Origin of the sequence: Frigoribacterium sp. PhB116 (assembly GCF_004364285.1) — a bacterium.
In the GTDB taxonomy this organism is placed as follows: domain Bacteria; phylum Actinomycetota; class Actinomycetes; order Actinomycetales; family Microbacteriaceae; genus Frigoribacterium.
The window spans coordinates 224781-282451 of sequence record NZ_SOBE01000002.1 but is presented as its reverse complement, the minus strand read 5'-3'; the positions used below and the strand labels follow the sequence as shown (position 1 = coordinate 282451).

General features: G+C 71.5%; 47 protein-coding genes (2 of these 47 cut by a window edge). 13 read left to right on the top strand and 34 right to left on the bottom strand.

Annotation, left to right across the window (positions count from 1 at the left end; genetic code table 11):
- From EDF20_RS07750 to EDF20_RS07735, 4 genes are all read right to left on the bottom strand, one after another.
- Positions 1 to 398: the beginning of a carbohydrate ABC transporter permease gene (locus tag EDF20_RS07750; RefSeq protein ID WP_199732419.1), read on the bottom strand. Its footprint begins 433 nt before the window's first position; only the first 398 of its 831 coding nucleotides appear in the window; it begins with the start codon at positions 396 to 398; its stop codon lies beyond the left edge, outside the window.
- Positions 399 to 406: 8 nt separating this feature from the next.
- The gene (locus EDF20_RS07745) at positions 407 to 1387 is read right to left on the bottom strand and encodes a sugar ABC transporter permease (protein WP_133738276.1); all 981 of its coding nucleotides are present in this window, start codon (positions 1385 to 1387) and stop codon (positions 407 to 409) included.
- Positions 1388 to 1389: 2 nt separating this feature from the next.
- The gene (locus EDF20_RS07740) at positions 1390 to 2769 is read right to left on the bottom strand and encodes an extracellular solute-binding protein (protein ID WP_243833418.1); all 1380 of its coding nucleotides are present in this window, start codon (positions 2767 to 2769) and stop codon (positions 1390 to 1392) included.
- 146 nt (positions 2770 to 2915) lie between these two features.
- Positions 2916 to 4184, bottom strand: a complete 1269-nt coding sequence (locus tag EDF20_RS07735; protein ID WP_133738274.1) for an ROK family transcriptional regulator — start codon at positions 4182 to 4184, stop codon at positions 2916 to 2918.
- Between the two features lie 90 nt (positions 4185 to 4274).
- Here EDF20_RS07735 and EDF20_RS07730 point away from each other — a divergent pair, with 90 nt between their 5' ends.
- The gene (locus tag EDF20_RS07730; RefSeq protein WP_133738273.1) at positions 4275 to 4748 is read left to right on the top strand and encodes a GNAT family N-acetyltransferase; all 474 of its coding nucleotides are present in this window, start codon (positions 4275 to 4277) and stop codon (positions 4746 to 4748) included.
- The gene (locus EDF20_RS07725) at positions 4745 to 5137 is read left to right on the top strand and encodes an MGMT family protein (protein WP_133738272.1); all 393 of its coding nucleotides are present in this window, start codon (positions 4745 to 4747) and stop codon (positions 5135 to 5137) included. The genes EDF20_RS07730 and EDF20_RS07725 overlap by 4 nt, the downstream gene beginning before the upstream one ends.
- Before the next feature lie 188 nt (positions 5138 to 5325).
- On the opposite strand, the gene EDF20_RS07720 is transcribed toward EDF20_RS07725, so the two are convergent.
- The 7 genes from EDF20_RS07720 to sucC all read right to left on the bottom strand — a co-directional run bounded on the left by EDF20_RS07720 (position 5326) and on the right by sucC (position 16351).
- Entirely contained in the window at positions 5326 to 7293 is a 1968-nt protein-coding gene (locus EDF20_RS07720) for an ABC transporter ATP-binding protein (RefSeq protein ID WP_243833417.1), read from the bottom strand.
- Positions 7290 to 9122 (bottom strand): ABC transporter ATP-binding protein, encoded by a 1833-nt coding sequence (locus tag EDF20_RS07715; protein WP_133738271.1) that lies wholly within the window; start codon positions 9120 to 9122, stop codon positions 7290 to 7292. The genes EDF20_RS07720 and EDF20_RS07715 overlap by 4 nt, the downstream gene beginning before the upstream one ends.
- A gap of 571 nt (positions 9123 to 9693) precedes the next feature.
- Positions 9694 to 11355 carry a bifunctional phosphoribosylaminoimidazolecarboxamide formyltransferase/IMP cyclohydrolase gene (gene purH, locus EDF20_RS07710; RefSeq protein ID WP_133738270.1) on the bottom strand — a complete coding sequence of 554 codons (1662 nt, stop codon included), beginning with the start codon at positions 11353 to 11355 and terminating at the stop codon, positions 9694 to 9696.
- On the bottom strand, positions 11352 to 11945 hold the full coding sequence (gene purN, locus EDF20_RS07705) for a phosphoribosylglycinamide formyltransferase (protein ID WP_133738269.1): 594 nt from the start codon (positions 11943 to 11945) through the stop codon (positions 11352 to 11354). The genes purH and purN overlap by 4 nt, the downstream gene beginning before the upstream one ends.
- Before the next feature lie 115 nt (positions 11946 to 12060).
- Positions 12061 to 14112, bottom strand: a complete 2052-nt coding sequence (locus EDF20_RS15880) for a DUF6350 family protein (protein ID WP_208292605.1) — start codon at positions 14110 to 14112, stop codon at positions 12061 to 12063.
- Positions 14113 to 14282: 170 nt separating this feature from the next.
- Entirely contained in the window at positions 14283 to 15170 is an 888-nt protein-coding gene (gene sucD / locus EDF20_RS07695) for a succinate--CoA ligase subunit alpha (RefSeq protein ID WP_123547757.1), read from the bottom strand.
- 17 nt (positions 15171 to 15187) lie between these two features.
- Entirely contained in the window at positions 15188 to 16351 is a 1164-nt protein-coding gene (sucC, locus tag EDF20_RS07690; RefSeq protein WP_133738268.1) for an ADP-forming succinate--CoA ligase subunit beta, read from the bottom strand.
- A gap of 316 nt (positions 16352 to 16667) precedes the next feature.
- Here sucC and EDF20_RS07685 point away from each other — a divergent pair, with 316 nt between their 5' ends.
- The 4 genes from EDF20_RS07685 (at position 16668) to EDF20_RS15680 (ending at position 21370) form a co-directional block, all read left to right on the top strand.
- The gene (locus EDF20_RS07685) at positions 16668 to 18383 is read left to right on the top strand and encodes a RecQ family ATP-dependent DNA helicase (protein ID WP_133738267.1); all 1716 of its coding nucleotides are present in this window, start codon (positions 16668 to 16670) and stop codon (positions 18381 to 18383) included.
- A gap of 104 nt (positions 18384 to 18487) precedes the next feature.
- Positions 18488 to 18898: an ester cyclase gene (locus tag EDF20_RS07680; protein ID WP_133738266.1), complete on the top strand. Its 411-nt coding sequence runs from the start codon at positions 18488 to 18490 to the stop codon at positions 18896 to 18898.
- A 48-nt stretch (positions 18899 to 18946) separates the two neighbouring features.
- Entirely contained in the window at positions 18947 to 19180 is a 234-nt protein-coding gene (locus EDF20_RS07675) for a hypothetical protein (RefSeq protein WP_133738265.1), read from the top strand.
- Between the two features lie 261 nt (positions 19181 to 19441).
- Positions 19442 to 21370, top strand: a complete 1929-nt coding sequence (locus EDF20_RS15680) for a thioester domain-containing protein (protein ID WP_166644777.1) — start codon at positions 19442 to 19444, stop codon at positions 21368 to 21370.
- A 29-nt stretch (positions 21371 to 21399) separates the two neighbouring features.
- Here the strand turns inward: EDF20_RS15680 and EDF20_RS07665 are convergent, their stop codons facing one another.
- From EDF20_RS07665 to EDF20_RS07640, 6 genes are all read right to left on the bottom strand, one after another.
- The gene (locus EDF20_RS07665; protein WP_133738264.1) at positions 21400 to 25830 is read right to left on the bottom strand and encodes an FtsK/SpoIIIE domain-containing protein; all 4431 of its coding nucleotides are present in this window, start codon (positions 25828 to 25830) and stop codon (positions 21400 to 21402) included.
- 23 nt (positions 25831 to 25853) lie between these two features.
- Positions 25854 to 26462, bottom strand: a complete 609-nt coding sequence (locus EDF20_RS07660; protein ID WP_133738263.1) for a hypothetical protein — start codon at positions 26460 to 26462, stop codon at positions 25854 to 25856.
- Between the two features lie 67 nt (positions 26463 to 26529).
- A complete protein-coding gene (locus EDF20_RS07655; RefSeq protein ID WP_133738262.1) occupies positions 26530 to 27162 on the bottom strand; it encodes a hypothetical protein in 633 nt (210 codons plus the stop codon).
- Between the two features lie 517 nt (positions 27163 to 27679).
- Positions 27680 to 28987 (bottom strand): hypothetical protein, encoded by a 1308-nt coding sequence (locus tag EDF20_RS07650; protein ID WP_133738261.1) that lies wholly within the window; start codon positions 28985 to 28987, stop codon positions 27680 to 27682.
- Entirely contained in the window at positions 28987 to 29277 is a 291-nt protein-coding gene (locus EDF20_RS07645; RefSeq protein ID WP_133738260.1) for a hypothetical protein, read from the bottom strand. The genes EDF20_RS07650 and EDF20_RS07645 overlap by 1 nt, the downstream gene beginning before the upstream one ends.
- A 73-nt stretch (positions 29278 to 29350) precedes the next feature.
- On the bottom strand, positions 29351 to 29644 hold the full coding sequence (locus EDF20_RS07640) for a WXG100 family type VII secretion target (RefSeq protein ID WP_133738259.1): 294 nt from the start codon (positions 29642 to 29644) through the stop codon (positions 29351 to 29353).
- Positions 29645 to 29742: 98 nt separating this feature from the next.
- Here EDF20_RS07640 and EDF20_RS16050 point away from each other — a divergent pair, with 98 nt between their 5' ends.
- On the top strand, positions 29743 to 30351 hold the full coding sequence (locus EDF20_RS16050; RefSeq protein WP_133738258.1) for an FHA domain-containing protein: 609 nt from the start codon (positions 29743 to 29745) through the stop codon (positions 30349 to 30351).
- Positions 30352 to 30382: 31 nt separating this feature from the next.
- Here EDF20_RS16050 and EDF20_RS07630 read toward each other — a convergent pair whose 3' ends face one another.
- From EDF20_RS07630 to EDF20_RS07620, 3 genes are all read right to left on the bottom strand, one after another.
- Complete coding sequence (locus tag EDF20_RS07630) at positions 30383 to 32806, bottom strand: UvrD-helicase domain-containing protein (protein WP_133738257.1); 2424 nt, start codon at positions 32804 to 32806, stop codon at positions 30383 to 30385.
- 148 nt (positions 32807 to 32954) lie between these two features.
- Complete coding sequence (locus EDF20_RS07625; RefSeq protein WP_133738256.1) at positions 32955 to 33581, bottom strand: hypothetical protein; 627 nt, start codon at positions 33579 to 33581, stop codon at positions 32955 to 32957.
- A 10-nt stretch (positions 33582 to 33591) separates the two neighbouring features.
- Positions 33592 to 34578 carry a glycerophosphodiester phosphodiesterase family protein gene (locus EDF20_RS07620; protein WP_133738255.1) on the bottom strand — a complete coding sequence of 329 codons (987 nt, stop codon included), beginning with the start codon at positions 34576 to 34578 and terminating at the stop codon, positions 33592 to 33594.
- Positions 34579 to 34821: 243 nt separating this feature from the next.
- Between EDF20_RS07620 and EDF20_RS07615 the strand changes: the two genes are divergently transcribed.
- Positions 34822 to 35667: a Bax inhibitor-1/YccA family protein gene (locus EDF20_RS07615; protein WP_133738254.1), complete on the top strand. Its 846-nt coding sequence runs from the start codon at positions 34822 to 34824 to the stop codon at positions 35665 to 35667.
- 170 nt (positions 35668 to 35837) lie between these two features.
- Here EDF20_RS07615 and guaA read toward each other — a convergent pair whose 3' ends face one another.
- The 9 genes from guaA to guaB form a co-directional block, all read right to left on the bottom strand.
- Entirely contained in the window at positions 35838 to 37424 is a 1587-nt protein-coding gene (guaA, locus tag EDF20_RS07610) for a glutamine-hydrolyzing GMP synthase (RefSeq protein ID WP_123547738.1), read from the bottom strand.
- Positions 37421 to 37864 carry a DUF3817 domain-containing protein gene (locus EDF20_RS07605; protein ID WP_133738253.1) on the bottom strand — a complete coding sequence of 148 codons (444 nt, stop codon included), beginning with the start codon at positions 37862 to 37864 and terminating at the stop codon, positions 37421 to 37423. Before EDF20_RS07605 ends, guaA begins: the two co-directional genes overlap by 4 nt.
- Before the next feature lie 99 nt (positions 37865 to 37963).
- Positions 37964 to 38779 carry an SURF1 family cytochrome oxidase biogenesis protein gene (locus tag EDF20_RS07600; protein WP_133738252.1) on the bottom strand — a complete coding sequence of 272 codons (816 nt, stop codon included), beginning with the start codon at positions 38777 to 38779 and terminating at the stop codon, positions 37964 to 37966.
- Positions 38780 to 38880: 101 nt separating this feature from the next.
- On the bottom strand, positions 38881 to 40392 hold the full coding sequence (locus EDF20_RS07595; RefSeq protein ID WP_123547735.1) for a cation:proton antiporter: 1512 nt from the start codon (positions 40390 to 40392) through the stop codon (positions 38881 to 38883).
- A 6-nt stretch (positions 40393 to 40398) separates the two neighbouring features.
- Positions 40399 to 40911: a TrkA C-terminal domain-containing protein gene (locus EDF20_RS07590; protein WP_233569095.1), complete on the bottom strand. Its 513-nt coding sequence runs from the start codon at positions 40909 to 40911 to the stop codon at positions 40399 to 40401.
- Between the two features lie 231 nt (positions 40912 to 41142).
- A complete protein-coding gene (locus EDF20_RS07585; RefSeq protein ID WP_123547733.1) occupies positions 41143 to 43002 on the bottom strand; it encodes a glycerol-3-phosphate dehydrogenase/oxidase in 1860 nt (619 codons plus the stop codon).
- Between the two features lie 117 nt (positions 43003 to 43119).
- Positions 43120 to 44241, bottom strand: a complete 1122-nt coding sequence (locus EDF20_RS07580) for a GuaB3 family IMP dehydrogenase-related protein (protein ID WP_123547732.1) — start codon at positions 44239 to 44241, stop codon at positions 43120 to 43122.
- Positions 44242 to 44374: 133 nt separating this feature from the next.
- Complete coding sequence (locus tag EDF20_RS07575) at positions 44375 to 45319, bottom strand: hypothetical protein (protein WP_133738251.1); 945 nt, start codon at positions 45317 to 45319, stop codon at positions 44375 to 44377.
- Between the two features lie 191 nt (positions 45320 to 45510).
- The gene (gene guaB / locus EDF20_RS07570; RefSeq protein ID WP_123547730.1) at positions 45511 to 47013 is read right to left on the bottom strand and encodes an IMP dehydrogenase; all 1503 of its coding nucleotides are present in this window, start codon (positions 47011 to 47013) and stop codon (positions 45511 to 45513) included.
- A 275-nt stretch (positions 47014 to 47288) separates the two neighbouring features.
- On the opposite strand from guaB, the gene EDF20_RS07565 reads away from it, so the two are divergent.
- From EDF20_RS07565 to EDF20_RS07550, 4 genes are all read left to right on the top strand, one after another.
- The gene (locus tag EDF20_RS07565; protein WP_233569094.1) at positions 47289 to 48656 is read left to right on the top strand and encodes a branched-chain amino acid ABC transporter permease; all 1368 of its coding nucleotides are present in this window, start codon (positions 47289 to 47291) and stop codon (positions 48654 to 48656) included.
- Between the two features lie 11 nt (positions 48657 to 48667).
- Positions 48668 to 49654: a branched-chain amino acid ABC transporter permease gene (locus tag EDF20_RS07560; RefSeq protein ID WP_123547729.1), complete on the top strand. Its 987-nt coding sequence runs from the start codon at positions 48668 to 48670 to the stop codon at positions 49652 to 49654.
- A 103-nt stretch (positions 49655 to 49757) separates the two neighbouring features.
- Positions 49758 to 50825: an ABC transporter ATP-binding protein gene (locus tag EDF20_RS07555; protein WP_133738708.1), complete on the top strand. Its 1068-nt coding sequence runs from the start codon at positions 49758 to 49760 to the stop codon at positions 50823 to 50825.
- Entirely contained in the window at positions 50822 to 51604 is a 783-nt protein-coding gene (locus EDF20_RS07550; RefSeq protein WP_199732417.1) for an ABC transporter ATP-binding protein, read from the top strand. The genes EDF20_RS07555 and EDF20_RS07550 overlap by 4 nt, the downstream gene beginning before the upstream one ends.
- 455 nt (positions 51605 to 52059) lie before the next feature.
- On the opposite strand, the gene EDF20_RS07545 is transcribed toward EDF20_RS07550, so the two are convergent.
- The 3 genes from EDF20_RS07545 to groES all read right to left on the bottom strand — a co-directional run bounded on the left by EDF20_RS07545 (position 52060) and on the right by groES (position 55001).
- Positions 52060 to 53394, bottom strand: coding sequence for an ABC transporter substrate-binding protein (locus tag EDF20_RS07545; RefSeq protein WP_123547728.1), 1335 nt, complete (start codon positions 53392 to 53394; stop codon positions 52060 to 52062).
- A 108-nt stretch (positions 53395 to 53502) separates the two neighbouring features.
- Positions 53503 to 54543, bottom strand: coding sequence for an EamA family transporter RarD (rarD, locus tag EDF20_RS07540; protein WP_133738250.1), 1041 nt, complete (start codon positions 54541 to 54543; stop codon positions 53503 to 53505).
- Between the two features lie 161 nt (positions 54544 to 54704).
- Positions 54705 to 55001 (bottom strand): co-chaperone GroES, encoded by a 297-nt coding sequence (gene groES, locus EDF20_RS07535; protein WP_123355202.1) that lies wholly within the window; start codon positions 54999 to 55001, stop codon positions 54705 to 54707.
- Positions 55002 to 55142: 141 nt separating this feature from the next.
- On the opposite strand from groES, the gene EDF20_RS07530 reads away from it, so the two are divergent.
- On the top strand, positions 55143 to 56330 hold the full coding sequence (locus EDF20_RS07530) for an SAM-dependent methyltransferase (protein WP_123547726.1): 1188 nt from the start codon (positions 55143 to 55145) through the stop codon (positions 56328 to 56330).
- A gap of 87 nt (positions 56331 to 56417) precedes the next feature.
- On the opposite strand, the gene EDF20_RS15670 is transcribed toward EDF20_RS07530, so the two are convergent.
- Together EDF20_RS15670 and EDF20_RS07520 are read right to left on the bottom strand one after the other, a co-directional pair.
- Positions 56418 to 56876: a DUF4190 domain-containing protein gene (locus EDF20_RS15670; RefSeq protein WP_166644776.1), complete on the bottom strand. Its 459-nt coding sequence runs from the start codon at positions 56874 to 56876 to the stop codon at positions 56418 to 56420.
- Between the two features lie 637 nt (positions 56877 to 57513).
- A protein-coding gene (locus EDF20_RS07520; protein ID WP_123547724.1) for a DUF4190 domain-containing protein crosses the window boundary here: on the bottom strand, positions 57514 to 57671 show its final stretch. It continues 220 nt past the right edge of the window; 158 of the gene's 378 nt are visible here — the last part of the coding sequence; its start codon lies beyond the right edge, outside the window — the gene reads right to left on this strand; its stop codon occupies positions 57514 to 57516.

Sequence of the window (57671 nt, the reverse complement as noted above, 5' to 3'; positions counted from 1 at the left end):
ATCAGGTCGAGCGAGACGAACAGGCTGTAGACCGGCACCATCATGGCGGTGATCGGCAGGCACGTCCCGAAGAGGATGCCGTAGAGGAACGGCTTGTTGATCCGCATCCGGTAGCGCGACAACGGGTACGCGGCGAGGATCGCCACGACGACGGTGATCAGCGCACAACCCCCGGACAGCACGAGGCTGTTCGCGAGCGGGATGAACGAGATCTCGGGCGTGAGCACCTGCCTGAAGTTGTCGAGCGTGAACTCGTCGGGCACGGCTGCCGAGAGGGACGCGTCCGTGTCGACCGAGGCGAGCACGAGCCAGACGAGCGGCACCGCGAAGCAGAGCCCCACGACGACCAGGACGAGGTTCGAGACCAGCGCGAGCCGACGGCCGCTGGGCGAGGTCATGGCCACGGTCAGTCCACCTCCGGCTTGAGCGCCCTGATGTAGATGATCGAGAAGACCGCCCCGACGAGCAGCATGATGGTCGCGATCGCGGTGCCGAACCCGAGCTGCGAGAAGCGGAAGGCCTCCTGGTAAGCGAGGATCGGCAGCGTCGAGCTGTCGGTGCCCGGGCCCCCGCCGGTCATGACGAAGATCAGGGTGAAGACCGAGAGCGTCTGCAGGGTCGTGAGCATGAGGTTCGTCGAGATGCTGCGACGGATCGCCGGCAGCGTGATGTAGACCAGGCGCTTGAGACCGCCGGCGCCGTCCATCTCAGCCGCCTCCGTGATCTCGGGCGGCACCTCCTGGATGGCCGCCGAGTAGACGAGCATCGAGAAGGCGGCGCCGCGCCAGATGTTGGCGATGATGACCGAGATCAGCGGGAACGTGTAGAGCCAGTTCGCCCCGGTGACGCCGAGGCCGGCGAGGATCGTGTTGAGCGTGCCGCCGTCGTTGAAGAACGCGTACGCGACGAACGCGGCGACGATCTCCGGCAGCACCCACGCGGCGATGACGAAGGTGCCGACCACCGCGCGGACGCCCTTGTTCGCCGAGCGCATCAGGAGGGCGACGCCGAGCCCGACGACGTTCTGCCCGACCACGGCGGAGAAGAACACGAACGCGAGCGTGAGCAGCACCGACTTGAGGAAGTCGGGGTCGGCGAATAGCTCGCGGTAGTTCGCGAAGCCGACGAACTCCGAGCCGCCGGCGGCGTAGCCGGTCAGGGAGGCGTTGGTGAACGACCCGTAGAACGACGAGATGACGGGGCCGAGCAGGAAGATCGCGAGCAGCACGATCGCGGGCACCAGCGGGACGGTGCGTCCGGCGGTGCGGAGGGCACGGGCCCGGGAGGCGCCCGCCCGGCGACCGGACGGCTCACCTCCCGGGCGCGCACCGGGGCCGCCCGGTCGGTCGCCGTCGCGACCGACCGGGGCAGGAGCGAGGGTCGCCATCGTCAGTCGGCCTCGACCGTGGCGTCCTCGCCGACGATGCCGACCAGGGCCTCGTCGTACGCGGCCGCCGCCTCCTCGGGGCTCTGCTGGCCGGTCATCACCGCCTCCATCGCGATGGTGATCTCGCTCGAGATGCGGTTGTAGTCGGTGGTGGCCGGGCGGAAGTGCGTCACGGGGACGATCGACGAGAAGAACTCGAACGAGGGGTTGGCGGCGACGTACTCCGGGTCCTCGGCGACGTCGCTCCGCACGGCGATCTGGCTCGCGGCGATGTCGTAGGACTGCGAGCCCTCCTTGCTCAGCGACTGCTCGATGAACTCGAACGCCTTGTCGGGGTTCGCGCTGTTCGCGCCGACCGCGAGGGTCCAGCCGCCCGACATGCTGACCGCGCCCGGGGCCTGCCCGTCCTGGGTGGGCATGGGCGCCTGGCCGAGCACCTCGCTCCACTCCGGCCACGGGTTCGTGCCCGTCTCGAGCCAGGTACCGCTCAGCCACGACCCGTCGAGGGCGATGCCGACCTTCGACTGCGGGAGCCACTCGCCGCCGACGATCGTGGCGATGTTGGTGTCGAGCGCCTGCTCGGGGGTCGGGCCGACCCCGCCCTGGTAGACGTCCTCGATGAAGCCGAGGGAGTCGACGAAGCCCTGCGACCGGGTGACCCACTTGCCCTCGTCGTCGTCGAAGAGGGTGCCGCCCTCGGTGCCGTAGAGCAGCATCTCGAAGCCCTGCATCGTGGCGCCCTCGCCCTGCGGCTTGCCGGAGTAGATGTTGAAGGGCACGACGTCCGGGGAGGCCTCCTTCAGCGTCGCGGCCGCGTCGAGGACGTCGTCCCAGGTGGCGGGCTCCCACGGCACGGGCAGGCCTGCAGCGGCGAAGAGCTCCTTGTTGTACCAGAGCGCCCGCGTGTCGGTGCCCATCGGGACTCCGTAGAGCTTGCCGTCCTCGCCGACCCCCGCCTCCTTGGCGTTGACGTAGAACATGTCCCAGTCGTCCCAGGCCTCGGTGTACTCGTCCAGGGGCAGCAGGAACCCGGCCGCGGCGTCGCTCTTCAGCTTGGCCGTGTCCTCGTACTGCACGTCGGGGGCGGTAGAGGGGGAGCGGTTCATCAGGGCGAGCTTGGTGAAGTAGTCGTCGTTCTGGCCGGCGATGGGGACGAGCTCGACGGTCATGTCCGGGTTAGCCGCCTCGAACTCTGCGGCGACGGCCTTCATGTGGTCGTCCATCTGGGTGAAGGTGCCGAACTTCTGGTACGCCACCTTGAGCGTGTCCTCGTCGCCTCCGCCGCTGCCCCCGGCGCAGCCGGCTGCCAGCAGGACGGTGGTCGTCGCTGCGGCGGCGACCGCCAGCACGCGACGTCGTCGGGTGTTCGTCGTGCGAGTCATGGTGCTCCCTTGCTCCATCGCTCGACCGGCGTCGTCGCCGGTCCGTGGAGTTACTACACCGTATGGAGTTATTGCTTGTCAAGACTTCGTGACCGAGCTGTGACACTCGACCGAGGGCCCCGGTCCGCCGCGCCCGGCGCCCGCCCCTAGGCGGAGATGAGCAGCGCCGACGGCCTGGGCGAGAAGGCGTGGTCGAGCACGAGGCAGGCGGCGCCCACCGCCGCGACGTCCGTGCCGATGGCCGACTGCTCGAGGGCGATCGGGTGCTTGGCGATGAGCGCTGCCGACGACCGCACGGCCTCCGGCAGCACCTGGAGCACCCAGGGGGCGACGACGTGCCAGAACGGTCCGCCGAAGACGACCTCGGCGAGGTCGAGCAGGTTGAGCACGACCACGACTGCCCGGGCGAGGTGCCGCGCAGCCTCGTGCAGGATCTCGAGGGCCCCCTCGTCGCCGTCCGCGGCCTTGCCCGCCAACGCGACCAGAGCCTCCTCGATCCGGTGCAGGTCGTCGGGGTCGCCCTCCGAGCGGGCCGCGTCGAGCACGTCGACCAGCAGGTCGTCCGCCGTGAGCACGCCGGCCTCGACCGCCTGGCGGACGAGCGCGTGGGGGGTGATCAGCTCGCCCACGCAGCCGATCCGGCCGCAGGTGCAGCGGCGACCCGAGGAGGCGACGGTCACGTGTCCGGAGTCGCCCGCGTTCGAGCTCGACCCCCGCACGACGTCGCGGCCGATGACGAGCCCGGTGCCGAAGCCCGTGCCGTAGTAGACGAAGGCGAAGTCCCGCCGGGAGGCGCCGTCGCTGAACCAGAGCTCGGCGACGGCAGCCGCGGCGACGTCCTTCTCGAGCAGCACGGGCAGCCCCGTCGCCTCGGCGATCGCCCGGCGCAGGGGCACGTGCCGCCAGCGCGGCAGCATCGGCGGGTCGAGGACGACTCCTTCCTCGACGTCGATCGGCCCCGGCGCCGCGATGCCGATCCCGAGGAGGCGCGCGCGGTCCACGCCGGAGCCCGCCACGAGCCCGTCCACCGTCCGGGCGATCAGCCCCACGACCTCGTCGGGCCGCGACGCGGACGGGGTGGGGGTCTGCGTGTGCGCCACCACGGTGCCGTGCAGGTCGAGCAGCACGTAGGTCACGACCGCGGGGTCGACGTGGACCCCGAGCGCGAAGCTGCCTCCCGGCTCGAGCTGCAGCATGGTGCGCGGCTTGCCCGGACCGCTGATGACGGTGCCGCTCTCGCGGATCAGGCCGGCGTCCAGCAGCCGTCGCGACACGTTCGTCACCGCCTGCGGGCTGAGGCCGGTGCGCTCGGCGATCTCCGTCCGGCTGAGCCCGGCCGCCTCACGCCGCACCGCGTCGAGCACGACCGAGCGGTTGTAGCCGCCGACGGCCGGGAGGTTGGTGCCGCGCCTCACGGCTTCGCCGGGCCTCGGTCGGTCTGCATGCCCCGATCCTCCCACCCGCGACGGTGGTGCCGGGCGGGGGTGCCCCGTTACCCTGAGGCCATGACGGACCTGCGCCTCGAGACCCTGTCCGCCGCCACCGTCGTGGCGGCCAACAACCTGACGCTGAAGCCGGGCCAGGAACAGTACGTGGCCCCGGTCTCGCACTCGATCGCCGAGGCGTACGTGAACCCGACGACGGCCTGGCCGCGCGTGGTGCTCGACGGCGACGAGGTCGTCGGCTTCATCATGGGCAACTTCGACGCGGACGCCGACGACGAGTCCCTGCGCAGCTGCATCTGGCGGGTCAACGTCTCGGCCGAGCACCAGGGCCGGGGCGTCGGGCGCTTCGCGATCCACGCCCTCGCAGGCGAGGCGCGCAGCCGCGGCTTCGACACGCTCACCGTCATCTACGAGCCGGGCGACGACGGCCCGGAGCGCTTCTTCGCCCACATCGGCTTCGAGGTCGTCGGCGAGACGCCGTACGGCGAGCACCTCGCGGCGCTCACCATCAGCCCGACGCCGCAGGGCGAGTGACCGCGGGGGCGGCTGCGCCCGACGACGCCCCGACTGACGACGCCCCGTCAGGCGACGACTTCGTCTCGCGCGTCGTCTCGGTCGTCGAGTCCGTGCCGGAGGGGCGGGCCATGTCGTACGGCTCGGTGGCGGCGGCCGTCGGCTCCCGCTCGTCGCGCGGCGTCGGCAAAGTGATGGCGCACGCGGGCTCGGACCTGCCGTGGTGGCGGATCGTGAAGGCGTCCGGGCACGCACCCGAGGGCCACGGCCAGCGTGCGCTCGAGCACTGGCGCACCGAGGGGACGCCGCTGCGGTGGTCGCGGACCGGCACGGTCCGGGTCGACCTCGAGCGCGCCTCCTGGTGGCCCGACGTCAGCCTGTCGGACGAGCCGGTCGACCCGTTCGACTGACGCGCTCGAGACTGCCAGGCGCTTCGATCGGAGCATGCGTAGCGCACGACCTGGCACGGCTGACGCCCGCCGCGCACGACTCAGGAGAACGGGCGGGCCGCCTCCTGAACCGTGCACCGTTCAGGAGAACGACTCCCCCCGCTGCGCAACGCAGGACAGATCTTCCTGAACGAGGAGGAGGGCGACGCCTACACGAGCGAGTCGCGCCAGGCCGCGTGCAGCTGTGCGAACCGCCCGGTGCCGGCGATGAGGTCGGCGGGCGTGCCGTCCTCCACGACGCGACCGTGCTCCATGACGAGCACCCGGTCGGCGATCGCCACCGTCGACAGCCGGTGCGCGATGATCACGGCGGTGCGGTCGGCGAGCAGGGTCTGCAGGGCCTCCTGCACCATGCGCTCGGACGGGATGTCGAGCGACGCGGTCGCCTCGTCCAGGATGAGCACCGCCGGGTCGGCGATGAACGCCCGCGCGAACGACAGCAGCTGGCGCTGCCCGGCCGAGACCCTCCCGCCGCGCTTGTTCACGTCGGTGTCGTACCCGTCGGGCAGCGCCACGATGAACTCGTGGGCGCCGACTGCGCGGGCGGCGCGCTCGATCTCGTCTCGCGTCGCGTCCGGCTTGCCGAGCGAGATGTTGTCCGCCACCGAGCCCGAGAACAGGTACGCCTCCTGCGTGACCATGACGATGGCCCGCCGCAGGTCCTTCGGGTGCAGGTCGCGCAGGTCGACGCCGTCGAGCGTGACGCGGCCGCGGGTCGGGTCGTAGAACCGCGACATGAGCTTGGCCAGCGTCGACTTGCCCGCGCCGGTCGAGCCGACGAGCGCGATGGTCTGCCCTGCGGGCACGTCGAGGTCGAACTCGGGCAGCACGACCGTGTCGGCCGAGTACGCGAACTCGACGTCGTCGAAGACGACGGCGCCCTTCGCGTGCCGCAGGTCGACGGGCGACTCGGGGTCGGGCACGCTCGGCTCCTCCTCGAGGACGCCCGAGATCTTCTCGAGCGCCGCCGAGGCCGACTGGTAGCCGTTGTAGAACATGGCCATCTCTTCTGCGGGGTCGAAGAAGCGCTTCGCGTACAGCGCCGCCGCGAGCAGGGCGCCGATCTCGAGCGAGCCGTCGATCACGCGGAACCCGCCGAAGAGCACGACCGCCGCGAGGGTGGCGTTGCCGATCAGCACCAGGCCCGGGTCGAACGTGCCGAAGAGCGTGAACACCTTCGAGTTGGCCTGGCGGTACTCCTCGACGTAGCCCGCGTACTCCTTCTCGTTGCGCGCCTCCTTGCGGAACGCCTGCACCGCCCGCATGCCCGTCATCGTCTCGACGAAGTGCACGATCACCCGGGCGCTGGCGACGCGCGTGGCGCGGAACAGCTTCTGCGAGCGCACCTGGAACCACCGCGTCAGCGCGATCAGCGGGATGAGCGCGACGGCGAGCACGAGCCCGCTCGGCGCGTCGAGGCTGACGAGCGCGATCGCGGTGAACCCCATGTAGAGCAGGCCCGAGACGAGCTGGTTGATGCCCGAGTCGAGCAGCTCGCGGATCGAGTCGAGGTCGCTCGTCTGGCGCGAGATGATGCGCCCCGACGTGTACGTCTCGTGGAACTCGAGGCTGAGCCGCTGCGTGTGCAGGAACAGGCGCTTGCGCAGGTCGAACAGGATCGCCTGGCTGATCCGCGCCGACAGCACCGTGTACTGCGCCATCAGCACCGCGCCGAGCACGCCCGTCACGAGGTACACGACGACCACGAGGATCGCCGGCGCCCAGTCCTGTCGGTCCATCAGCGCCGGCAGGGCGGTGTCGATCCCGAACGCGATCAGGGCGGGGCCGGCCACCTGGGAGGCGGTGCTGACGATGACGACGACCGCCATCAGCGCCAGCCGCCAGCGCAGCGGACGGATCAGCGAGCCGAGGAGGCGCAGCGACCGTCGACGGAGCCGCTTGCTCTCGGCCTTGGTGAAGTCGTCGCGCTCCTCGCCGCGGACGCCCTGGGTCGTCGAGCCCTGCTCGGCCCGCTTCTCGGCCGGGGTGCGGCCGTCGAGGGCCTCGTGGGCGGGGCCGCCCCCGGTGCCGTCGACCATGCGATCGTCACGGACCGCGCCGTCGGGCGCGTCATCGGTGCGGCGCGTGGCCTGGTCGTTCGTCGTCTGCTCGGTCATGCCAGCACCTCCTCTCGGGCGGGCGTGGTGTCGTCGTCGAGGGACGAGATCACCCAGCGGTAGTGCTCGTTCGTGGCGAGCAGGTCGGAGTGGGTGCCGACCGCGGTGACCCTGCCGTTCTCGAGCAGGGCGACGCGGTCGGCGAGGGTCACCGTCGACGGACGGTGCGCGACGATCAACGAGGTCGTCGACGCGAGCACCCGGCGGAGGCCGGCCTCGACCCGGGCCTCGGTGTCGACGTCGAGCGCCGACAGCGGGTCGTCGAGCACGAGGATCGCGGGGCGCGCCGCGACGGCGCGCGCCAGGGCGAGCCGCTGGCGCTGCCCGCCCGACAGGCTCAGCCCCTCTTCGCCGACACGGGTGTCGACGCCGTCGGGCAGGCGGTCGACGAAGTCGGCCTGGGCGATCTCGAGGGCCTCGCGCATGACGCGGTCGGCCTCGGCGGGGTCGTCGGCGAGGTCGGGACGGCCCAGCAGCACGTTGTCGCGGACGGAGGCGCTGAACAGCGTCGCGTCCTCGAACGCCATGCCGACCAGGCGGCGCAGCTCTTGCCGGGACAGGTCACGCACGTCGACGCCGTCGATCCGGACGCTGCCGCCCGTGACGTCGTAGAGCCGCGAGACGAGCGCGAGCAGCGTCGTCTTGCCCGAGCCGGTGAGCCCCACGAGGGCCATGGTCTCGCCCGGCTCGACGACGAGGTCGACACCGTTGACGAGGTCCGGGTACTGGGCCGGGCTGTCCTGGTAGCGGAAGTGCGCGTCGGCGAACTCGAGCCGCCCCTCCGGCGCCTCGATGGTGGCCGGCTCGGCAGGATCGGTGATCGCGTTCTCGCTGTCGAGCACCTCGAAGAACCGGTCGGCGGCCGTGCGGGTGTCGAACGTCATCGAGAGCAAGAACCCGATCGACTCGACGGGCCAGCGCAGCACGGTGGCCGTCGCGAAGAACGCGAACAGCTGCCCGACGGTCAGCTGACCGTCGGCGGCCAGCCAGATGCCGCCGAGCAGGCAGAGGGCGAAGGCGACGTCGGGCACGAGCAGCAGCCACAGCCACAGGCGGCTGATCGCCTGGGCCTTCTCGATCTCGGTGCCGCGCAGGTCGTCGGCCTGCTTGGCGAACTCGTCGAGCGAGTGCTTGCCGCGGCCGAAGGCCTTGAGCACCCGGATGCCGTGCACGCTCTGCTCGACGCTGGTCGCGAGGTCGCCGACCTGGTCCTGGCTGCGCCGCGCGACGATCGAGTAGCGCTTCTCGAACGCGAAGCTGACGAAGAACACGGGCATCGACGCGACCATGAAGAGGATCGCGAGCGCCCAGCTGTAGAAGAAGAGCACCGCGAAGCCGACGACGATCGTCAGCACGTTGACGACGAGCAGCACGACGCCGAAGGCGAGCCAGCGCCGGATCAGCGAGAGGTCGCTGACCGACCGGCTGAGCAGCTGGCCGCTCTGCCACCGGTCGTGGAACGCCACCGGCAGGTCTTGCAGCTTCGCGTAGAGCGAGTTGCGCATCGACGCCTCGACATGGGTGCTGGGCGTGAGGACGAGCCGTCGACGGAGGCCGATCATGACGGCCTCGACGATGCCGAGCCCGAGGACGACGGCGAAGGCGGGCCACACCTGGGCACGGTCGCCGCTCGACAGCGGACCGTCGACCAGCAGCTGGAGCACGGCGGGGATGAGCAGGGCGACGACGGCGGCGGCGAGCGCGGCGACGGCGCCGAGCACGATGCGCGGGATGGCCGGCTTCGCGTAGGGGTGGAGCCGCATCAGCGCACGGAACGTCGACGGGCGACGCGGCGGCGCGGACGGGGGCGGAGGGGACTTCGGGGACATGGCTGATCCAAGTGTCGTGATCTGGAGGGTCGGTGCCGTCACGGCGACGACCGGCTGGGGAGGGAGTCGCGGCCCGGTGCCCTGGGGAGGGCACGGCGGCGACCCTGATGTGGAGCGCACGAGGCGCTCGGGTGGAGGAGATGCGGTGCTGGCGGCGAGCCCGGCGTGCGTCCCGGTCGGCCTAGCCGACGAGGGTCCGGGCGGCCCGGCGGGCGGCGACGGAGGTGCGGGAGGCAGGCACGAGGTCACCGGCGGGGGCCGAGGCCACCGTGGTCAGCGTCGAGTTCATCGTGTCCTCCTGTGCAGGTCGTCGTTCGTCCGTCATGTCAGTCGCGAGCGACCGGCTGTGAGCAGCTTTTCAGGATATGTGTGCTGACACCTCCCCCGCAAGGGCGAGCGAGGAGAAGATGCGCGACAGGTGTCCTGGCGGCCGTGGCCTGGCGGCCGTGGCCGCGCGCGGGCGGAGCGGGCGGAGGGAGCGGCACGTGCGTGCCACCACGGCCGGCTGACGGCGGACGACGGACGCCCCGGCCGCATGGGCCGGGGCGTCCGTCGACGACGACTCGACGGCTCAGTGGAAGAAGTGCCGCTCGCCGGTGAAGTACATCGTGACGCCCGCGGCGGCGGCCGCCGCGACGACCTCGTCGTCGCGGATCGACCCGCCGGGCTGGACGACCGCGCGCACGCCCGCGTCGAGCAGCACCTGCAGGCCGTCGGCGAACGGGAAGAACGCGTCGGAGGCGGCGACCGAGCCGCGGGCTCGCTCCCCCGCCCTCGTCACGGCCAGCTGGCACGAGTCGACCCGGTTGACCTGGCCCATGCCCACGCCCACGGAGGCGCCGGCGTCGGCCAGCAGGATCGCGTTCGACTTCACCGAGCGGCAGGCCCGCCAGGCGAACTCGAGGTCGGCGCGCGTGGCGGCATCGACCTCGTCGCCCGCGGCCAGCGTCCAGCCCTGCGAGGAGAAGGCGTCGAACGAGTCGACCTGCTGCACGAGCAGGCCGCCCGAGATCTGCCGCGCCTCGACGGTCGGGCGGGCGAAGTCGGCCGGCAGCACGAGCAGCCGGATGTTCTTCTTCGTCTGCAGCAGCGCCAGCGCCTCGGGCTCGAAGGCGGGGGCGATGACGACCTCGGTGAAGATGTCCTTCACCGTCTCGGCCATGGCGAGGGTCACCGGGCGGTTCGCGGCGATGACGCCGCCGTAGGCCGACACGGGGTCGCAGGCGTGGGCGCGACGGTGCGCGTCGGCGATCGCGTCGACGGCGTCCGCCGAGGCGACGGCGATGCCGCAGGGGTTGGCGTGCTTGATGATCGCCACGGCCGGCTCGGCAAAGTCGTAGGCGGCGCGCAGGGCGGCGTCGGCGTCGACGTAGTTGTTGTACGACATCTCCTTGCCGTGCAGCTGCTCTGCCTGGGCGATGCCGGCGCCCTCGGGCGACGCGTACAGCGCCGCCTGCTGGTGCGAGTTCTCGCCGTAGCGGAGCGTGGCCTGCCGCGTGCCCTCGAGGACGACGTGCTGGGGGGCGTCGAACGCTGCCGACCCGGCCCGCGCCTCCTCGGCTGTGGTCGCCGCGTCGGCACCGGCCTCGTGCTCGGCCCGCGCCCCGACGTTCTCGGCGAACCAGGCGGCGACGGCCGTGTCGTAGGCGGCGGTGTGCGCGAAGGCCTCACCGGCCAGGCGCTGCCGCTGGGCCAGGGTGGTGCCGCCGAGCGTGAGCGACTTGACGATCTGCCCGTAGCTGGCGGGCGACACGGCGATGGCCACGTTCGCGTGGTTCTTGGCGGCGGCGCGCACGAGGGCAGGCCCGCCGATGTCGATGTTCTCGATCACGGCCGGCGCCTCGGCACCCGACGCGACCGTCTCGACGAACGGGTAGAGGTTGACGACGACGAGCTGGAACGGCGCGATGTCGAGCTCGGCGAGCTGCTGCTCGTGCGACTCGAGGCGCAGGTCGGCGAGCACTCCCGCGTGGATGCCGGGGTGCAGCGTCTTGACCCGTCCGTCGAGCGACTCGGGGAACCCGGTGACGGCGCTCACGTCGGTGACGTCGTGTCCTGCGTCGCGGATGGTCGACGCGGTCGAGCCCGTCGACACGATCTCGACACCCGCCGTGGCGAGCGCCTCGGCCAGGTCGAGGAGTCCGGTCTTGTCGCTCACGCTGATGAGCGCACGACGCACGGGGACGGCGTCCCGGTCGCGGTAGAGGCTGGGGTCGATCTGGTGGCCGCTCATGCGGGTCTCGTCTCCTCGAGGTCGGTCGTTCCGTCGGCGATCTCGCGCACGGTCTGCACCAGCAGCTCGCGCTCGACGATCTTGATGCGGTCGTGGAGCGACGACTCGTCGTCGCCCGGCAGCACGGGGATGCGGCGCTGCGCCAGGATCGGGCCGCTGTCGACGCCGGCGTCGACGACGATGACGCTCGCGCCGGTCTGGTCGACGCCGGCCGCGATCGCGTCCCGCACGCCGTGCGCGCCCGGGAACTCGGGCAGGTACGCCGGGTGGGTGTTGATCAGGTGCGGGCTGAGCGCGTCGACGACCCCGACGGGCAGCAGCCGCATGAAGCCGCTCAGCACGACGAGGTCGGGCTGCCACTGGCGGATCTGCGCGAGCAGCTCGTCGCCCCACGACGCCCGGTCGTCGAAGCTCGAGAACGGCACGGTGAACGTCGGCACCCCGAAGTGCTCGGCGTGCTCGAGGCCGTCGGCCTCGCGGTCGGCACCGACGGCGACGACGCGGGCGGGGTAGCTGTCGTGGTGCGCGGCCTCGAGCAGGGCACGCAGGTTCGAGCCGCCACCGGAGATGAGCACCACGAGCTTCAGCACCCGGCAAGCCTAGTGGCCGAGGCGGGGGCCCCCGGGGCTTCGGCGGCTTCCGGGTCCTCTGGGTCCTCTGGGCCCTCCGGATCCTCTGGACCCTCTAGGCCCGAGGAGGAGCGGGTCAGCGGTCGAGACCGCGGACCGGCTCGGTCTCGTCGTCGTCGGGCCCCGGGGCCGGCCGGTCGGCGGTCGCTCCGAGCCTGCGCCACCACGGGGCGGGGCCGTCGCGCTCGTCGTCGTGCTCCTCGCGGTCGCGGGCGTGGTCGCGATCCCGGTCGCGTGCGGCACGCGCGGCGCGCGCCGCGTCGACGTGCACCTCGCGGGGGTCGTGGACGCGGTCGCCGGGCGCGCGCAGCCCCGTCTCGACGACGGCGGTCTCGCCCGTGTCGGCCTCGGTGGCCGGAGGCGTCCGGGCGTCCGACCGAGCAGCGGCTCCGTCGTGCGTGTGAGCCGATCCGTCCCCGCCGGCCGCGTGGTCACCGCTGTCCTTGCTGTCCGCGCGGTCCCCGCTGTCCGTGCGGTCCCCGCTGTCCGTGCCGTCGGTGCGGCGATGCGGACGGAACCGACGCAGCCGCTCCCCCAGTCGGCGTCGCCGGCCGGCCGCGCGGTCGGTCTCGTCGCCCGCGTCGCCGTCGGCCTCGGCGCCGTCGGCCCCGGCGCCGGACGAGGGCACGAGAGGCTCCGCGCCGAGATCGGTCGTCTCGTCGTGGTCGGATCCGAGGCGGGCGGCGGCGCCTCCGCCTCCGCCAGCGCCGGTCCGGTCGTCGGCCGTGCGCTCAGGCGAGTGGCCGGACGCGCGCTCCGGCGCGAGGCCGGAGATCGTGGCCGTAGCACCCGTCGACGACCGCGACCACGGGGACGTGCCCGACAGCACCGGCTGCGGGCCGGTCTCGACGTCGTCGGCCGGACGCGCGCCTCCTGCGGGAGCAGCCGCCGAGTCGTCGTCGTGCCCGAGGAAGCTCCGAAGCGACACGACCATCGCCAGCACGGAGGGCACGGCGACCTCGAGGGCCCCGAACGCGCCGACGAGCAGGGGATCGGGCCCGACGTGGGCGAGCCGGCCGGGCCCCGCGGCTCCGGAGGCCGACCAGGCGAGCAGGCCGAGCAGCACCCCGGCGACGACTCCGCCGGCGACCCCGACGAGCACGCGACGCAGCACGTCGGCCGATCCGGACTCGGCGAGCAGCCGCTCGATCCGCGGGCGCAGCAGGGTCGTCACGACGAACGCGGCGACGACCGGCACGAGCAGCCCGACGAAGGCGAACGACGAGGAGGCGGTCGGCAGCGCCCCGAGGAAGGGCACGGCGGGCATCGGCCCCACCGAGGTGCCGAGCGGCGAGACGCCCGAGCCGGTGCCGAGCGCGAAGCCGGGGCCGACGAACCAGGAGGCGGCCCAGACGACCAGGTCGGGCAGCAGGGCGAGCTGGCCGAGGGTCAGGGCGATGCCGCCCAGCAGCCCGGCGTGCGCGCCTTCGTAGAGGGTGATCAGCTCGCCGTAGTTCGTGAGCATCAGCACGCCGACGACGACGCCGGAGACGGCGAGCACGCCGGCCGCGCTCGCCGTGCCGATGCGGAGCCCTGCGGCGGCGACGACGCGAGCGGTGCGTGGCGCACGGGCGACGACCGAGAACAGCGCGCCCGTGACGGGGTCGGCCGGCTCGCCGCGACGTCGGCGCGTGACCTCGGCCATCACCACGACGGGCACGGCGTAGACGAGCGTCGGCAGGACGATCCCCTGCCACAGGACGGGCGAGGCCAGGGGATGCTGGGCCGTGGCGGTGACCAGCAGGCTCAGCAGGGCGAAGACCCCGACCGTGCTGACGACCCCGACGACACGGTGCGCCGTCTCGGCGACGGCACGACCGGCGCGCACCCCGAGCAGCACGGTCAGGACCGAGAAGCCGAGCGCGGCGATCGTCACGGCGAAGGGGGCCTCGGCCCCCGGGACGCCGGAGGCCGCGGCCGTCGCCGCTCCCAGCTGCAGGTCGAGGTCGACGCCGTGCCCGACGAGCCAGATGTCGACGGCGGCGCGCCAGAAGACGATCCAGTCGATCTGGAGGCCGTACTGGAACGCCCAGAGGAGGCTGAGGACGACGACGGGCAGCCCGACGCCGATGCCGACGACGAGCAGGGCCTCGAGCGCGGCGAAGACGGCGGTGACAGGGCGGTTCATCGGGCACGACTGTACCGCCGGGCCGCTGGGCGGCCGACGTGCCGTGCCGAGCAGCCGGGGACGCACGAAGGCGGGCGTGTGCGTCGACCGCGGTCCGTCGTGACGGACCGGGCCGGACGAACACGCCCGCCCAGGAGGCGCGGTGCCGGTCACGGCACCGCGCGACGACCTCAGAGGGCCGCGTACACCTCGCGCAGCAGGGCCGCGGTCTCGCTCGGCGTCTTGCCGACCTTGACCCCGGCGGCCTCGAGCGCCTCCTTCTTGGCCTGGGCCGTGCCCGCCGAGCCGGAGACGATGGCGCCGGCGTGGCCCATCGTCTTGCCCTCGGGAGCGGTGAAGCCGGCGACGTAGCCGACGACCGGCTTCGTCACGTGCGCCTTGATGTAGTCGGCGGCTCGTTCTTCGGCGTCGCCGCCGATCTCGCCGATCATCACGATCGCCTTGGTGTCGGGGTCGGCCTCGAACGCCTCGAGGGCGTCGATGTGCGTCGTGCCGATGACCGGGTCGCCGCCGATGCCGATGGCGGTCGAGAAGCCGAGGTCGCGCAGCTCGAACATCATCTGGTAGGTCAGGGTGCCCGACTTCGAGACGAGGCCGATCGGGCCGGCGCCGGTGATGTTCGCCGGCGTGATGCCGACGAGCGACTCGCCCGGCGTGATGATGCCGGGGCAGTTCGGGCCGATGATGCGGGTGGCGCCGCCCTTCGACTTCGCGAGCGCCCAGAACTCCGCCGCGTCCTGCGCGGGGATGCCCTCGGTGATGACGACGACGAGCGGGATGCCCGCCTCGACGGCCTCGACGACGGCGTCCTTCGCGAACGCCGGCGGCACGAAGACGATCGAGACGTCGGCGCCGGTCTCGGTGATCGCCTCGGCGACCGTGCCGAAGACGGGAAGGGTGACGTCGCCGTGGGTGACGGTGGTGCCGGCCTTGCGGGCGTTCACGCCGCCGACGACCTGGGTGCCCGCCTTCAGCATCAGCGCCGTGTGCTTGGTGCCCTCGCCGCCGGTGATGCCCTGAACGATGACCTTGCTGTCCTTGTTGAGGAAGATCGACATGGTTGTGCTCTGTCCCTTTACTTCGAAGCCAGTTCGGCGGCCTTGTCGGCAGCCTCGTCCATGGTCGCGACGACGGTGACCAGCGGGTGCGCCGCCTCCGCCAGGATCCGTCGGCCCTCGTCGACGGCGTTGCCGTCGAGGCGCACGACGAGCGGCTTGGTGGCCGCGTCGCCGAGGATGCCCAGGGCCGAGACGATGCCGTTCGCCACGGCGTCGCATGCCGTGATGCCGCCGAAGACGTTCACGAAGACGCTCTTGACCTGCTCGTCGCCGAGGATGACGTCGAGGCCGGCGGCCATGACCTCGGCGCTCGCTCCGCCGCCGATGTCGAGGAAGTTCGCGGGCTTGACCCCGCCGTGTGCCTCGCCGGCGTAGGCGACCACGTCGAGGGTCGACATGACGAGCCCCGCGCCGTTGCCGATGATGCCGACCTCGCCGTCGAGCTTCACGTAGTTGAGGCCCGACGCCTTCGCCTTGGCCTCGAGCGGGTCCGCCGCGTCGGCGTCCTCGAGGTCGGCGTGGCCGGGGTGGCGGAAGTCGGCGTTCTCGTCGATCGTGACCTTGCCGTCGAGGGCGACGATGTCGCCCTGCTCGGTCAGCACGAGCGGGTTGACCTCGACGAGCGTCGCGTCCTCGCCGGCGTACACCTCGTACAGCTTGACGAGCACGGGGGCGACCTTCGAGACGAGCTCGTCGGGGAACCCGCCGGCCCGAGCGATCTCCTCGGCCTTCGCGAGGTCGATGCCCGCGAGGGGATCGACCTCGACGCGGGCGAGGGCCTCGGGCTTCTCGACGGCGAGCTGCTCGATCTCCATGCCGCCCTCGACGCTGCAGAGCGAGAGGTACGAGCGGTTCGCCCGGTCGAGCAGCACCGAGAAGTAGAACTCCTGGGCGATCTGCGCTCCACCCGCGACCATGACGCGCTTGACGACGTGGCCCTTGATGTCGAGCCCGAGGATCGCCTCGGCCGCAGCCTCCGCGTCGTCCGGGGTCTTCGCCACCTTGACGCCACCGGCCTTGCCTCGGCCACCGACCTTGACCTGGGCCTTGACGACGGTCACGCCGCCCATCTGCTCGGCTGCGGCCCGCGCCTCCTGCGGGGTGTCGGCGACGACTCCCGGCAGGACGGGCACGCCGTAGGACTCGAACAAGTCCCTGGCCTGGTACTCGAAAAGATCCACGCTGTTCTTCCAATCCGCATCGCTGCGCCAGTGCTCTGGAGGGGCTGCCGACCGAGTCGGCACCGGCCTCGTCGCCCACCTCGCGTCTGTCTCGACGTCGGGACGAACAGGCCTGGGCCAGCCTAGCGCCTGGCCTCCGGGCCCCTCTCGGGCACGGACCTGAGGAGGCGCGGAGGCGTACCCTCCCGGCCCTGGGGTACGGATGGGGAGGCGTCTCTGCCGATCCCCTGTGGACGGCGCGCGTGTCGGTGGCCCCCGGCATCGTATGGACCGTCTCGGCGCGCTCCGGTGCCGGGACGCACCACGAGGACGCCGCATGACCACCACCCGCACCGCCCGCAGCACCCGCACCAGCACCCGCACTGCCCACAGCACCGACCGCGACCGCATCGCCGACGTCGCCGCCCGCCTCTTCGAGTGGGACGACCTCAAGCCCGCCCAGGTCGAGGCGGTCGAGTCCCTGCTCGCGGGGCGCGACACGTTCGGCATCATGCCCACGGGCTTCGGCAAGAGCGCGATCTACCAGGTCGCGGGCGCGCTGCTCGACGGCCCGACCGTCGTCGTCTCGCCGCTGATCGCCCTGCAGGCCGACCAGGTCGCCGGGCTCGTCGGGCACCCCGACGCCCCGCCCGCCGTCGACGTCAACTCGGGCCACACCGACGACGAGAACGACGAGAGCTGGCGGCGCGTCGACGCCGGCGAGGTCACCTACGTGTTCCTGGCCCCCGAGCAGCTGGCCCGCGACGAGACGGTCGAGCGGCTGGCGCGCGCGGGCGTGTCCCTGCTGGTCGTCGACGAGGCGCACTGCGTGTCGTCGTGGGGCCACGACTTCCGGCCCGACTACCTGCACCTGGGCGAGATCGTCGAGCGGCTGGGCCGACCGCCGGTGCTCGCGCTGACGGCGACCGGCTCCGGCCCGGTGCGCGACGAGGTGATCGCGCGGCTGCGGCTGCGCGACCCGCTCGTGATCAGCCGTGGCTTCGACCGCCCGAACCTGTCGCTCGCCGTGCACCGCCACGAAGACGAGGCTGAGAAGCGCCGGGCGATCGTGGAGCAGGTCGCCGAGCTCACGACGCCGGGCATCGTCTACGTCGCCACCCGCAAGGAGAGCGAGCGCTACGCCGACGAGATCGGAGAGCGCTGCCCCGACCGCACCGTCGAGGCGTACCACGCGGGCCTCCGCTCGGCCGAGCGGGGCGCCCTGCACGAGCGCTTCCACGCCGGCGAGATCGACGTGATCGTCGCGACGAGTGCCTTCGGCATGGGCATCGACAAGCCCGACGTCCGGTTCGTCGTGCACGCCGACGTGCCCGAGTCGCTCGACGCCTACTACCAGGAGATCGGTCGGGCCGGGCGTGACGGCGAGCCGGCCGACGCGACCCTGCACTACCGGGCGGAAGACCTGTCGATGCGGTCGTTCTTCGCCGCGGGGCTGCCGTCACGAGCCGAGCTGCGGCGGGTGCATGAGGCGATCCGCGCCTCTTCGGGGCCGGTGAAGCGCAAGGCGATCACCGAGGCGACCGGGCTCAAGCCGCGGCAGGTCTCGCGGCTCGTCGACCTGCTGCTCGAGGCGGGCGTGATCGCCGAGACGACGAAGGGCTACGAGGCCACCAACGACCTCACCTCGAAGGAGGCGGCCGAGGAGGCGCGCCAGGTCGCCGAGGGACGCGAGCGGGTCGAGAAGTCGCGCATCGAGATGATGCGCACGTACGCCGAGTCGCACGGCTGCCGTCGGCGGTTCCTGCTCGGCTACTTCGGCGAGGAGGCGCCCGAGCGCTGCGGCAACTGCGACGACTGCCGTGCCGCTGCGGCCGAGCCCGACCGCCCGACCGAAGCCGAGGAGGCGCGGGGCGACGCCCCGGAGCACGCTCCCCTCTTCGCCCCCGACACCCGCGTCTCGCACCCGGCCTGGGGCGAGGGCACGGTGATGAGCACCGAGGGCGACCGCATGACGGTGTTCTTCGAGGGCGAGGGCTACAAGGTGCTCGCGCTGGAGGCGGTCGAGGAGCACCACCTGCTCACGGCCGTCTGAGCACGATCCCGGCGCTCGTTCCCTGTGAAGCTCCGCAGGGGGCGGGGCACGGGGCGGGAGTAGACGGGAACCACCTGACACACACGAGAGACACGGAGAACGAGATGTCGAAAGAGAAGAACGTCGCCACCCAGCAGCTGATCGGCGAGATCCTGACCGCCCGCGAGATCGACCGGCTCGGCGAGGGTTTCCACGCCGCCGTCGTCGACCACGACCCGGCTCCGGGTGCGCCCGCGGGCGTCGAGGGCATCAAGGCGTTCTGGAGCGACTTCTTCACCGCGTTCCCCGACGCCGACCTGGGCGTCGAGACGCTCGTCGCCGACGACGAGAACGTGACCGCCGTCTTCACCATCACCGGTACCCACACCGGGCCGTTCCAGGGCCACCAGGCCACGGGCAAGAGCTTCACGGTGCGCGGCATCCAGGTCGGTCGCTTCGACGACGACGGCCTGCTCGTCGAGCGCTGGGGCGCCACCGACGAGGCCGGCCTGATGCAGCAGCTCGGCCTGGCCTGAGCCGCTTCCTCACCAACAGCACCGCACCACCGACCGGAAGGACGCACCATGAGCGACACCCAGACCCCCGCATCCTCGGGCGACGAGCCCTACGACGAGGAGACCCAGTTCGAGGAGAGCCAGCAGATCGTCACGAACGACGCGGTCGCCGGCGAGACCGTGCTGCCGGGCCTCGGCGACGGCAACGACGGCCCCACGGGTGGTTCGCCGCGTGAAGCCGAGCCAAGCCTCGCCGAGAACGACCTCGACGACCAGGACGTCGACCTCGACGAGACCGAGTAGCGCCTCACACCGCCGCGACGCCCGCCCACCGCATCGCGGTCGGCGGGCGTCGTTATGTCCGGGCTCAGCGACGGGAACGGGCGGCGGCGGCCCGGCCAGCCACGGACACACGCCGACACCTCCACAGCTCGCATCGACCAACGGCTCACGCCGCGTCGATGCCTCCCCTGCTCCCTCCACCGAGCAGCGTCCCTGCGCTGACGTCCACAGAACGAGGAGGCGGGCGTCATGCCCGCAGGCCCGTCCCGTCATCGTCGTCGCATGACACCTCAGACCGCCCCGCCACGGGCTCCGCGACTCCTGCTCCTGTCCCTCCTGCTGCTCCTCCTGGCGGTGCTCGTCGCACCGCTCGCGCTCGCCTCGCCCGCGAGGGCCGTCACGTCGACAGGCCTCGGCACCGGGTACCTCTGGCGTGGGGACGGCGTCTCCTACCTCGGCACGTACCTGCTCGCCGACGGCCGCACGGCCTTCTGCCTGGAGGCCGGCAAGTCGTCACCGGTCGGCAACGAGTACGACACCGCGACCGGCCCGGACGTCTTCGACATCTCCAGCGACGACCACGCTCGGCTCGCCTACATCGCCCGCACCTGGGCCGGCACCGACGACCAGGACACCGCCGCCGCAGGCCAGCTCGCGGTGTGGAGCATCACCGGCCTCGCCGGCCGGAGCGCTCGCTACTACGCAGGCCGCGCGAACGAGCGGTGGCCGATCGTCCTCGAGAAGATGCAGCAGATGCTGGACGAGGCCGCTCGCGAGGCATCGACGTCGGTCTCGGCGTCGATGGCGGTCGACCTGCAGCCGGACGGCACCGGCACCCTCCGTGCCGACGTCGCGGTCGACCGTGTGGCGGGCGGCCCAGGACAGCTCCCGCCCGGGCCCGCTGGCTCGGTCATGCTGTCAGGCGCCGTCTTCGCGGACGGGAGCAGCGCCTCCTCCGTGCAGAACGGCGAGACGGTCTCGTTCCGGGCCGTCGGCGACCTCCCTCAGATCGTCGTGGGCGCCGAGGCGCGCTTCGACGACCTGCCCTACGGCCGGGTGATGACCGTGGGCAGCAGCCCGGCAGGGTCTCAGATGATCCTCTTCACCGGCGGCACGAGCGTCACCGCGACGGGCTCGGCGAGCGCCACGGCGCTGTCCCCGCTGCCGTTCCGACCGCGTGTCTCGACAGTGGCGAGCGACGCCGTCGCCGATGCGGGCACGGAGGTCACCGATGAGCTGACCCTCACGGTCGAGCCGGGTGACGGCCTGTTGTCGGAGTGGGGGCGGATCGAGGTCGACGGAGGCTGGGCGCCCATCCCGGTGACCGTCCGGAGCCGTCTGCTCGGCCCGTTCTCCGCACGGCCCGTCGAGTCTGCCGACTGGCCCGTGGACGCACCTGCGGTCTGCGACGTCGAGGTCCGCGTGGTCGAGGGCCCCGGCACGTACACGACCCCAGCGTGCGCGCTGCCGGCTGGCGGTTGGTACACGTGGGTCGAGTCGATCGACCCTGCCGACACGGCCGAGGAGGAGGGGCGCGACCGGCTGCACGGTTGGCGGTCCGCGTTCGGCACAGCCTCGGAGACCACCGTCGTGCCCTGGGCACCGGACATCGAGACAGCCGTCGTCGGTGCATCGGTCGTCGCGCCGGACACCTGCGTGAGCGACTCGCTCGAGGTGAGCAGGTGGAACCCCGAGGTCGAGGAGGTGGTGGTCGACACGCTGCTCATCGGCCCGTTCGCCGAGCTGCCCGCCGTCGACACCGACCTTGGTGATGTCCGCGACCTCGAGACGGCAGGACTGGTGGCCGGACGTGTCTCGACGACGCTGACCGGCGCCGGCCACGTGGAGACACCGTGCCTCGTGGCCCGCGACGTCGGCGGGTACGCGTTCGTCTACACGTCGCCGGGAACGGCCCCGGGGCCCGACTCGCACCAGGTCGTCCCGGCCTTCACCGACATGCGGGTGCACGCGTCCGAGTCGTTCCGCGTCGAGGCACCGCCGATCGCACCCGTGGTGCCGGCCGCACTCGCCTTCACGGGGTCCGGAGCTGGCGGTCTCGCCCTCGGCATCTCGCTCGCCGGAGGGCTCCTCGTCGCGGGCGCGGCAGGTGCGCACGTCGGCCGGCGTCGTCGCCGACTCCGATCCCACGAGGGCCTCGCGCTCGCGGCTGGCTCCGGTCAGCCGACCACGACCGGGACCGCCCTTCGATGACCAGGCGGGGCTGCTGGACGACGGCCGGCTCACGGCACGGGCACCTGGGCCGGCTGGACGACACCGTCGCCGACGTTGACCTGAGCCACTCCGATCCGAGGGCGGACGGACAGCGAGCTCCGGGGCACGACTGCCCCGATCAGGTCGCCCTCCGCCGGCACCTGTGGGCTCAGCAGCGCTCCGCAGCGGGCCCGTCTCAGGTCGACGTGCCACCCCGTGAATCCGTGGGCCAGCTCGGCCGACGATCCTCCGGCGACCAAGGCCTGCCCCCGTTCCGCGCACGACGCGACGAAGCCGGCCAGCCACGCCGCGGCAGGGCAGTCCTTGACGGTCTCCGCATCGTCCACCACGAGCACACGGCGCCGCTGCCCACCGTCGAACCACGGCGCGAGGTCGGTGGCCGACACGGCCGCCGTCGCGAGCACCGAGAGGACGCCGGGCACGGACTCGAGCTCACGGAGCGGCGAGGCACGCGGGGCGACGACGACGAGCTCGACGCCCTGTGCCAGGAGGGAGCGTGCCATCGTCAGGAGCACGGTGCTCCGTCCGCTGCGACCGGGCCCTGCAACGAGGAAAGTCCCTGCTCCGGCGGCGAGGTCGGGGCCGACCACGCCCATGTCGTCGCCCCCGAGACCGACCATGGCGACCATGGCATCGGCCCGGAGCCCCGGCGAGCGCCGAGCCCAGGCCTCGCCGAACGCCACCGGCCCATCGAGGCGCTCGAGACGGAAGGGGCGACGGGCCGCCGGCACAGTCCTGTCCCGCTCCGTCGCGAACGCGCCGCGGACCCGCAGGGACTCGGCCTGGGCGCTGGCAGCAGGATCGTCGCAGAGGAGTGCGACCTGCGTCTCGACGGCCGTCTCCGACGTGAAGCACCGCCCGTCTCCGATCCTCTCCGGCAGCGTCCTCGGCGACAGGCCGGCGAGCCCGTAGTCAGCGCGGTCCGCCAGTCGCAGGACGAGCTTGTCCTCGACCATCGTCGCGAGCCGACCGGTGATGAGCTGTCGATCACCCGTGACCACGAGGTGCACCCCGACACCGGCACCCTCGCGCAGCAAGAACGTCACCTGCTCCACGGGCTCCCCGTGGTCGAGCTCGCCGAGCGATGCCGTGAAACCCTCCCACCGGTCGATCATGAGCACGACGTGCGGCATGCGGTCGGCGAGGACCGACGCGCGTCGTTGCTCGGCGACGCCGCCGTGCCCCTGCCGGGCGAGCTCGTCCTGCCGCCGCAGAGTCTCCGAGACGAGGCGCGCGAGCAGACGCCGGACACGGTCCACCTCGCTGCGCTGCACGACCGCGCCGGTGTGCGGCAAGGCCGCGAGCGGCAGGAGCGCTCCGCTGCCGCAGTCGATCCCGTAGAGGTGCACATCGGCGCACGACGTCCGTTCGGCCACCGAGGCAGCGAGTGTCCGGAGCACCTGCGAGCGGCCCGATCGGGGCGCTCCGACGAGGAAGAGGTGACCGGAGGCGTCGAGGTCGAGGACTGCCGGTTCCTGCGCCTGTCGGGCAGGGTGGTCCTGCAGGCCGAAGGGCAACGACGCGAGCTCCGCGGCCTGCTCCCCTGGGCGCTCGGTCCGGCCGGCCAGCCTCTCGACGGGGGTCTGAGGCAGGTCGTCGAGCAGCACCACGTCGGGCAAGGCGTCGAGCCCGGGTCGGTGCGGGGCCGAGCCTCCCCTGAGCCGGTGGGCAGCGGCCGCCGCGGCGACCACGCGTGCGAGATCGGTGACCTCGTCGTCGTCCGCCCGCACGTCCTGGGGAGGGAGCTCCGGGAGCGCGCCGATCGTCGACCACGCCAGACGGCAGCTCCAGACGGGGCCGGGCTGCGTCACGACGGCGCCGGGCGCTCGTCCGCCCACCCGTCCGGCCTGGAAGGGCAGGAGCGCGCCCGCGCCGAGCCTGACGAAGGCCCGCCCGGGGGTGGACGGAGAGATCGCGGAGGCGTCGGGGGCATCGATGACGTCCGTGCTCTCGGACGGGTCCGTCACCCTCAGGGCGATGCGCAGGGCCGTGTTCGCACGGATGTCAGCCGAGACGACGCCCGTGGGCCGTTGCGTCGCCAGGACGAGGTGGATGCCGAGGGAGCGTCCACGCTGGGCGATGTCCACGAGACCGGTGACGAAGTCCGGCAGCTCGCGCACGAGGGAGGCGAACTCGTCGATGACGATGACGAGCCGCGGCAGGGCGGTCGTCAGCTGCCCACGGGCGACCTGGTCTGCGTGGTCCTCGACGTCCTTGGCGCCAGCCGCCGCCAGGACGAGCTCACGACGGTGGAGCTCGGCGCGCAGCGAGGTGAGCGCCCTCTCGACGAGGTGGCCGTCGAGGTCGGTCACCGTCCCCACCGTGTGCGGGAGCAGCGCGAAGTCACGGAACGCAGCGCCGCCCTTGTAGTCGACGAGGACGAACGTCATCGCGTCGGTGTCGTTCGTCGCGGCCAGCGACGCCACGAGGCTCTGGAGCAGCTCGGACTTGCCGGACCCGGTCGTTCCCGCGACCAGGGCGTGCGGGCCGTCCGCGGAGAGGTCCACGGCGAACGGGCCGTCGATGCTCTCTCCGAGCACGACGCGGGTGCTCGGGCCGAGTCGTCGCCAGCGGTCCAGGACGGCACGAGCGTCCGGCTCGTCCAGACCGAGCAGGTCGAGGAGGCGAGAGGTCGAGGGCAGGCCGCCTGCCTCGCCCTCGTGGTCGACCTCGACGACCGGCGCCACGGCCCTCGCGACCGTCTCGTGCCAGCCCTCCGGGAGCTCGTCGGCGAGCACCTCCTGCACGCTCGTCGCGAGCTGTGCGGCGACGCCGTGCCTGTGCGCCCCGGCAGAGACGACGGCGACGCACTCCTCGGGCAGGGAGCGCTCGTCGACGTCGAGGCAGATCGCCCAGACCCTCACCGACGGCCCCTCCTTGAGCACGGTGACGAGCCCGGGCAGGGTGCGCAGCCGCCGGGCCCCGTCCACGACGACCACCACGTCGGGGGCGTCGTGGTCGACCGCTCCGCGCGCCTCGCGGGCCGCTCGCCGCCGGGCCTCGATGAGGGCCGAGAGCTCGGCGAGCCTGCGAGCGACTCCCTCCGCGTCGTGGCCCACCCGGATGGAGCACGAGCCGCCGGCGCCGGGACGGGTGTGCGGCAGCCATCGGAGCCATGACCAGTGCTCTTCACCGGAGGGCGAGGTGAGCAGCACCACCTCGACGTCGCGCGGGCTCTGCAGCACGCCGATCTGCGCCACCAGCCACGCGGCGAGAGGTCGGGCGTGCTTGTCGCGGCCAGCGATCCCCACGACTCCGCAGCGGGGCAGGTCGAGGGTGACGGGGACGGCGTGCGCCTCGCGGGCGACGGTTCTCAGGTGCTCGAGCTCCCGAGGGTCGTCGATGGTGACGCCCGAGGGGTGGTCCGCCGTGCCGACACGGAGGACGAGGTGATCCGGATCTGCGCGGCGACGCTCCCACAGCCGGGCACGACGACGCATCGCGATGTCGAGCACGGCGGCGGGGTCGGGGCAGCTCGCTCGCCGCTCCTTCTCGAGCTGGTGCACGGCGTCGTCAGCCGCGGAGAGCACCGACGACGTCGCCGCCTCGTGCTCGTCGAGTCTCCGTCGGTGGGTCAGCCGCCCGTTCCGTCGGTCGGACACGTAGTTGGCGACCAGCACGATCGGCGACATCAGGCCGAAGGCGAGGTACATGAGGTGACCGAAGAGGCCGACCATCACTGCGGCCATCGCGAGCGGGGCCAAGGCGGCGACGACCGGGAGCGGTCGCCGTGCCGGCGCCTGCGGCTCGGGCGGCAAGCGGAAGGAGGTCGGCGGCGGTTCGGGGAGCAGCCGTGGCGGTCGGGCGAACTCGAGGTGCGTCCCGCTCCTCGCCAGGTGGAGCGCTGCGCCGGGCCGGCTCCCGACGGCGACCCCGAGCAGGACGCTCCCGACGCGCACGAGGGACGACTCGTCGAGCTGGACGGACTCGACGAGCGGTCGCCGGTCGACGGTCACGACGGGGCCGTCAGCGAGCCCGTCGCCGGCCGTCCCGTCACCGTCCGTCCCGAGCGCGGGCTCGATCGTGAAACGCCCCGCACCGTCGAGACGGAGGACGGCCGCGAAGGCGGGCACGTCACCGTCGAGACGGACCGTGGCCCGCGGAGACGACCCGACGACGCACACACCGGGATCGACGACGAAGACGGTCCCGGCCCCCGGCCCTCCGACGACGCGGATGCTGGGCCCGTCGTCGGGCAGGGGCGCGGGCCCGGGAGGCGCACCGATCGTCAGGACGCTCCCCTCGAGCACGCATCCCTGCGCCACGCACACGTCGAGCGCCACCGCACGGCCGTCTACGGTCACCGCCCCGTGCCCCGATGCGTCCCGATCGGCGGTCGTCCCCACTCCGAGGTGCGGCAGCGCGGACGCGATGAGTTGCCCCACGGTCGTGTCGGGGTGCACCTCCCAGACCACGTCGGCCCGCTGGCCGCTCGTCACGTCGAGGACGGTCGCCGAGAGCCTCACTCCGCTCGGACGACGCTGATGCCGTCGATGAAGTCGTCGACGACGGGCAGGAGCAGCGGCACGGTCTCCGGCGGACCGAGCTCGCAGGCGATGCGCAGGTCGAAGGGCTCAGACCGGAACGCGGTCGCGACCATCGTGGTCAGCTGACCGGCGACGTCGGCGTGCACCAGGCCCCGGAGTCCTCGCCCGAGACCATGGGCGGTGACCTCCTGCAGTGCAGGAGGCTCCAGAACGTCGAGATCCGTGGTGAGGACGAGGCGTCGCAGCAGGTCGTCACGGTCGCCCTCGCAGAAGGCGTACTGGATGCGGAGCAGCAGGAACTCGCTCGTGACGGACGGCAAGTGCAGGTACTTGAGTTCGTCCTCGTCCTGCCAGTCGGCGAGGTGCTCGAGGGTCCTGGTCAACCAGCGCTTGTTCGCTCGCGTGGTGCCGAGTGACCTCGTGCAGACGTCACGGACGGTGGCGGCGACCCACGAGCGCGGCTCCTCGTGCCCTTGGTGGGGCCACGAGGGCGGGAGGCAGATCCACGTGGCTGCGTCGTAGCTGACGAGGATCTCCATCGACGGGTCGTCCCGCGGGGCCACCGCGTGAGGCGAGTCGGTCATGGGGCGTTCTCCTGGTCGGTGTCGGGCTGTGGGCAGGTCGAGGGAGGCGGGGCGACGAGGGTGAGCGTCACTCGACCGGCCGATCGGTGATGAGGCGGCCGCCGTCGTCGCGCCATCGGACGGTCGTCAGCACGGCGTCGAAGAGCTCGACGAACGCGTCGGCCACCTCTTCGCGGCCCCGAGTCTCGGGAGCCTCATCCGCGACGACGGTGAGGACGATCGAGACCAGCAGGTGGTCGTGCCCCACGACGCGGGCGAGGACGGCTCGGCGCCGGAGGACCCGCTCGCGTTCGTGAGGCGCCGCAGCCTCGAGCTCCCACGACACCGCGGGATCGCCTCCCACCACCGTGGGCGTCGCACCGGCCGCGACCCGCGCGAGGAGCAGACGGTCGAGGTCGCTGTGCGCGCTGCGCGTGACGGGCACGGCGGCGAACACGATGCTGCACGCCACGCCGGCGTCCGGCACGGGTCCGGCCGTGACGTACGAGTCGAGCACCGCGTGGTGCACGTCGGCGTCGCCGACCCGCCGCAGGGCGTCGACGAAGCGCGTCTCGAACTCGGGACCGGGGCTGGTCTCGTACAGCTGATCGAGCACCGTCGCGAGCGCCGTCTCCGGCCCTGCGCCTCCCGGGATGCGGATGAACCCCGGCGGCACCACGACCGAGTAGGAGGCGCCCCGCGCCCCGGAGTCGCGGGTCACGTACCCTGCCCCCTTCATCGGACACCCCGCTGAGACCGACGAACATCTGGTCGTGCCCAATCGACGACGCGGCCTACAGAGACAACGCTGGCGGTGAGGCTGGCCAGAGCCGTCGTGCCTGCTGCCCAAGTCGCTGGTGACGTCCAGGTAAAACCGTCGAGGAATCCGATGCTGTAGATCCAATGCGACGCCACGTCTGCGGCAAAGACGTATGCCATGAGTCCCGATCTTTGGCGGAGCAGGGACTCGGGCCCCCCGCTGACCATCTCAGCGACAGCGAGCAAGCCGACCAGGGCGCAGACGATCCACAGGACGGGTGGCAGGACGAACGGCGGCCAACCCGGTGACGGGACGAAGACCGAGTCAACTTCCAGGGGGCGCCGACCTTCGAAGCCCCAGATGATCGAAACGACGCCGTACGTTGCCAACGTCAAGAACACGACCGCTGCAGGGATGGGTGCTGAGACGTAGAGGACGACTGGCAACCTCTGCCGTGTTCTGCGCAGGCACTCGGCGATCACGCGCTCACCGCCCCGGTCGGAACGGAGCTGAGCTTATTCACGGCTTTCCGTGCGGCCTCGGTCGAAGACCATACGAAATCACTGCCGTTGATGAGCTGCACGACCATCACTTGTCGCCGGATGCCCGACAACACGGTTGCATCGTCTGCGAACGCCCCAGGACGTGACGAACGAAGGAAATGGAGCATCTGAGCAACGTTCTCCTCTCCGAAGGACTTGAAAAGGTATCTGTCACCGAACGACGGGCGGGCTCTGTCGAAGCTCCTTGATACCCAGGAGGTAGCCAGCTGCGGGGAAACGCCAGAATCGACAAGGCCGACGATGCGGCCAGCAGTGATGCTCCGTGTCGCTTGCGTGGCTGAACGCATGACGGCGGCGCCGGCTCCCAGCCCCGCCACTGAGACGACCGACATGGCCGCACTGCCCCAGCTCACGGTCCCCGAGACCGCGCGAAGGACAGCGACGAGTGCAAGGATCCCCGCGAGCGCGGCTAGGGCGACACCCAAGCCCGGGACGAAAAGGGACAAGATGGCGACCACCGCACCGACGTTCTCGAGCACGTCCACGACCTGCCCGATCCACGCGTCGTTCTCGCGCATCCAGTCCTGGAACGACTCGAACCCCGGAGCGAGCGCATCGCGCAGCGCCGATCCCTCCCAGGCCACGGCGATCGCATCACCGGCGTCGCCCACCAGCGTCCCGACCGCGTGCGCCACGCCGCCGAGGTCGTCCCAGAGCGAGTCGTGCAGGCCGTCGTCCGTGGCGTCGTCGAACCGCCGGATCGCGACCACAGCGGCGGCGTCGGCGGCGGCGTGGGCGGCAGCGAGGCGCCGAGCCGACGTCGCGATCCGGTCACGCGCCTCCTCGCGTCTCAGTTCCTGCGCCGCAGCCCAGTCCTCGTACTGCTGCTTCGCCGGCCCCTCGGGCTCGAGCATCGCGCGTCCCTCGTAGGTCGTCACGAGGCGGTCGGCGGCGTCGAAGTCCTCCCTCGCGCGGTCGTTGTCGCGCACCGCGGGACGCGACTCGTCGAGGGCGCTCGCCAGCGACCCCGCATACGATCCGAGCGCGGCCCCGGCCTCGACGTAGCGCCCTCGTGCCGCACTGAGCCTCGCCTCCAGGTCCGCTGCCGCGTGCAAGAACGCCGCCACGGCCTCGCTCTCGGCCGACGACGTGTCGAGCGTTCGCAACGAGGACGCGGCCGATCCGATGGACTCAGCGGTCAGCGAGAACCGCTGCGCCATCCGGTCGACGACGGCGGGGTCGCCGGGGACGACGGCCAGGGGAGACGACCACGAGTACGCCATCAGTCCTCACCTGCCAGCGACGCCGCGAGTTCCGCGTCCGCGGCGTCGAAGCCGTCGGCGATGCCGAGTGCGGACGCGCCGAGGTCGCCGATCGCCTCGGCGAGCTGTCGCCGAGAGTCGTCCCACCCTGCGGCGAACGACCGGACGCGCTGCGCGAGACCGGCATGGCCGCACGCGTCCGCGTCGTCGATGCCGTCACCGCCTGCCTCGAACGCCGTCTTCACCTCGCCGAGCGTCGTGAACAGCGACCGGAGGTCACCTGTGTCGACCGTGAGGCTCGATCGAGCCATGTCATCTCCCTCTCTCGGGTGGTCACCCGTCCCGCCGGATCGGCGAGACGGGCGTCCGTCATCGGGTCGGGCGTCAGCGGAGGCTGCTGGCGAGCTGCTCGTCGGTGCTCTGCAGGGCGTCGGCTGCGCCCTCGAGGAAACCGGCCATCCCCTCGATCGCCTGGATCGTCTTGCTCGCCCCGCTGGTGAACTCGCCGTACGCCGAGTCGAAGGCCTTCGAGGACCGATCGGTCACGAACCCCGAGCCGACGAGGGTGTCGATCTGCGACCTGAGCTGGCTCAGCTGGTCCTCGATGACTCTCTGTCCGTTGCGGAGCTGGGTCGCCTGGGTGCGGATGTCGTCGAAGGTGACGGAGACGTTTGCCATGGGTGGTCCTCTCTCGCGGCGCCCCTCTCTGAGCCGCCCTGCATTAACATGTCACATGGACAGACCGTTCCGGGCGCATTCCACAGGGAGGAGACGAGATGGCACGAGGATCACGATCGAGGAGGGATCGCCGACAGGCACCCGAGCACGGCCGACCCCTCGCCGAGGAGGACGTCGAGGCGCTCCGACGCGACGGGCTCCTCAGCAAGGTGATCCGGCTGCCTGTCGTGGCGGGGGCACCGTCCGTCCCGATCCCCCCGCCCCCGCGGTACGCCCTGCCCGCGCTCACCGTGCCGGCAGCAGCCTCGGCAGCCGCATCGGCCCCGATCCGGGACCACGGGCACGGGCACGGGCCCCGCCACGACCTGTGCCTCGCAGACGGGACGAGGACTCGAGTCACGTCGGCGGGGCTGGTGGTGGGCCGCCGCCGGTCGTCGGCGACGGCCTCGGACCCGTCATCGACCCCGAGGCTCGAGCTCGGGGACGAGTCGAGGTCACTGTCCCGCGAACACGCCCACCTCGTCGTCGACGACGACGGCATCGTGAGGGTCACGGACCTCGGCTCCGGCAACGGAACGACGGTGCGACGATCCGGAGGCACGGCCGTCGAGCTCGTGCCGGGAGCCCCGTTCGTCCTGGGAATCGGCGACGTCCTCCACCTGGGCGGCACGACGGCCTTCCTGCAGGAGGCGCGATCAAGCCCCTAGGTCGCCGCGAGCCCCCGCTCGCTCGACCCGCCTAGATCTTCTCGATCGGCGCGACCTTGATCAGCAGCTTCTTGCGGCCGGCGGTGTCGAAGAGCACCTCGGCGATGCGGCGGGCGCCCTCGCCGGTGACGGCCATGACGCGGCCCTCGCCGAAGTCGACGTGCGAGATGCGGTCGCCCGTCTCGAGCACGAGGTCGCCGTTGTCGCGCACGGTGCCGGTGACGCGGTTGGCCCACTCGGTCTTCGGCTTCGTCTTCGCCGCCGCCGTGGCGCGGTCGTAGCTGCCGCTGCCGTAGCCGCCCGAGGCGCGCGGCGTCGCCCCGCGGTTCGTGTCAGGGCCGCCCTCGCGACGCGCGTTGAGCGCCCGCGGCTGGGTGCCTCCTCGGCTGTTCGCCATGCCCGGCGACTGCTTCCAGTCGATCAGGTCGACGGGGATCTCTTGCAGGTAGCGCGACGGCATCGCCACGTTCACCTCGCCGAACTGGGCGCGGGTCATCGCCAGCGACAGGAACAGCTGCTTGCGCGCACGGGTGATGCCGACGTAAAACAACCGGCGTTCTTCTGCAGGGCCGCCGGGCTCGCTCGCCGACATGCGGTGCGGCAGCAGGTCTTCTTCGACGCCGGTGAGGAACACCGCCTCGTACTCGAGGCCCTTCGCCGTGTGCAGCGTCATCAGCGACACCGTGCCGCTCGAGTCGTCGAGGTCGTCGGCCGCGGCGACCAGCGTCACCTCGGTGAGGAAGTCGAGCAGGGTGCCGTCGGGGTTGTTCCGCTGGAACTCTTTCGTGACCGCGACGAGCTCGTCGATGTTCTCGGCCCGCGCCTCGTCTTGCGGGTCTCTCGACGCCCGCAGCGCCTCCACCAGGCCGCTGCCCTCGATCAGCCGGGTGAGGATCTCGTGCACCGGCGCCGTGGCGGCCGTCGCCTGGACCTCGTCGAGCAGGGTCGCGAGACCGGTGATCGCGCCGGTCACCTTGGGGCCGAGGCCGAGCTCGCGCGCGTTGCGCATCGCGTCGCGCAGGGGCGCCTCACGCTCGTCGGCCCAGCGCTGCATGGCCGTCTCGGTCGCCGGGCCGATGCCGCGCTTCGGCACGTTCATGATGCGGCGCAGCGCCATCGGGTCGGAGGGGTTCGCGACCGTGATCAGGTACGCCATCGCGTCCTTGATCTCGGCACGCTCGTAGAACTTCGTGCCGCCGAGCACCCGGTACGGGATCGCCGAACGGATGAAGATCTCTTCGAGCGCACGGGTCTGCGAGTTGGTGCGGTAGAAGACGGCGACGTCTTTGTAGGCCGTGCCCTGCTCGTGCAGCTTCGCGATCTCGTCGGCGACGAACTGCGCCTCGTCGTGCCCGGTGTAGCCCGTGAACCCGACGATCTTGGCGCCCTCGCCGACCGTCGTGAAGAGGTTCTTGGCCTGCCGGTCGAAGTTGTTGGCGATGACGGCGTTGGCCGCGTCGAGGATGTTCTGGGTCGAGCGGTAGTTCTGCTCGAGCAGCACGACCTTCGAGTTGGGGAAGTCGCGCTCGAACTCGACGATGTTGCGGATGTCGGCGCCGCGGAACGCGTAGATCGACTGGTCGCTGTCGCCGACCACCGTGAGCGACGCCCCGGGGATGCGACCGCTGCCGTCGCGCATCGACTGCACGAACTGCCCGCCGCGCTCGAGGGCGTCGACGTGCTCGGGGTCGACGGGACGCGTCAGCTCGCGGATCAGCGCGTACTGCGCGTGGTTGGTGTCCTGGTACTCGTCGACGAGCAGGTGGCGGAACCGCCGCTGGTACGTCGCCGCCACGTGCGGGAACGCCCGGAACAGGAACACCGTCTGCGAGATCAGGTCGTCGAAGTCGAACGCGTTCGCCTGCTGCAGCGACCGCGTGTACTGCCGGAAGATCTCGAGGAACATCACGTCTTGCGGGTCGCCGGCGTTGATCTGCCGGGCGTACGTCTCGACGTCACTGAGCTCGTTCTTGAGCTTCGAGATCTTGCCGGCCGCCTGGCTGACGGTGAAGCCGAGCGAGTCGGCGTCGAGCTGCTTGAGGATGCGCTTGAGCAGCGCCTTCGAGTCGGCCGAGTCGTAGATCGTGAAGCTCTTCGTGAAGCCGAACTGCTCGGCCTCACGACGCAGGATGCGCACGCACGCCGAGTGGAACGTCGAGATCCACATGCCCTCGGCCGCCTGGCCGACGAGCTGCTGCACGCGCTCGCGCATCTCGGCCGCGGCCTTGTTCGTGAAGGTGATGGCGAGGATCTGGCTCGGCCAGGCCTCGCGGGTCGCGATCAGCCCGGCGATGCGGCGGGTGAGCACGCTCGTCTTGCCCGAGCCGGCACCGGCGACGATCAGCAGCGACTGCCCGCGGTACTCGACCGCTTCTTTCTGCTGCGGGTTCAGCCCCGCGGTCAGGGGATCACCGGCAGAACCGGAAGCGTCAGAGGGCTCGAGCACGATCGTCATGGCGCGGCCAGTCTAAGCCGGGCCCCCGACATCCGAGCCGGGACGCAGGAGGCGCCCCAGCCGAGCGAGCACCAGGTCGAGCACCAGCTCGAGCACCGGCTCGGGCACGAGGTCGAGCACCACCTCGGGCACCGGCTCGACGACCAGGTCAGAGAGGCACGCCCGCTGCCCAGCACACGAGGGCGTAGAGCCCCGTCTGTGCGCCGGCGGCGACGAAGACGACGTACCACGTCCCCCGCGGCGCACTGGTGCGCACGCGGTCGAAGAGCCGGCTCGGCCACGGCGCCCGGAACGGTCGTGGCGGCACGAGCCAGCGCTCTGGCCGGGGCGGCAAGGACCGCGCCGCATCGGTGTGCAGCCACCGCTCGTCGCCCGTGTGCACGGGAGTGAAGAAGAAGCCCACGAAGCGCACGCCGGTGAGCAGCCAGCCGACCTCGAGGTCGGAGTCGGGGAGGTGCGGCGAGAGTCCCGTGCGCTGGGCCACCGCCTCCTCGTGTCGTCGTGTGCGGACCCGCGCGATCCAGACGGCCGGCACGACGCTCGTGCTCAGGACGGAGCTCACGGTGAGGCCGCACATCATCGCCGCGAAGGGTCCGGCGACGAACAGGCCCGCACCGGTGCCCTGCGCAGCCGAGACGGGCCCCGCCACCACCAGCACGGCCCAGAAGACGGCGACCGGCACCTGCACGAGGGTGAGCACGAAGGCACCGAGGCACGCGACGACCGCCCGCGCGAGCAGCACCTCCGAGCGCTGCCACCACCGGTCAGCAGTCACGACCTCGCCCTCACAGCGCCGCGCGCACCGCGACCGCGCGCTCGGGGTGATCGGCGAAGACCCCGTCGAGGCCCAGCGCCATCAGGTCGGCGAACTCCGACTCCCAGTCGCCCTCCGCCTCCTTGCCGCCGGCCTGGCGGTTGCCCTTCGCGAGGAACGCGTTCTCGATCCGCAGGGTCCAGGCGAACACGTCGAGACCGACCGCGTGCGCGCGGTCGACGAGCTCGGGCCGGGTCTCGCCGGAGGGGTGCAGCAGCATCGCCTTGTCGAACGAGACCCCGTGCAGGCCCGCCTCGACCAGGGCCGTCAGCGACGTCTCATCGAGCTGCTCGGCGTAGGTCGGCGCCGCCGAGCCGAGCCGGGCCACCTGGTCGGCCGCCGAGCCCGCCTTCTCGACGAGCCAGACGAGGCTGCCGCCGACTCCCCTCTCGCGCAGCTGCCACAGCACGGTCTGCTCGAAGCTCTCGACCGTGAGGCGCGAGTCGTCCGCCCAGCCGTGCTCGGCCAGCTCGGCGGCGACGAGCTCGTCGAGGGGCAGCCCGAGCGCCTCGAAGTGCTGGGCGTGCTTCACCTCGGCCACGAGGCCGACCTCGCGCGGAGCGTCGTCGAGCAGCCGCAGCAGGTCGCTCAGCCGCTGGATGCCGCCCTCCCCGTCGTGGGCCGCGCTCAGCGGACGCAGGTGCGGCAGGCGCTCGCGCACGGTCAGGGTCGCGAGCTCGGCCCAGGTGAAGTCCTCGGTGAACCAGCCCGCCACCTCCTTGCCCTCGATCTGCTTCGTGGTGCGCCGGTCGGCGAACTCCGGGTGGTCGGAGACGTTGGTCGTGCCCGAGATCTCGTTCTCGTGCCGCAGCACGAGCACGCCGTCGCGGGTGGGCACGATGTCGGGCTCGATCGCGTCGGCCCCCAGCTCGATGGCCAGACGGTAGGCCGCCTCCCCGTGCTCGGGCCGGTGCCCGCTGGCTCCGCGGTGGGCGATGACGAGGGGGCGAGGCGACATGGCAGCCACGGTACCGGCGGCAGGCGACGGACGAGGAGGCGCGGCGTCGGCAGGCAGCTGCACCCCGATCCCGAGACGGTGCAACCGTGCAGACGGTGCACGTTCGCCTGCCGCGAATACGGGCCTCATCAGGCAAATCCTCAGCCCTCCCCTGGCCGACACCCGTTAGCCTCTTCTGTACGGCGACGCAGCACACAGCACCTCGCGTCGCGACCACGTCTCACGACCAGAAGAGGAACTCCCTTGGCATTCTCGAATCCCGGCTTCAGTCAGTCGCCGGCCTTCTCGGAGAAGGGCGCCGCCGTCATCCGGCAGGAACGCGCCGCTGCGGGACAGCGCCCCGTCGAGTACAACGGCATGACCGCCGAGCAGCTGCAGGATCTCTACACGCAGCCCGCCGCCGGCCCCGTCGAGACCGATCGCATGACCTACGAGGACACGATCGTCAAGACGGTCATCGCGTTCTCCCTCGTCGCCGTCGGTGCCGCGATCGGCTGGTTCATCCCCGCCCTGGCGTTCGTCGGCGCCATCGCCGGCTTCGTGCTGGCCCTCGTCAACATCTTCAAGAAGCGGCCCTCGGCCGGCCTCGTACTCGCCTACTCGGCAGCACAGGGCCTGTTCGTCGGTGGCATCTCGGCGATCTTCGAGCAGATCTACCCCGGCATCGCCGTCCAGGCCCTGCTCGGAACGGGCTCCGTCTTCGTCGTCACCCTGCTGCTGTTCCGCAGCGGCAAGGTCCGGGAGTCGGCGAAGGCCACCAAGATCTTCATGGTGGCGATGGTCGGCTACGCGCTGTTCTCGCTGGTCAACCTCGGCCTCGTGGCCTTCGGCGTGAGCAGCGAGCCCTTCGGCCTCCGCAGCGCCGACATCCCCGGCACCAACATCCCGATCGGCGTCGCGCTGGGCGTCTTGGTCATCCTCATGGCCGCCTACTCGCTGGTGCTCGACTTCACGAACATCAAGACGGGCGTCGAGCGGGGCGCCCCGCGCATCTACGGCTGGTCGGCCGCCTTCGGCCTGGTCATGACCGTCGTGTGGCTCTACGTCGAGATCCTGCGTCTCCTCGCCATCCTGCGAGGCAACGACTAGCAGGCCTGCGACTCCAGGAGGCGGGGCTCGTTCCGAGAGGGACGGGCCCCGCCTCTCTGTGTCCCAGGTGCGCTGCGCCCCCGGGCGACGCTACATACGCGAAAAGGGACGCAATTCCGGTGGGCCCACCGGTATCACGTCCCTTTCGCGTCACCTGACGCGCAGCAGGCTCATTCCCACTCGATGGTGCCCGGCGGCTTCGACGTGACGTCGAGCACGACGCGGTTGACGCCGTCGACCTCGTTCGTGATGCGGTTCGAGATCTTGGCGAGCACGTCGTAGGGCAGGCGCGTCCAGTCCGCCGTCATGGCGTCCTCCGACGAGACCGGGCGCAGCACGATCGGGTGGCCGTAGGTGCGACCGTCGCCCTGCACGCCCACCGAGCGGACGTCGGCGAGCAGCACGACGGGGCACTGCCAGATGTCGCCGTCGAGGCCGGCAGCGGTCAGCTCGGCCCGCGCGATGGCGTCGGCGTGACGCAGCAGCTCGAGCCGCTCGTGCGTCACCTCGCCGATGATGCGGATGCCGAGACCGGGCCCGGGGAACGGCTGACGGCCGACGATGACCTCGGGCAGGCCGAGCTCGCGGCCGATGGCGCGGACCTCGTCCTTGAAGAGGGTGCGGAGCGGCTCGACGAGCTCGAACTGCAGGTCTTCGGGGAGGCCGCCCACGTTGTGGTGGCTCTTGATGTTCGCGGTGCCCGTGCCGCCGCCGCTCTCGACGACGTCGGGGTAGAGCGTGCCCTGCACGAGGAACTTGACGTCGGACTCGCCCTCGGCCGCCGCCTCGAGCACGAGCGCCTCGGCGGCGCCCTCGAAGCTGCGGATGAACTCGCGCCCGATGATCTTGCGCTTCTGCTCGGGGTCGGTCACGCCGGCGAGCGCGTCGAGGAACTGCTGCTCGGCGTCGACCGTGACGAGGCGGACGCCCGTCGAGGCGACGTAGTCCTCCTCGACCTGGCGACGCTCGTCGGCACGCAGCAGGCCGTGGTCGACGAAGACGCAGACGAGCTGGTCGCCGACCGCCTCGTGGACGATGGCGGCCGCGACGGCCGAGTCGACGCCTCCGGAGAGACCGCAGATCACGCGCGACGAGCCGACCTGCTCGCGGATGCGGGCGACCTGCTCGGCGATGACGTTGCCGCTGTTCCAGTCGGCGGGGATGCCAGCGGCGCGGTGCAGGAAGTTCTCGAGCACGGCCTGGCCGAACGACGAGTGCTTCACCTCGGGGTGCCACTGCACTCCGTAGAGCTTGCGGGCGTCGCTCGAGAACGCGGCGACGGGGGTCGCGGCGCTCGACGCGAGCACGTCGAAGCCCTCGGGCGCCTTCGACACGGAGTCGCCGTGGCTCATCCACGTCGTCTGCGAGGTCGGCTGACCCGAGAGCAGCGTGCTGTCGCCCTCGGCGAGGGTGACGTCGGTCGCGCCGTACTCGCGCTGACCCGTGCGCGAGACCTCGCCGCCGAGGGCCTTGGCCATCGCCTGGAAGCCGTAGCAGATGCCCAGCACGGGCACGTCGAGCTCGAGGATCGCGGGGTCGAGACCCGGCGCGCCCTCTTCGTAGACGCTCGACGGGCCGCCGCTGAGCACGATGCCGACGGGGTTCTTGGCCGCGATCTCGGCAGCGGTGATCGTGTGCGGCACGATCTCGGAGTAGACGTTGGCCTCCCGAACGCGACGTGCGATCAGCTGCGCGTACTGCGCCCCGAAATCGACGACGAGGACGGGGCTCTGGGCCGTCTCGGTGGCTTCTGTCACGCGGGGGCTCCCTGGGTGCTGGGGGTGGGCTCGGCGACCAGCGCTGCGTGCTCACGCATCGCCAGCTTGGTCATGTGGCTCTCGACGAAGAACGAGAGGAACGGCACGACGCCGCCGAGCGCGATGACGATGAACCGCGAGAACGGCCAGCGCATCAGGCTCCAGAGGCGGAAGTCGGCGAAGAGGTAGACGACGTAGAGCCAGCCGTGCGCGATCAGGATGGCGGTCGACAGGTTGAAGCCGGTGGTGATCGAGTCGACGGGCACGAGGAACCCGCCCTCGCCGCCGAGCTGCATCTCGAGCTGCAGGGGCGTGTACTTGAAGGCCATCTCGAAGACGAGCAGCAGCAGCATCACGCCCGTGACGTAGGCGGAGATCTTGTAGAACTTGACGGCACCCGGGATCTTCGGGATGTCGCGTTGCCGGGGCTTGAGGGGCATGGCCTCGATCCTACCCGCGGAGCCGGCGGCGCCAGGGCGGGGTCGGTCGTCGTCGAGCCAGCGCAGGAGGCGCGGCTCGGCGAGCGCAGGAGGAGCGGGTCAGGAGGCGGTCTCGGCCTCGAGCCGCGCCTCCTCGGCCTCGTCGACCTCGCGCTCGAACCGGTCACGGACCAGCCGGAACCACAGGAAGATGGCGAAGCCGGCGAACACGACCCACTCGATCGCGTAGAAGACGTTCAGCCAGTTGAGCGAGCGGTCGCTCTCGGGCGCGACCGAGTCGATGGCGGCGAGGCCGTCGACCGGGTCGGCCGAGACGACGTAGCCGGAGTAGACGTCGCCGTCGAGGTCGGTCCACTCGTTGACGAGCATGGGCACCGACACGACGTTCTCGCGGCCGCCCTTGAAGTCGCCGTCGGAGGGCTGGTCGCTCGGCATGTACCGACCGGTCACGGTGACCGTCCCCGTGGGCACGGCGCGCTCGGCGGCCTCGGCGCCGCCCTCGTCGCTGCTCCAGCCGAGGGCCACGACGACCGACGACCCGTCGACGTCGTCGACGAGACGGCCGATCAGCCACGAGCCGGGGTCGCCGCCGTTGTAGCGGTCGACGACGACGCGGTAGTCGTCGGGTGCGAACTGGCCCGTGAGCGTGACCATCTGCCCGCCGACGCGGTCGTAGAACGGCGACTGCGGGTCGACGACGTCGCTGAGCACCTTGACCGTCTCGGTCCCGGGGTTGACCTCTTGCCCGCTCTCGACGCTGCGCTCGATCTGCCAGTGGCCGAGCCAGGCGAAGATGCCCGAGATGACGAGGCAGAGGGCGAGCATCGCGATCCAGCGGGGGCGCCGGGCGACCTCCCACATGGAGGCGGGCACGTCGACGTCGCGCGAGACGGGAGGGTTCTCGGTGCGGGTCACGAGCCCGATGGTACCTGCGCCCCCGCGGGAGCCTGCTGGGTGCCGACCGTGCGCCCGACCTGCATCGGGGACCGTGTCAGCGCCCGGGCCGGCAGTCGGGATCAGTACTCGGGGTCGCGCTGACGCGTGGCCCGCTGGTCGGACTGCTGACCGGCCTGGTCGGCGAGGATGGCGGCCCTGGCCCTGTCCTGCTCGTCGAGGTCGTCGTAGTCCGCGGCGTCGGCGTCGGCGTCCGCTGCTGCCTCGGCGGCGGCAGCGCGCTCGCGCGTGCCGAGCAGTGCTTCCTCGTCGTCGGCGTCCGCCCCGGCACCGCTGCCGCTGCCGTCGCCCCTGCGCGACGTGCCCGGCTCGTCCCCGGCGAGCGCCGCCTCCATCAGGGCGATCTCCTCCGAGTGGCGCGCGTCGCGCTCGAGGCGCCGGGCCTCGCTCGCCTCGCGTTCAGCCCGTCGACGGGTGCGCAGCACCACCCCGCCGATGCGCTCGGAGTTCGAGGCGAGCACCGGGCCGAGCACCGCCATGATGAGGACGTACAGCCCCGCGAACGGCTGCAGCCGCTCGTCGAGCCCTGCCCCGGCCGAGAGCGTCGCGAGGATCAGCGCGAACTCGCCCCTGTTCTGCAGGATCACGGCGGTGTTGATGCCCGCCTGCGGCCCGAGCTTGTTGAGCCAGGCGACGAACTGGCCCGCGATCACGTTCAGCGTGATCGTGATGCCCACCGCGATCGCGACGGGCCCGAGCACGCTCGGGAACAGCGACGGGTTGAGGCCGAGGCCGAAGTTGAGGAAGAAGAAGGCGCCGAAGACGTCGCGCATCGGCAAGGCGAACTGCTCGACCCTGTTGCGGTACCGCGTCGCGCCGATGATGAGGCCGATGAGGAACGCGCCGATCGCGTCCGTCACTCCGAGGATCTCGCCGAGGCCGGCGAAGAGCACGGCGAGGCCGAAGAACAGCACCGTGAAGAGCTCGTCGTCGCGCGTCCGCATCAGCTTCGACACGACGGCGCCGCCCCATCTCGCGACTGCGAACATCGCCACCAGGAACGCGAAGGCGACCACCAGCTTCAGCACGACCGGCAGCGGGTCGGTCTCGCCGCTGAGCACCACCGACACGATCGCCAGGTAGATGGCGATGAAGATGTCCTCGACGACGGTGACGCCCAGGATCATCGGCGTCTCGCGGTTCGCGAGGCGGTTCAGCTCGATCAGCAGCTTCGTGACGATGGCGCTCGACGACGTCGCCGTCATGCCGGCGATGATCAACGCCTCACGCGTGCCCCAGCCGAGCATGAAGCCGAAGACCAGTCCGACGCCCATGTTGACGGCGATGTAGCTGCCGCCCGACACGATCAGGCGACCCGCGTTCGAGAAGAACTCGTCCTGGTCGAACTCGAGGCCGAGGTTGAACAGCAACAGGATGAGCCCGAAGATCGCGATGAGCTCGATGTCGTGCGAGTCGAAGCTGATCGGGAACCAGCCGGTGTTCGTGCTCGCCAGCAGGCCGACGATCATGTAGATCGGGATGGACGGCAGGCCGATCAGCTTGCCTGCCCTGCCCAGCCCGTAGGCGATCAGCAGCAGGACGCCGAGGACGACCAGCTCCTCACCAAGGTGCACCGGCGATCAGCTCCCGGGCGGGGCGTCGACCGGGCTGCGGTGGCGCAGCTCGCCCGTGCGGTACCAGGCGAAGGCCTTGGCGACCTTCTCGGGGCTGCCGGCCACGACCAGCGTGTCGCCGGGGAACACCTTGAAGTCGCCCGACGGCGCCGGGTTCGCCGCGTCGCCCCGCACGACGGCGACGACCGTGAGGCCGACGACGCCCTTGGCGCCGAGGTCGCCGAGCGGCTGGCCGGCGATGTGGTCGTCGTAGTCGACCGTGAACCAGTCGATGCTGAGGCCGGGGATCTGGTCGAGCGCCGACAGGGACTCGGTGATGCGCGTGCCGCCGAGCAGCTCGGCGAGCGTGTGCGCCTCGTCCTCGCTGAGGCGGAGGGACACCTTCTTGACGTCCGCGCCGTCGGCGTCGTCGCTGAACGTGATCAGGTCGCTGTGGCCCGATCGGTGCGTGATGACGCCGCACTTGCCGCCGTCGTCGGTGACGAAGGTGTGCAGCACGCCCACACCGGGGAGCTTCACTCGACGCACATCAGCCATGGTCCGACTCCAGGTCACTCAGGGGCAGTCGTCTCAGCTTAGCGACGGGCACGGACGCGGACACCGGGCTGCTCATGCGGTGGACAACCCGCACCTCTCCCCCGGTGTTCCCGGAGCGACGCGGTGTTCTCGGCGGGCGGACGCAGGAGGCGCGGTGCCCGACCAGCGGGCACCGCGCCTCCTGCGACCTGGTCGCGTCGCGACCCCGTGGCGCTAGCTCGCGTGACCGCCCGGGGCGTCCGCCGACGTGTCGTCGCCGGGTGTCCCCGCGGACTCCACGACGTCCTCGCCGGGCTTCGGCGCGCCGCCCTGGTCGGCGCCGGGGACCACCATGTCGTCCTCGTCGAAGCCGAACGTGATGTCGGGCGCCTCGAGGCGGACCCGGTCGGCGGACTCGTCGTCGGGCTCGAGCTGGCTGGCGCGCTCGGCCGCGACGCGCTTGAGGTAGTTGCCGACCTCCTCCTCGGTCTCGGCGTCGGACCAGCCGAGCACCTCGGCCATCAGCTTCGCGGCGACGGGCGCGGCGGACTCGCCCCTGTCCCACGCCTCGATCGAGATGCGGGTGCGCCTCGCCAGCACGTCCTCGAGGTGGAGCGCGCTCTCGTGGCTGGCCGCGTAGACGACCTCGGCCCCGATGTAGTCGTCGGCACCCGGCAGGGGCTCGGCGAGCTCGGGACGCTCGCGCACCAGCGCGAGGACCTCGTCGGTCAGCGTGCCGTAGCGGTTCAGCAGGTGCTCGACGCGCACCCGGTGCACGCCCAGCTGCTTCGCGATCTTGCCGCGCTTGTTCCAGGCGGCGTGGTAGCCCTCGGCGCCGAGCAGCGGGATCTCCATCGTCGTGCTCTCGGGGATGCGGCCGTCGAGCGCGGCGACCGCCTCGTCGATCGCGTCCTCGGCCATCACGCGGTAGGTGGTCCACTTGCCGCCGGCGACGACCACCAGGCCGGGCACCGTGTGCGCGACGATGTGCTCACGCGACAGCTTCGACGTCTGGTCGGACTCGCCGGCCAGGAGGGGCCGGAGGCCCGCGTAGACGCCCTCGACGTCGTCGCGGGTGAGAGGCACGGCCATCACCTTGTTGACGTGCTCGAGGATGTAGTCGATGTCGGCGGCCGTCGCCGCGGGGTGGGCCTTGTCGAGGTCCCAGTCGGTGTCGGTCGTGCCGACCAGCCAGTGGCGGCCCCACGGGATGACGAACAACACGCTCTTCTCGGTGCGGAAGATCATGCCCATGTCGGAGTGGATGCGGTCGCGGGGCACCACGAGGTGCACGCCCTTCGACGCGCGGACCTTGAACTGGCCCCGCTCGCCGACCATGGCCTGGGTGTCGTCCGTCCAGACGCCGGTCGCGTTGACGACCTGCTTCGCGCGGATCTCGAAGTGCTCGCCCGTCTGGTAGTCGTGCGCCTTCACGCCGACCACGCGCTCGCCGACCTTGACGAAGCCCTCGACCCGCACGCGGCTGGCGGCGTGGGCGCCGTAGCTCGACGCCGTGCGCACGAGCGACGAGACGTAGCGGGCGTCGTCGACCTGGGCGTCGTAGTAGGTGAGGCCGCCGACGACCGCGTCCTTCGAGAGGCTCGGGATGGCGCGCAGCACCTGCGTCTTGCTGAGGTGGCGGTGGTGGGGCACCCCGGGCGGACGCCCGCCCGTCCAGCTGAAGATGTCGTACAGGGCCATGCCGGCGCCGATGTAGAAGCGCTCGTAGACCGGCTTGCTGAGGGGGTAGAGGAACCGCACGGGCTTGACGAGGTGCGGCGCGAGGCGCTGCAGCAGCAGACCGCGCTCGATCAGGGCCTCGCGCACGAGGCGGAAGTTGAGCTGCTCGAGGTAGCGGATGCCCCCGTGCACCAGCTTCGACGAACGGCTCGACGTGCCGGAGCCCCAGTCGCGGGCCTCGACGATGCCGACGTTCAGGCCCCGCGTCACCGCGTCGAGGGCGGAGCCCGCCCCGACGATGCCGCCCCCGATCACGAGGATGTCGAGCTCTTCCGTCTTCAGCGCCTCGACGGCGCGCTCGCGCTCGTCTGGCCCGAGCTTCGCGGAGCGGGATTCGGTCGCGGTCGTGGCCATGCGGTGCCTCCATCGTCGGATCGGTCGCGGGCCCGAGGACCCGTGCATGCGACCATCCAACGCCCGATCGGCTGGCAGCGCCAGGTGAGACCGGGGTGTCTGGAGAGGCGACGCCGCCTAGTGCGGCTGGTAGGGAGCGACGACGACCTCGCTGCGCTGGAACTCCTTGAGGTCGCTGTAGCCGGTCGTCGCCATCGAGCGACGGAGCGCACCGATGATGTTCGCCTGGCCGTCGACAGAGTCGGCCGGCCCGTAGAGGATCTTCTCGAGCGTGCCGACCTGGCCGACGTGGACGCGACGGCCCCGCGGCAGCTCGGGGTGGTGCGCCTCGGCGCCCCAGTGGAACCCGCCGCCGGGCACGTCGGTGGCACGCGCCAGCGCGGCCCCCAGCATGACGGCGTCGGCGCCGCAGGCCACGGCCTTCACGATGTCGCCGGAGGTGCCGAGCCCGCCGTCGGCGATGACGTGGACGTAACGTCCGCCCGACTCGTCGAGGTAGTCGCGGCGCGCACCCGCGACGTCGGCGACCGCGGTCGCCATCGGCGCGTGGATGCCCAAGGAGGCGCGGGTCGTGCTGGCGGCACCGCCGCCGAACCCGACGAGCACGCCCGCCGCGCCCGTGCGCATGAGGTGCAGCGCCGACGTGTACGTGGAGGCGCCTCCGACGATGACCGGCACGTCGAGCTCGTAGATGAACTTCTTGAGGTTGAGCGGCTCGGTCGTCTTCGACACGTGCTCGGCCGACACCGTGGTGCCGCGGATGACGAAGAGGTCGACGCCGGCGTCGACGACCGTCTGGTACAGGTCTTGCGTGCGCTGCGGGCTGAGCGAGCCGGCGACCGGCACCCCGGCCGCGCGGATCTCGGCGATGCGCGCCGTCACCAGCTCGGGCTTGATCGGCTCGGCGTAGATCTGCTGCATGCGGGCGACCGTCTCGTCCTCGGGCAGCCCGCGGATCTCGGCGAGCACCGCCTCCGGGTCGTCGTAGCGCGTCCAGACGCCCTCGAGGTCGAGGACGCCGAGGCCGCCGAGCTCGCCGATGCGGATGGCCGTCGCCGGGCTCACGACCGAGTCCATCGGCGCCGCGATGATCGGCGACTCGAAGTGGAACGCGTCGATCGACCAGCTGACGGACACGTCTCGGGGGTCGCGGGTGCGCCGGCTCGGGACGATCGCGATGTCGTCGAACGCATAGGCGCGGCGCGCGCGCTTGGAAACGCCGATCTCTACCTCAGTCACGCCGCAACCCTACCGGAGGCGCGGGCCGGCGCCCGGGGCCCGCCTGCGCCCTGTCCCGCCCCGGCGAGATAGAGCGGGCGGGTTCATCGCCGACGGGCCACTGCGACCGCCCGGTCCAGACGAACCCGCCCGTCTAGGGCCTTCGCTGCGGACGCAGCCCGGCCGCCGCCAGCCGCGCCCCGAGCCGCTCGACGTCCAGGGCGGTCGCCCAGTCCCATCGGACGAAGGAGGTCACCTCGTCCAGTCGCCGCACGGCGTCCTCCCTCTTCTTCTCGTCGATCACGACCTGGGCGGGCGTTCGTCCGGCGAGGAAGACCGGGCCCGAGTACTTGAGGTCGCCGTCGGCCTCGCCGACCGCTCCGACGTCCGGCCACCAGAAGTCGACGGTCGCCAGGTGCCTGTCCGACTGCCGGAACTCGTGCTGCAGCTCTGGATCGGGCAAGCCGAGGAGGCGCATGCCCACCCTGCTGACCGACTCCAGCGGCCGGTCGGCCAGCGGCGACGCGAAGGCCACCACGGCTTCGACCTTCCGGGCACCCCTGCGCGTGCCTCGCGATGCGAACTCGTCGACCATCTCGGCGAGCGTGACCGCGTCGGCCCGGAGCGCGTGGTCGGTCATGACGACGGAACGGGTGAACGACTCGGTCAGGCAGACGTCCACGAGGGCGACGGCGAGGGGCGTCAGGAGGAGGCCGCCCGCTTCCACCTGAGCGTCCCACGAGTGGATCCGCGCGTGCTTGACGAAGCCGTGCTCGTGCCTGCTGCCGCCAGCCGGCGGGACGAGCACGTGCACGTGGGCGGGAGGAGCCCCGACCAGGGGCATCCCGTGCAGCACCGCGGCCGACACGTGGCTGACGACCACGGGAGTCCGAGACGCTGCCGCAGCCGCTCGGATACGGAGGCGGTGGCGCTCGTCGACGCCCGCCGCAGCCCACGTCGACGTCAGCACGTACGCGCCGGGTCGCAGCCGCACGAGCTCTCCCCGTGCGCACGAGCGCCGCAGCACGGCCGGGTCCAGGCCGACCGACGACACGTGGCGGCTGAGGAGCAGTTCGTGGTGGATGATCGGACTCTGCATGACCGGCAGCCTCTGCCACCCGGGTGCGTGGCGCCTCCCCACGCGGCCCCGGCTGCGCAGTGCGCGGCGCCGTCGCTGTCTGTGGAGGGACGTTCAGCGGAGCCCCGGGGAGAACAAGGGGCGAGTTCGTCGCACACGGTCTGTCGCGACAGCCCGGCTACGACGAACTCGCCCGTTGAGGCGGGCCGGCGCTAGCGGCGGTAGTTGGGCGCCTCGACGACCATCTGCAGGTCGTGCGGGTGGCTCTCCTTGAGGCCGGCCGCCGTGATGCGGACGAACTTGCCCTTCATCTTCAGCTCGTCGACCGTGCGGCCACCCACGTAGAACATCGACTGGCGCAGCCCGCCGGTGAGCTGGTAGACGACGTTGCCGAGCGCGCCGCGGTAGGGCACCTGGCCCTCGACGCCCTCGGGGATCAGCTTGTCGTCGGTGGGCACGTCGGCCTGGAAGTACCGGTCCTTCGAGTACGACGTGTTCTTGCCGCGGGTCTGCATGGCCCCGAGCGAGCCCATGCCGCGGTAGTTCTTGAACTGCTTGCCGTTCACGAAGACGAGGTCGCCGGGGCTCTCGTCGCAGCCGGCGAGCAGCGAGCCGAGCATGACGGTGTCCGCTCCGGCGACGAGCGCCTTGGCGATGTCGCCCGAGTACTGCAGGCCGCCGTCGGCGATGACCGGCACGCCGGCCTCCCGCGCGGCGAGCGACGCCTCGTAGACGGCGGTGACCTGGGGCACGCCCACGCCCGACACGACGCGGGTGGTGCAGATCGAGCCGGGGCCCACGCCGACCTTGATGGCGTCGGCGCCGGCCTCGATGAGCGCCTCGGCGCCCGAGCGGGTCGCGACGTTGCCGCCGATGACGTCGATCGCCGCGAACGACGGGTCGGCCTTGATGCGCTTGATCATGTCGAGCTCGCCGGCGCTCTCGCCGTTGGCGGTGTCGACAACGAGCACGTCGACGCCCGCGTCGCGGAGCGCGCACGCGCGCTTCCAGGCGTCGCCGAAGAAGCCGATCGCGGCGCCGACGCGGAGACGGCCCTCGTCGTCCTTCGTGGCGTCGGGGTACTTCTCGCTCTTGTCGAAGTCCTTCACGGTGATGAGGCCGCGGAGCTTGCCCGACTCGTCGACGAGGGGCAGCTTCTCGATCTTGTGCTGGGCGAAGATCGCGACGGCGGAGTCGGGGTCGACCCCCTCGGAGGCTGTGATGAGCGGTGCCTTCGTCATGACGTCGCGCACGAACGTCGTCTGCATCTCGAACGGCGACACGAAGCGCATGTCGCGGTTGGTGATGATGCCGACGAGCGTGCCGTCGCGCTCGACGACCGGCAGGCCGGAGACGCGGAACTGGCCGCACAGGGCGTCGACCTCGGCCACGGTCGCGTCCGGCGACGTCGTGACGGGGTTGGTGATCATGCCCGACTCGCTGCGCTTGACCTTGTCGACGTGCGCAGCCTGGTCCTCGATCGAGAGGTTGCGGTGGATGATGCCGATGCCGCCCTGCCGGGCCATGGCGATCGCCATGCGCGACTCGGTGACCGTGTCCATCGCGGCGGAGAGCAGCGGGACGGCGACGCGGATGCGCTTGGTGAGGCGCGACGAGGTGTCCGCCTCGCTCGGGATCACGTCCGTGCGCCCGGGGAGGAGCATGACGTCGTCGTACGTGAGTCCGATGAATCCGAACGGATCCGGCTGGTCCATGAGTCCCCTTCGAAGGAGCGAGTGAGGTGGGAGGAGGGAGCACCGGATCGCCGTCGACTCCGGTGATCGATCTTAACCCGGCCCGCGCCTCCTGCATTCCTGCCCCTGACACGCCGGGATCCGGCCATCAGGACACGATTCGGTGACGAATTTTCGACTCTCGCCTGTGTCCTGCACGAAACACGGCCGACACACAGCGAAAGTATCTTCACCAACGACGGTGAGCCAGCGGCACCCGGGGCATCGCCCCGACTGGCACCTGTCCAGGAGGTTCCGTGAAACCCGACACGACCATCGCACCGCGCGCGCTGCGGCCTGCCCTGATCGTCACCGTCCTCGCGCTGTTGCTCGGCCTCGCCGGCTCCTTCGTCTCGGTGATGCTGGCGCCCGCCGCAGCCCACGCATCCGGCGGTGCGACCGCCTCGTGCACCGTCGACCCCGCCACCGGCTGCATCCAGGGCAGCATCCGCACCTCGGAGGGCGAGCCCGCGAGCGGGGTCGTCCTGCAGGTGGCCGGCCCCGGCGGCTTCGAGCAGACCGCGGAGGTGGACGGCACCGGCCGCTGGGCGCTGCCCGTCACCGAGGCCGGCCAGTACACGGTCACCCTCGACACCGACTCGCTGCCCGACGGCCAGTTCCTCACCAACGCGGAGCAGGACGAGCGCATGGTGAACGCCACGCTCGGCGCCAACGCGGGCGTGATCTTCCAGCTCAGCGAGACCGAGGGCGCCACCACCGGCGGCGCGCAGGCCTCGTCGTTCAGCTGGGACCGCGTCGCACAGCAGTTCGCCTCGGGCATCCGCCTCGGCCTGCTGCTCGCCCTCGCAGCCATCGGCCTCTCGCTGATCTACGGCACCACCGGCCTCAGCAGCTTCTCTCACGGCGAGCAGGTCACCCTCGGCGGGCTCCTCGCCTACGTCTTCGCGAACCAGCTCGGCATGAACATCTTCCTGGCGGCGACGCTGACGGTGGTCATCTGTGCCGCGACCGGGTTCCTGCAGGACGCCGCGATCTGGAAACCCCTGCGGAAGAAGGGGCTGAGCCTCACGCAGCTGATGATCGTCACCATCGGCCTCTCGATCGCGCTGCAGTACGCGTTCCAGTACTTCTTCGGCGCCGCGACGGTGCGCATCCAGACGGCCAACCCGACGACGATCACGCTCGCCGGGGTCACCCTGACGGTGCAGTCGTACGTGGCCATGGGCATCTCGATCGTGGTGCTCGTGCTCACCGGGCTGTTCCTCACGAAGACGCGCACCGGCCGCGCCACCCGCGCCGTCTCGGACAACCCGGCGCTGGCCGCCGCCTCCGGCATCGACGTCGACCGCATCATCCGCCTGGTCTGGACGCTGGCCGCCGGCCTCGCGGGCCTCTCCGGCGTGATGCTCGGCCTCGTGCTCAACGGCGTCAACTGGATGACCGGCCTGCAGATCCTGCTGCTCATGTTCGCGGCCGTCACGCTCGGCGGACTGGGCACCTCCTTCGGGGCGCTCGTCGGCTCGCTCATCATCGGCGTCATCGTCGAGCTCACCAACCTGGTGCTCCCGGGTGACTTCAAGTACGCCACCGCACTGCTCATCCTGATCGTCATCCTGCTGTTCCGGCCGCAGGGCATCTTCGGTCGCGCCGAGCGGATCGGTTGAGGGGAAGAACCATGGACTACGTCATCGACCTCATCCGCCAGCTCACCGGCGAGGCGCTCGCCCCGACCACCGCGGCGTTCGCGCTCGCGGCCATCGGCCTCAACATCCACTTCGGCTTCACCGGCCTCATCAACATGGGCCAGGCGGCTTTCTTGCTCGTCGGCGCCTACGGCTTCGCGATCTCGCTCGTCAACGGCCTGCCCCTCGGGCTCGCCGTGCTCATCGGCCTCGCCGGCGGTCTCGTGTTCGCGCTGATCCTCGGCGTGCCGACGCTGAAGCTCCGGGGCGACTACCTCGCCATCGTGACCATCTGCGCCGCGGAGATCATCCGCATGGTCGGCCGCTCGAGCATCCTCACCGACGTGACCGGCGGCTCCAACGGCATCACGGGCTCGTCGTACCGCGACCCGTTCACCGCCCTGTCGCCGCTGCCGGACGGCCAGACCACGATCCTGTGGTTCACCTACGACAACAACGGCGTCAACGGCTGGTGGATCCGCATCGTCGCCTGGGCGCTCGTGGCCCTGCTGTGCCTCATCGTGTTCCTGCTCAGCCGCAGCCCGTGGGGCCGCGTGCTCAAGGGCATCCGCGAGGACGAGGACGCCGTCCGCAGCCTCGGCAAGAACGTGTTCTCGTACAAGATGCAGGCGCTGGTCTTCGGAGGCGTGATCGGCTCGTTGGCGGGCATCATCTACGTGCTGCCCTCGTCGGTGCAGCCCGACGCCCTCGGCCGCTCGACGACGTTCTTCATCTGGACGGCCCTGCTGCTGGGAGGCGCCGCGACGGTGTTCGGACCGGTGCTGGGAGCGATCCTGTTCTTCGTCGTCCGCCTCCTGATCCGCACCCTGGCAGGCGACTTCATCCCGGCGAGCATCATGAGCAACCAGCAGGCGGACCAGTTCTCGTACGTCCTCGTCGGCATCGCCCTGATGTGCCTCATCATCTTCCGCCCGCAAGGGATCCTCGGGAACAAGAAGGAGTTGTCGTTCAGTGTCTGAGACGAACGCGTCGAGCACGACCTCGGCGAACACGACCGGCACCGCCGGAACGACCGGCACCGCCGGCCGTCGCGACAAGCCCGGCTACGACTACGACCGCGAGGTGCTGCGCGGCAAGCTCGGCAGCGTCGAGCGCACCCCCGGCTCGGCCAAGCCCGACTCGATCCTCACCGTCGACAACGTCGTCCGTCGCTTCGGCGGCATGACGGCCGTCGACGTGCAGCACGTCGAGGTGCAGCGCGGCGCCATCACCGCGCTGATCGGCCCGAACGGCGCCGGCAAGACGACCTTCTTCAACCTGCTCACCGGGTTCGACAAGGCGTCGTCGGCACCGACCACCTTCAACCGCGGGGCCGACACGGCCAAGTGGGTCTTCGACGGCAAGCCGATGGGCAACGTCGGCGCCGCGAAGGTCGCCCGGGCCGGCATGGTCCGCACGTTCCAGCTGACGAAGGCGCTCTCGCGCCTCACCGTCATGCAGAACATGCTGCTCGGCGCCCGCGACCAGCCCGGCGAGAACTTCTTCGTCGGCATCGTGCCGCCGCTCTGGCGGGCTCGTGAGCGCGAGATCACGATCAAGGCCGAGGACCTGCTGCACCGCTTCAAGCTGCACGAGAAGAAGGACGACTACGCGGGCAGCCTCTCCGGCGGCCAGCGCAAGCTGCTCGAGATGGCCCGCGCCCTGATGAGCGACCCCGAGATGATCATGCTCGACGAGCCGATGGCCGGCGTGAACCCGGCCCTGACGCAGTCGCTGCTCGGCCACATCCAGAGCCTGCGCGACGAGGGCACCACGGTGCTCTTCGTCGAGCACGACATGCACATGGTGCGGCACATCTCGGACTGGGTCATCGTCATGGCCGAGGGCAAGGTCGTGGCCGAGGGCCCGGCGGACACCGTCATGGACGACCAGGCCGTCATCGACGCCTACCTCGGCGCGCACCACGACACCGACCTCGGCGACGACTCACTGCTGACGGACGCGGTGCTCGAGGAGCTCGAGCAGGAGGTGGCGGCCGAGGACGCGGCCCGCGAGGGCGACGCGACGGGCGCCTCCTCGACGACCGGCTCAGGCGGCACGCCGGGGCGCGACCTGCCCGGCTCCCCCGACCCGTCGACCCCGGCGGCCACGAACGCGGCCGCCGACCAGCAGAGCGGAGACAAGCGATGAGCGCCTCGACGACCGAGATGCACCCCGGCACCGAGAAGTTCGCCGGCATCGAGCCGATCATGAACGCCAGCGACCTCACGGCGGGCTACCTGCCCGGGGTGAACATCCTCAACGGGTGCGACCTGGTCTGCTACCCCGGCGAGCTGATCGGCATCATCGGCCCGAACGGCGCCGGCAAGTCGACGCTGCTCAAGGCCCTGTTCGGCCTCGTCAAGATCCACTCGGGCAGCGTCACGCTCGGCGGCGAGGACATCACGAACCTCAAGGCCAACAAGCTCGTGCAGGCCGGCGTCGGCTTCGTGCCGCAGACGAACAACGTGTTCCCCTCGCTCACCATCGAGGAGAACCTGCAGATGGGGATGTTCCTCCGCCCCAAGCTGTTCGCCGAGCGGCTCGAGTACATCTACGACCTGTTCCCCGTGCTCGGCGACCGCCGCGGCCAGCGTGCCGGGTCGCTCTCGGGCGGTGAGCGCCAGTCGGTCGCGATGGCCCGCGCGCTGATGATGGACCCCAAGGTACTGCTGCTCGACGAGCCGTCGGCCGGCCTCTCGCCGGTGCGCCAGGACGAGACCTTCATCCGCACCCGCCGCATCAACAAGGCCGGCGTCTCGGTCATCATGGTCGAGCAGAACGCCCGCCGCTGCCTGCAGATCTGCGACCGCGGCTATGTGCTCGACCAGGGCCGCAACGCCTACTCGGGCACCGGACGCGAGCTGGCCGACGACCCCAAGGTGATCGAGCTCTACCTCGGCACCCTGGCCAAGGACATGGACTCTTGACCCTGACCTGAGCACCTTCGAAGGCCCCGCACGATCGCGTGCGGGGCCTTCGTCGTGCGTGGGGGCGGTGTGGAGGCGGGTGGGCCGGGGACGGGACCTGATGCGCCCGTGCCGCGGCGCGCCTCCTTCGCTGCACGGCGCTGCTGGTTGCTCGAGCATCGGCACCAAAGCGAGACAGATCTTCTGAGCCAGTCCCGTTGATGCTGACTCCGCAGGGTCCAGCAGCTCAGATCACTCTCAAATTACGGGCCTGCAAGGCAGAGACGAGGTGCGGGGCGGCCCCGAGGAGGCGCACGAGACCCGGGCGCACCACGCATCGTCCAGGACCCCCGCGGCGCCCCGGCACGCCGGCACATCATGGACACGGTGACGCCGCCGGGCACGCACAGCCCCTGGGCACGCAGAGAGGCCCCGGTGCCGCAGCACCGGGGCCTCTCCGTCAGGCAGGGGCCGTGTTACTCGACCTGGCCCTCGACCGCCGTCTGGTAGACGGGGACGTTGTTGTCGTCGAACTTGTAGATGCCGATGAAGGCGCTCGACGGGTCGTTCTGGTCGTCGAACGCACCGATGCCCGAGGGGCCGGTGTAGTGGATGTCGTCGCCGGCCTCGATGGCCGTGACGCACTCCGCGAACGTGGTGCACTCGGTGCCCTCGTCAGCACCGGACACCGCGGCCATGTTGGCCTGGATGGTGCCCGAGTCCGTGCCCCCGCCCTTCACCGCGGCGAGCGCGGCGAGGATGACGGCGTCGTAGGACTCCTGTGCGTACGAGTAGTCGGCCAGGGCCGAGCCCGCGGTGCGCTGGTAGTACTCGGCGAAGCGCGACTGCAGGTCGGTCGACGGGAACGCACCGGGGATGGTGCCCTGGGCGCCGGCGAGGGTGCCCGGGTCGAAGTCCTCGCTGTAGTCGGCCGTGTTGCCGTCCGACATGTAGACCGTGCTGATGTCGGCGCCCTGCGAGATGAGCTCGGGGACGATCGACTTGGTCTCGTCGAAGGCGAGGATGACGATCGCGTCGGGGTTCGTGGCCAGCGCGGCCGTCACCTCGGACGAGAACGTGGTCTGGCCGGGGGGGAACTCCTGGCCCTCGCCGGACGCGCCGTAGACGACGGTGCCGCCCGAGGCCTCGATCGACTCCTGGACGGAGTCGCGCAGGCCGGTGCCGTAGGTGTCGTTGAAGACGAGGAACGCGACGTTGGCACGGCCGTCGTTGACGATCTGCGTGCCGAGCGCGCTGCCCTGGACCGAGTCCGGCGGAGCGGTGCGGAAGTAGTACGACGAGTAGCCGCTGAGCGAGGTCGCCGTGTTGGCGGGCGAGATCTCGACGATGCAGGCGGCGGTGAGCTGGTCGATGACGTTGAGCGTGACGCTCGACGACTCGGCGCCGATCGCGACCGGCACCTTCGCGTCGATCAGCTGCGTCGCTGCGGCGCTCGAGACGGTGAGGTCGTTGCTGTCGCCGGAGTCGGTCGCGGGGTCGATCGTGACGTCCTGGCCAAGCACGCCGCCGGCGGCGTTGATGTCCTCGACGGCGAGGCCGACGCCGGCCTCGGCGGGCGGGGCCAGGTAGGCGAGCGTGCCCGTGTTCGGCAGGATGGTGCCGATGCGGAGGGCGTCCTGGCCGGGGCTGCTGGGCGCCTCGCAGGAGGCCGCGGGGTCGGCCTTGGTCGTCGACGACGCGGACGACGAGGGGTCGTCGGTCGAGGAAGAAGTGGTGGAACAGGCTGCGAGCAGAACGGAGGCGGCTCCTGCGAGCGCCAGGGCCCTCAGCCCTTTGGTGGATCGGATCATCCGTGGTCCCTTTCATGAAGCGCGTACAGCCGGACCGACACTAGGTGGACGGTCCCCGCGATTGAGAAGAAACTAGGGGCGGAATGTTTCCTGCGTGTGTTCTCCCGGTCACCCTGCCGTTTCGTTAGCAATTCGTGACATCGACTCAGCACCTGCCGCGCGGTCGCCCGCAGGGCCGGCGTCACGCCCGCCGGCAGGGTCGGGAGCCAGTGCCGCAGCACGGTCGGCCTCGCGGCCTCGGGCGCGGCTCCTCCGGCTCGTCACGACCATGTCGGTCGTGAGCACTACCAGCGCGACCCACACGATGGCGAACCCGATCCACCGGCTCGTCGGCATCTCCTCGCGCAGCAGCACGACCCCGACGACGAACTGCAGCACGGGCGCGAGGTACTGCGTCAGCCCGATGGTCGCCAGCGGCAACCGACGTGCGGCGGCGGCGAAGAGCAGGAGCGGCACTGCCGTCACGATCCCCGAGCTGATCACCGTCAGCGTGTGCACCAGGCTGACGGAGCCGAACACGACGCCCCCGCCGATGCCCGTGACGGCCAGCACGACGAGCGCGACCGCCGCGAACGGCGCGACCGCCATCGTCTCGAGGGTCAGCCCGCTGACGGCGTCGACCTTGCCGCCCATCTGCTTCTTCACGAGCCCGTAGGCCCCGAACGAGAAGGCCATGATCAGCGACGGCCACGGCACCCCGCCCGTGCCCATCGTGATGACGACGACGGCCACGGCGCTCAGGCCGATCGCGACCCACTGCACCGGCCGGAGGCGCTCGCGCAGCACCAGCACCGCGAGCAGCACCGTGACGATCGGGTTGATGAAGTAGCCGAGGGCAGCCTCGACCACGTGCCCGGCCAGGGTCGCGACGATGAAGGTCGTCCAGTTGACGACGATGAGAACGCCCGCCAGCGCCATGGTGCCGACGACGCGACCCTGGCGCAGCAGGGCGAGGAACGCCGGGAACCCGCGGGTGACGGCGAGCAGCACGACGCAGAAGGCGAGGGAGAACAGGATGCGCCACGAGACGATCTCGAACGGCCCCGAGGGCGACATGAGCAGGAAGAACACCGGCAGCACGCCCCAGAGGCCGTACGCGCTGACGGCGTAGGCGAGGCCGCCCGACGAGGAGGTGCGGGTGCGGGTCACGAGAGCGCTCTGCGGTTCACGGGACGACTCTAGGGCGGGCCGCCGTCGTCGGACACGGCCACTCCTGCCACGCTGGCTCGCTCCACTGCCGTTCCCGGCCGGGGACGACGAAGGCCCCCGCCTGGGCGGGGGCCTCCGCGTGGAGCAGGTGCGTCGTCTGCCTAGCGGACGATGACGGCGAGGACGTCGCGCGCCGAGAGGACGAGGTAGTCCTCGCCGGCGTACTTGACCTCGGTGCCGCCGTACTTGCTGTAGATGACCTTGTCGCCGACGGCGACGTCGAGCGGCACGCGGTTGCCGTTGTCGTCGATGCGACCCGGTCCGACCGCCACGACCTCGCCCTCCTGGGGCTTCTCCTTGGCGGTGTCGGGGATCACGAGGCCGGAAGCCGTGGTCTGCTCGGCTTCGACCTGCTGGATGACGATGCGATCTTCGAGCGGCTTGATGGAGACCGACACGGTTGACCTCTGCTTTCTCGGAACTTCGTAGAACGTGGGCTGGCACTTGCCACGTGCGAGTGCCAGAACAACTGTAGAGCCGAACTGGCACTCGGTCAATCCGAGTGCCAGAGTCGGTCGGCGATGGGCGAGACTGGTGCCATGGACACTGCTGAGCTCCTCGACGTGCTCTCGCCCGAGGGGCTCCGACTGCTCGACTCGCTCCCGCCGTGGAGCGCGTCCGACGACGTCGTCGGCGCCGTCGCGGCGCTCCGCCGGCAGGGCCACTCGCCCTCCCTGGTCGCGGCCGTGCTGAGCCAGTCCCGGCTCCGGGCCAAGGCCGTCACGAAGTTCGGCGACTTCGCCAGCCGCATGCTCTTCACCGAGGCCGGTCTCGAGCAGGCCACGCGCCTCCCCGTCGCCGCCCGCCACGCCGGCCGCTACCGGGCCGCCGGGCTCGGCAGCGTCGCCGACCTCGGCTGCGGCATCGGCGGCGACGCGCTCGCGCTGGCCGCCCTCGAGCTCGACGTGCTGGCGGTCGACCGCGACGAGGTCACCGCGGCCGTCGCCTCCTACAACCTCGCGCCCTGGGCTTCGTCGCGCGTCGTCCAGGGCGACGCCGCGACGGTCGACGTCGGCGACGTCGAGGGCGTGTTCCTCGACCCGGCCCGCCGCACGGCCGGCCACGCCGCGACGAGGCGGCTGGCCGACCCGGCCGACTGGTCGCCCTCGCTCGACGTCGCGTTCGGCTGGGCCGAGCGCCTGCCCACCGGGGTCAAGCTCGGCCCCGGCGTCGACCGCGAGCTGCTGCCCGCCGACGCCGAGTGCCAGTGGATCTCGGTCGACCGCGAGGTGGTCGAGGTCGGCGTCTGGTTCGGGCCGCTCGCCCGCCCCGGCGTGGGCAGGGCCGCGCTCGTCGTGGGAGCGCACGGCACGGCCGAGCTGACCGCGCCCGCCGACTCCGACGACGTCGAGGTCGGCGAGCTCGGCGAGTACCTCTACGAGCCCGACGGAGCCGTCATCCGCGCCCGGCTGATCGGCGACCTGGCTCGGCGGCTCGGTGCCCGCACGCTCAGCCGGGACATCGCGTGGCTCACCTCCGACGAGGCGGTCGAGACGCCGTTCGCCCAGGTGTTCCGCGTCGTCGAGACGTTCCCGCTCGACGAGAAGACCCTGAAGCGCGAGCTGCGCACCCGGGGCATCGGCCGGCTCGAGATCAAGAAGCGCGGCGTCGACGTCGACCCCGCGGCGTTCCGCAAGCGGCTGTCGCTGCAGGGCACGCACGCCGCGACCCTGGTGCTGACCCGGGTGGCCGGTCGCCACACCGCGCTGCTCTGCGAGCGCGTCTGACGACTGGCCGCCCACGCGGCCGGTCGTCCTGACGGCCCGCCGCCCGGACGACCTGCCCCTCTGACGACCTGCCCCCGGAGGCGCGGGTCAGGACTGCCCGTACCCGCCGTCGAACGTGCCGGACGACCCGCCGGGCATGCTCGCGAAGAAGACGATCAGCCCGATCCAGATGACCACCGCGAGGGCGATGCCCGCGTAGCCGACGATGAGGCCCGGCAGCCAGAGCTTGCGCGACTGCCGCTCACGCCGGCCGGCGATGTGGCCGAGCACGACCGCCGCGATCGAGAACACGACGCCGCCGCCGAAGGTGACGATGACCCCGAGGAACCCGACGATCGACGCGACGAGCGACAGGATGCTGAGGACGCTCGAGGGCTTCGTGGCACCCGCCGAGGCGTAGGGCGAGTACGCCGCGCCGTACTGCTGCTGCGGGGCGCCGTACTGCTGCGGCGGCGCTCCGTAGGGCTGCTGCGGGGGCACGCCGTACTGCTGCTGAGTCGCGCCGTACTGCTGCTGCGCGGGAGCACCGTACTGCTGCGGGGGCACGCCGTACTGCTGCTGCTGTGGGCCGCCGTAGGGCTGCTGCCCCTGCTGGCCCGGCTGGCCGTAGACGGGCCGAGGCGGAGCCTGCGGCGCACCGTACGGAGCCGACGCCGGAGGCTGCGGCGCACCGTACGGAGCCGACGCCGGAGGCTGCGGCGCACCATACGGAGCCGACGCCGGAGGCTGCGGCGCACCATACGGAGCCGACACCGGAGGCTGCGGCGCACCATACGGAGCCGACGCCGGAGGCTGCGGCGGGGACGACGCGGCGCCCGGTGCGACGAACGGGTGGTGCGAGGGCTGGGGCGCGGGCGGCTGCGAGGCGGCGCCGGGGAAGGCGGTGGGCGGCAGCGGCGGCGACGAAGCGGGTCGGTCGTGGTCGCCCGACGAGGCAGATGCGTGCTCGCCCGACGGGGCGGGCGCGGGAGACGAGCCGGGTGCCGGCTGCTCGGTGTTCGGGTCGTCGGTGGCCATGAGGAGCCTTTCGCGTGCGGGGCTGCTGCGGACGAGTCGTGCGGTCGGCACGCTCAGGATGCGGGAACGGGGCCCGCGCCGGTGAGCGCGGACCCCGTCATGCTATCCACCGAGTCGAGGAGGACGGCTGGTCACCTCGGCGGCGGGCTGGCGACCCGCACGGTGGCTAGTAGTTGCTGTACTCGCCGAAGCCTTCCGCGGAGCCGACGGCGAAGATGAAGACGAAGAAGACGATCGCGAGGATGATGCCCAGCGCGATCGCGGCGTAGCCGAGGATCGTGCCCCACAGCGCCATGCTGCGGCCCTCTTCGCCGGTCTTCTTGA

Bases quoted from the DNA above. Each gene is read 5' to 3' on its own strand.
- EDF20_RS07745 (WP_133738276.1), bottom strand. From the start codon at position 1,387: ATGGCGACCCTCGCTCCTGCCCCGGTCGGTCGCGACGGCGACCGACCG.
- EDF20_RS07740 (WP_243833418.1), bottom strand. From the start codon at position 2,769: ATGACTCGCACGACGAACACCCGACGACGTCGCGTGCTGGCGGTCGCC.
- EDF20_RS07730 (WP_133738273.1), top strand. From the start codon at position 4,275: ATGACGGACCTGCGCCTCGAGACCCTGTCCGCCGCCACCGTCGTGGCG.
- EDF20_RS07720 (WP_243833417.1), bottom strand. From the start codon at position 7,293: ATGACCGAGCAGACGACGAACGACCAGGCCACGCGCCGCACCGATGAC.
- EDF20_RS07715 (WP_133738271.1), bottom strand. From the start codon at position 9,122: ATGTCCCCGAAGTCCCCTCCGCCCCCGTCCGCGCCGCCGCGTCGCCCG.
- purH (WP_133738270.1), bottom strand. From the start codon at position 11,355: ATGAGCGGCCACCAGATCGACCCCAGCCTCTACCGCGACCGGGACGCC.
- EDF20_RS15880 (WP_208292605.1), bottom strand. From the start codon at position 14,112: ATGAACCGCCCTGTCACCGCCGTCTTCGCCGCGCTCGAGGCCCTGCTC.
- sucD (WP_123547757.1), bottom strand. From the start codon at position 15,170: ATGTCGATCTTCCTCAACAAGGACAGCAAGGTCATCGTTCAGGGCATC.
- EDF20_RS07685 (WP_133738267.1), top strand. From the start codon at position 16,668: ATGACCACCACCCGCACCGCCCGCAGCACCCGCACCAGCACCCGCACT.
- EDF20_RS07680 (WP_133738266.1), top strand. From the start codon at position 18,488: ATGTCGAAAGAGAAGAACGTCGCCACCCAGCAGCTGATCGGCGAGATC.
- EDF20_RS07675 (WP_133738265.1), top strand. From the start codon at position 18,947: ATGAGCGACACCCAGACCCCCGCATCCTCGGGCGACGAGCCCTACGAC.
- EDF20_RS15680 (WP_166644777.1), top strand. From the start codon at position 19,442: ATGACACCTCAGACCGCCCCGCCACGGGCTCCGCGACTCCTGCTCCTG.
- EDF20_RS07660 (WP_133738263.1), bottom strand. From the start codon at position 26,462: ATGACCGACTCGCCTCACGCGGTGGCCCCGCGGGACGACCCGTCGATG.
- EDF20_RS07650 (WP_133738261.1), bottom strand. From the start codon at position 28,987: ATGGCGTACTCGTGGTCGTCTCCCCTGGCCGTCGTCCCCGGCGACCCC.
- EDF20_RS07645 (WP_133738260.1), bottom strand. From the start codon at position 29,277: ATGGCTCGATCGAGCCTCACGGTCGACACAGGTGACCTCCGGTCGCTG.
- EDF20_RS07640 (WP_133738259.1), bottom strand. From the start codon at position 29,644: ATGGCAAACGTCTCCGTCACCTTCGACGACATCCGCACCCAGGCGACC.
- EDF20_RS16050 (WP_133738258.1), top strand. From the start codon at position 29,743: ATGGCACGAGGATCACGATCGAGGAGGGATCGCCGACAGGCACCCGAG.
- EDF20_RS07630 (WP_133738257.1), bottom strand. From the start codon at position 32,806: ATGACGATCGTGCTCGAGCCCTCTGACGCTTCCGGTTCTGCCGGTGAT.
- EDF20_RS07620 (WP_133738255.1), bottom strand. From the start codon at position 34,578: ATGTCGCCTCGCCCCCTCGTCATCGCCCACCGCGGAGCCAGCGGGCAC.
- EDF20_RS07605 (WP_133738253.1), bottom strand. From the start codon at position 37,864: ATGCCCCTCAAGCCCCGGCAACGCGACATCCCGAAGATCCCGGGTGCC.
- EDF20_RS07585 (WP_123547733.1), bottom strand. From the start codon at position 43,002: ATGGCCACGACCGCGACCGAATCCCGCTCCGCGAAGCTCGGGCCAGAC.
- EDF20_RS07575 (WP_133738251.1), bottom strand. From the start codon at position 45,319: ATGCAGAGTCCGATCATCCACCACGAACTGCTCCTCAGCCGCCACGTG.
- guaB (WP_123547730.1), bottom strand. From the start codon at position 47,013: ATGGACCAGCCGGATCCGTTCGGATTCATCGGACTCACGTACGACGAC.
- EDF20_RS07560 (WP_123547729.1), top strand. From the start codon at position 48,668: ATGGACTACGTCATCGACCTCATCCGCCAGCTCACCGGCGAGGCGCTC.
- EDF20_RS07550 (WP_199732417.1), top strand. From the start codon at position 50,822: ATGAGCGCCTCGACGACCGAGATGCACCCCGGCACCGAGAAGTTCGCC.
- EDF20_RS07545 (WP_123547728.1), bottom strand. From the start codon at position 53,394: ATGATCCGATCCACCAAAGGGCTGAGGGCCCTGGCGCTCGCAGGAGCC.
- EDF20_RS07530 (WP_123547726.1), top strand. From the start codon at position 55,143: ATGGACACTGCTGAGCTCCTCGACGTGCTCTCGCCCGAGGGGCTCCGA.